57 protein-coding genes and 2 pseudogenes are annotated in these 57,275 nt (G+C 44.7%); 28 read left to right on the forward strand and 31 right to left on the reverse strand.

Translation table 11 applies throughout. The features are described from left to right. A partial coding sequence (locus tag RLO19_RS16135) for an RRXRR domain-containing protein (RefSeq protein ID WP_446357972.1) occupies nt 1-491 on the reverse strand: 491 nt, incomplete at its 3' end. Between RLO19_RS16135 and RLO19_RS16140 the strand changes: the two genes are divergently transcribed. Beyond that, a complete protein-coding gene (locus RLO19_RS16140; RefSeq protein ID WP_446357974.1) occupies nt 482-1,210 on the forward strand; it encodes a hypothetical protein in 729 nt (242 codons plus the stop codon). The two genes, RLO19_RS16135 and RLO19_RS16140, sit on opposite strands and share 10 nt — an antisense overlap. A 158-nt stretch (nt 1,211-1,368) precedes the next feature. Continuing rightward, on the forward strand, nt 1,369-2,169 hold the full coding sequence (locus RLO19_RS16145) for a class I SAM-dependent methyltransferase (RefSeq protein ID WP_446357976.1): 801 nt from the start codon (nt 1,369-1,371) through the stop codon (nt 2,167-2,169). Between the two features lie 162 nt (nt 2,170-2,331). Here the strand turns inward: RLO19_RS16145 and RLO19_RS16150 are convergent, their stop codons facing one another. After that, nucleotides 2,332-2,568, reverse strand: a complete 237-nt coding sequence (locus RLO19_RS16150) for a hypothetical protein (RefSeq protein WP_446357978.1) — start codon at nt 2,566-2,568, stop codon at nt 2,332-2,334. A gap of 460 nt (nt 2,569-3,028) precedes the next feature. Between RLO19_RS16150 and RLO19_RS16155 the strand changes: the two genes are divergently transcribed. The 7 genes from RLO19_RS16155 (at nt 3,029) to RLO19_RS16185 (ending at nt 8,897) form a co-directional block, all read left to right on the forward strand. Further along, nucleotides 3,029-3,841 (forward strand): carbon-nitrogen hydrolase family protein, encoded by an 813-nt coding sequence (locus tag RLO19_RS16155; RefSeq protein ID WP_446357980.1) that lies wholly within the window; start codon nt 3,029-3,031, stop codon nt 3,839-3,841. 131 nt (nt 3,842-3,972) lie between these two features. Next, entirely contained in the window at nt 3,973-4,677 is a 705-nt protein-coding gene (locus RLO19_RS16160) for a pentapeptide repeat-containing protein (RefSeq protein WP_446357982.1), read from the forward strand. A gap of 91 nt (nt 4,678-4,768) precedes the next feature. Then, the gene (locus tag RLO19_RS16165) at nt 4,769-5,509 is read left to right on the forward strand and encodes a pentapeptide repeat-containing protein (RefSeq protein WP_446357984.1); all 741 of its coding nucleotides are present in this window, start codon (nt 4,769-4,771) and stop codon (nt 5,507-5,509) included. A 20-nt stretch (nt 5,510-5,529) separates the two neighbouring features. Beyond that, nucleotides 5,530-5,715, forward strand: a complete 186-nt coding sequence (locus tag RLO19_RS16170) for a hypothetical protein (protein WP_446357986.1) — start codon at nt 5,530-5,532, stop codon at nt 5,713-5,715. A gap of 107 nt (nt 5,716-5,822) precedes the next feature. Continuing rightward, the gene (locus tag RLO19_RS16175; protein WP_446357988.1) at nt 5,823-7,682 is read left to right on the forward strand and encodes an nSTAND1 domain-containing NTPase; all 1,860 of its coding nucleotides are present in this window, start codon (nt 5,823-5,825) and stop codon (nt 7,680-7,682) included. A gap of 16 nt (nt 7,683-7,698) precedes the next feature. Beyond that, a complete protein-coding gene (locus RLO19_RS16180; protein WP_446358110.1) occupies nt 7,699-8,235 on the forward strand; it encodes a WD40 repeat domain-containing protein in 537 nt (178 codons plus the stop codon). Between the two features lie 278 nt (nt 8,236-8,513). Continuing rightward, complete coding sequence (locus RLO19_RS16185) at nt 8,514-8,897, forward strand: hypothetical protein (protein WP_446357990.1); 384 nt, start codon at nt 8,514-8,516, stop codon at nt 8,895-8,897. Nucleotides 8,898-8,900: 3 nt separating this feature from the next. Here RLO19_RS16185 and RLO19_RS16190 read toward each other — a convergent pair whose 3' ends face one another. Together RLO19_RS16190 and RLO19_RS16195 are read right to left on the reverse strand one after the other, a co-directional pair. Then, nucleotides 8,901-9,650 (reverse strand): Uma2 family endonuclease, encoded by a 750-nt coding sequence (locus RLO19_RS16190; RefSeq protein WP_446357992.1) that lies wholly within the window; start codon nt 9,648-9,650, stop codon nt 8,901-8,903. A 132-nt stretch (nt 9,651-9,782) separates the two neighbouring features. Continuing rightward, nucleotides 9,783-10,529 carry a TRAP transporter substrate-binding protein gene (locus RLO19_RS16195; RefSeq protein ID WP_446357994.1) on the reverse strand — a complete coding sequence of 249 codons (747 nt, stop codon included), beginning with the start codon at nt 10,527-10,529 and terminating at the stop codon, nt 9,783-9,785. A 67-nt stretch (nt 10,530-10,596) separates the two neighbouring features. On the opposite strand from RLO19_RS16195, the gene RLO19_RS16200 reads away from it, so the two are divergent. After that, on the forward strand, nt 10,597-11,661 hold the full coding sequence (locus tag RLO19_RS16200; RefSeq protein ID WP_446357996.1) for a YheT family hydrolase: 1,065 nt from the start codon (nt 10,597-10,599) through the stop codon (nt 11,659-11,661). 141 nt (nt 11,662-11,802) lie between these two features. Here the strand turns inward: RLO19_RS16200 and RLO19_RS16205 are convergent, their stop codons facing one another. From RLO19_RS16205 to RLO19_RS16215, 3 genes are all read right to left on the reverse strand, one after another. Beyond that, entirely contained in the window at nt 11,803-12,816 is a 1,014-nt protein-coding gene (locus RLO19_RS16205) for a cytochrome d ubiquinol oxidase subunit II (protein WP_446357998.1), read from the reverse strand. 8 nt (nt 12,817-12,824) lie between these two features. Beyond that, the gene (locus RLO19_RS16210) at nt 12,825-14,267 is read right to left on the reverse strand and encodes a cytochrome ubiquinol oxidase subunit I (protein WP_446358000.1); all 1,443 of its coding nucleotides are present in this window, start codon (nt 14,265-14,267) and stop codon (nt 12,825-12,827) included. A 373-nt stretch (nt 14,268-14,640) separates the two neighbouring features. Then, entirely contained in the window at nt 14,641-15,498 is an 858-nt protein-coding gene (locus RLO19_RS16215; RefSeq protein WP_446358002.1) for a prohibitin family protein, read from the reverse strand. Nucleotides 15,499-16,076: 578 nt separating this feature from the next. Here RLO19_RS16215 and RLO19_RS16220 point away from each other — a divergent pair. Continuing rightward, nucleotides 16,077-16,838, forward strand: coding sequence for a carbonic anhydrase (locus tag RLO19_RS16220; RefSeq protein ID WP_446358004.1), 762 nt, complete (start codon nt 16,077-16,079; stop codon nt 16,836-16,838). 147 nt (nt 16,839-16,985) lie between these two features. Here RLO19_RS16220 and hisH read toward each other — a convergent pair whose 3' ends face one another. Then, entirely contained in the window at nt 16,986-17,621 is a 636-nt protein-coding gene (gene hisH / locus RLO19_RS16225) for an imidazole glycerol phosphate synthase subunit HisH (RefSeq protein ID WP_446358006.1), read from the reverse strand. 276 nt (nt 17,622-17,897) lie between these two features. On the opposite strand from hisH, the gene RLO19_RS16230 reads away from it, so the two are divergent. Further along, the gene (locus RLO19_RS16230; RefSeq protein WP_446358008.1) at nt 17,898-18,890 is read left to right on the forward strand and encodes a zinc ribbon domain-containing protein; all 993 of its coding nucleotides are present in this window, start codon (nt 17,898-17,900) and stop codon (nt 18,888-18,890) included. Nucleotides 18,891-18,958: 68 nt separating this feature from the next. Continuing rightward, nucleotides 18,959-19,648, forward strand: coding sequence for a peptidase C15 (locus RLO19_RS16235; protein WP_446358009.1), 690 nt, complete (start codon nt 18,959-18,961; stop codon nt 19,646-19,648). On the opposite strand, the gene RLO19_RS16240 is transcribed toward RLO19_RS16235, so the two are convergent. From RLO19_RS16240 to ebsA, 4 genes are all read right to left on the reverse strand, one after another. After that, nucleotides 19,635-19,769, reverse strand: a complete 135-nt coding sequence (locus RLO19_RS16240) for a hypothetical protein (protein ID WP_446358011.1) — start codon at nt 19,767-19,769, stop codon at nt 19,635-19,637. The genes RLO19_RS16235 and RLO19_RS16240 overlap by 14 nt on opposite strands. Nucleotides 19,770-19,950: 181 nt before the next feature. Then, nucleotides 19,951-20,505: a signal peptidase II gene (gene lspA, locus RLO19_RS16245; RefSeq protein ID WP_446358012.1), complete on the reverse strand. Its 555-nt coding sequence runs from the start codon at nt 20,503-20,505 to the stop codon at nt 19,951-19,953. A 79-nt stretch (nt 20,506-20,584) separates the two neighbouring features. Next, nucleotides 20,585-21,676, reverse strand: a complete 1,092-nt coding sequence (locus RLO19_RS16250) for a phosphotransacetylase family protein (RefSeq protein ID WP_446358013.1) — start codon at nt 21,674-21,676, stop codon at nt 20,585-20,587. Nucleotides 21,677-21,714: 38 nt separating this feature from the next. Next, nucleotides 21,715-22,086, reverse strand: a complete 372-nt coding sequence (ebsA, locus tag RLO19_RS16255) for a type IV pilus biogenesis protein EbsA (protein ID WP_446358015.1) — start codon at nt 22,084-22,086, stop codon at nt 21,715-21,717. A 193-nt stretch (nt 22,087-22,279) separates the two neighbouring features. On the opposite strand from ebsA, the gene RLO19_RS16260 reads away from it, so the two are divergent. The 3 genes and pseudogenes from RLO19_RS16260 to RLO19_RS16270 all read left to right on the forward strand — a co-directional run bounded on the left by RLO19_RS16260 (nt 22,280) and on the right by RLO19_RS16270 (nt 25,222). Continuing rightward, nucleotides 22,280-22,621, forward strand: coding sequence for a histidine triad nucleotide-binding protein (locus RLO19_RS16260; protein ID WP_446358017.1), 342 nt, complete (start codon nt 22,280-22,282; stop codon nt 22,619-22,621). 494 nt (nt 22,622-23,115) lie between these two features. Continuing rightward, the gene (locus tag RLO19_RS16265) at nt 23,116-24,189 is read left to right on the forward strand and encodes a dipeptide epimerase (RefSeq protein WP_446358019.1); all 1,074 of its coding nucleotides are present in this window, start codon (nt 23,116-23,118) and stop codon (nt 24,187-24,189) included. After that, a pseudogene (locus tag RLO19_RS16270) lies at nt 24,173-25,222 on the forward strand (DUF1611 domain-containing protein). The gene RLO19_RS16265 and the pseudogene RLO19_RS16270 overlap by 17 nt, the downstream one beginning before the upstream one ends. A gap of 305 nt (nt 25,223-25,527) precedes the next feature. On the opposite strand, the gene RLO19_RS16275 reads toward RLO19_RS16270, so the two are convergent. The 5 genes from RLO19_RS16275 to groES all read right to left on the reverse strand — a co-directional run bounded on the left by RLO19_RS16275 (nt 25,528) and on the right by groES (nt 30,762). Continuing rightward, the gene (locus tag RLO19_RS16275; protein WP_446358021.1) at nt 25,528-26,886 is read right to left on the reverse strand and encodes a tetratricopeptide repeat protein; all 1,359 of its coding nucleotides are present in this window, start codon (nt 26,884-26,886) and stop codon (nt 25,528-25,530) included. A 22-nt stretch (nt 26,887-26,908) separates the two neighbouring features. After that, complete coding sequence (locus RLO19_RS16280; protein WP_446358023.1) at nt 26,909-27,895, reverse strand: NB-ARC domain-containing protein; 987 nt, start codon at nt 27,893-27,895, stop codon at nt 26,909-26,911. 108 nt (nt 27,896-28,003) lie between these two features. Continuing rightward, nucleotides 28,004-28,441, reverse strand: a complete 438-nt coding sequence (locus RLO19_RS16285) for a hypothetical protein (protein ID WP_446358025.1) — start codon at nt 28,439-28,441, stop codon at nt 28,004-28,006. Between the two features lie 250 nt (nt 28,442-28,691). Next, nucleotides 28,692-30,326 (reverse strand): chaperonin GroEL, encoded by a 1,635-nt coding sequence (groL, locus tag RLO19_RS16290; protein ID WP_446358027.1) that lies wholly within the window; start codon nt 30,324-30,326, stop codon nt 28,692-28,694. 124 nt (nt 30,327-30,450) lie between these two features. Further along, the gene (gene groES, locus RLO19_RS16295; protein WP_446339129.1) at nt 30,451-30,762 is read right to left on the reverse strand and encodes a co-chaperone GroES; all 312 of its coding nucleotides are present in this window, start codon (nt 30,760-30,762) and stop codon (nt 30,451-30,453) included. 346 nt (nt 30,763-31,108) lie between these two features. On the opposite strand from groES, the gene RLO19_RS16300 reads away from it, so the two are divergent. The 5 genes from RLO19_RS16300 to RLO19_RS16320 all read left to right on the forward strand — a co-directional run bounded on the left by RLO19_RS16300 (nt 31,109) and on the right by RLO19_RS16320 (nt 35,868). Further along, complete coding sequence (locus tag RLO19_RS16300; RefSeq protein WP_446358029.1) at nt 31,109-31,645, forward strand: (2Fe-2S) ferredoxin domain-containing protein; 537 nt, start codon at nt 31,109-31,111, stop codon at nt 31,643-31,645. Between the two features lie 151 nt (nt 31,646-31,796). Continuing rightward, nucleotides 31,797-32,447 (forward strand): response regulator transcription factor, encoded by a 651-nt coding sequence (locus RLO19_RS16305; protein WP_446358031.1) that lies wholly within the window; start codon nt 31,797-31,799, stop codon nt 32,445-32,447. Between the two features lie 271 nt (nt 32,448-32,718). Continuing rightward, nucleotides 32,719-33,456 (forward strand): DUF1995 family protein, encoded by a 738-nt coding sequence (locus RLO19_RS16310; protein ID WP_446358033.1) that lies wholly within the window; start codon nt 32,719-32,721, stop codon nt 33,454-33,456. Nucleotides 33,457-33,643: 187 nt separating this feature from the next. Beyond that, nucleotides 33,644-35,098 (forward strand): adenylate/guanylate cyclase domain-containing protein, encoded by a 1,455-nt coding sequence (locus RLO19_RS16315; RefSeq protein WP_446358035.1) that lies wholly within the window; start codon nt 33,644-33,646, stop codon nt 35,096-35,098. Between the two features lie 158 nt (nt 35,099-35,256). Then, nucleotides 35,257-35,868 carry a hypothetical protein gene (locus tag RLO19_RS16320; protein ID WP_446358037.1) on the forward strand — a complete coding sequence of 204 codons (612 nt, stop codon included), beginning with the start codon at nt 35,257-35,259 and terminating at the stop codon, nt 35,866-35,868. A 44-nt stretch (nt 35,869-35,912) separates the two neighbouring features. On the opposite strand, the gene RLO19_RS16325 is transcribed toward RLO19_RS16320, so the two are convergent. Next, a complete protein-coding gene (locus tag RLO19_RS16325; protein WP_446358038.1) occupies nt 35,913-36,062 on the reverse strand; it encodes a TauD/TfdA family dioxygenase in 150 nt (49 codons plus the stop codon). A 27-nt stretch (nt 36,063-36,089) separates the two neighbouring features. Then, nucleotides 36,090-36,593 (reverse strand): GNAT family N-acetyltransferase, encoded by a 504-nt coding sequence (locus tag RLO19_RS16330; RefSeq protein WP_446358040.1) that lies wholly within the window; start codon nt 36,591-36,593, stop codon nt 36,090-36,092. 229 nt (nt 36,594-36,822) lie between these two features. Here RLO19_RS16330 and RLO19_RS16335 point away from each other — a divergent pair. Both RLO19_RS16335 and RLO19_RS16340 read left to right on the forward strand, forming a co-directional pair. Next, nucleotides 36,823-37,944, forward strand: a pseudogene (locus RLO19_RS16335) (amidohydrolase family protein). Between the two features lie 51 nt (nt 37,945-37,995). Continuing rightward, nucleotides 37,996-39,357: a DUF2157 domain-containing protein gene (locus RLO19_RS16340; RefSeq protein ID WP_446358042.1), complete on the forward strand. Its 1,362-nt coding sequence runs from the start codon at nt 37,996-37,998 to the stop codon at nt 39,355-39,357. Between the two features lie 259 nt (nt 39,358-39,616). On the opposite strand, the gene RLO19_RS16345 is transcribed toward RLO19_RS16340, so the two are convergent. Beyond that, nucleotides 39,617-40,549 (reverse strand): bestrophin family protein, encoded by a 933-nt coding sequence (locus RLO19_RS16345; protein WP_446358111.1) that lies wholly within the window; start codon nt 40,547-40,549, stop codon nt 39,617-39,619. 411 nt (nt 40,550-40,960) lie between these two features. On the opposite strand from RLO19_RS16345, the gene RLO19_RS16350 reads away from it, so the two are divergent. After that, nucleotides 40,961-41,623: a GDYXXLXY domain-containing protein gene (locus RLO19_RS16350; protein ID WP_446358044.1), complete on the forward strand. Its 663-nt coding sequence runs from the start codon at nt 40,961-40,963 to the stop codon at nt 41,621-41,623. 390 nt (nt 41,624-42,013) lie between these two features. Next, entirely contained in the window at nt 42,014-42,931 is a 918-nt protein-coding gene (locus RLO19_RS16355) for an alpha/beta fold hydrolase (protein WP_446358046.1), read from the forward strand. Between the two features lie 213 nt (nt 42,932-43,144). Here RLO19_RS16355 and RLO19_RS16360 read toward each other — a convergent pair whose 3' ends face one another. The 4 genes from RLO19_RS16360 to RLO19_RS16375 are packed head-to-tail and all read right to left on the reverse strand — an operon-like array spanning nt 43,145 to nt 45,154. Further along, nucleotides 43,145-43,372: a hypothetical protein gene (locus RLO19_RS16360; RefSeq protein WP_446358048.1), complete on the reverse strand. Its 228-nt coding sequence runs from the start codon at nt 43,370-43,372 to the stop codon at nt 43,145-43,147. A 56-nt stretch (nt 43,373-43,428) separates the two neighbouring features. Next, the gene (locus RLO19_RS16365; RefSeq protein WP_446358049.1) at nt 43,429-44,184 is read right to left on the reverse strand and encodes a hypothetical protein; all 756 of its coding nucleotides are present in this window, start codon (nt 44,182-44,184) and stop codon (nt 43,429-43,431) included. 15 nt (nt 44,185-44,199) lie between these two features. Further along, a complete protein-coding gene (locus RLO19_RS16370; RefSeq protein ID WP_446358051.1) occupies nt 44,200-44,736 on the reverse strand; it encodes a hypothetical protein in 537 nt (178 codons plus the stop codon). Nucleotides 44,737-44,779: 43 nt separating this feature from the next. Continuing rightward, a complete protein-coding gene (locus tag RLO19_RS16375; protein ID WP_446358053.1) occupies nt 44,780-45,154 on the reverse strand; it encodes a hypothetical protein in 375 nt (124 codons plus the stop codon). 187 nt (nt 45,155-45,341) lie between these two features. Here RLO19_RS16375 and RLO19_RS16380 point away from each other — a divergent pair, with 187 nt between their 5' ends. Then, nucleotides 45,342-45,881, forward strand: coding sequence for a helix-turn-helix transcriptional regulator (locus RLO19_RS16380; protein WP_446358055.1), 540 nt, complete (start codon nt 45,342-45,344; stop codon nt 45,879-45,881). Between the two features lie 809 nt (nt 45,882-46,690). Here the strand turns inward: RLO19_RS16380 and sppA are convergent. The 6 genes from sppA to RLO19_RS16410 all read right to left on the reverse strand — a co-directional run bounded on the left by sppA (nt 46,691) and on the right by RLO19_RS16410 (nt 52,528). After that, a complete protein-coding gene (sppA, locus tag RLO19_RS16385) occupies nt 46,691-48,505 on the reverse strand; it encodes a signal peptide peptidase SppA (RefSeq protein WP_446358057.1) in 1,815 nt (604 codons plus the stop codon). A 317-nt stretch (nt 48,506-48,822) separates the two neighbouring features. Further along, a complete protein-coding gene (fni, locus tag RLO19_RS16390; protein WP_446358059.1) occupies nt 48,823-49,851 on the reverse strand; it encodes a type 2 isopentenyl-diphosphate Delta-isomerase in 1,029 nt (342 codons plus the stop codon). A 188-nt stretch (nt 49,852-50,039) separates the two neighbouring features. Beyond that, on the reverse strand, nt 50,040-50,579 hold the full coding sequence (pyrR, locus tag RLO19_RS16395) for a bifunctional pyr operon transcriptional regulator/uracil phosphoribosyltransferase PyrR (protein ID WP_446339144.1): 540 nt from the start codon (nt 50,577-50,579) through the stop codon (nt 50,040-50,042). Nucleotides 50,580-50,613: 34 nt separating this feature from the next. Further along, complete coding sequence (cbiB, locus tag RLO19_RS16400) at nt 50,614-51,672, reverse strand: adenosylcobinamide-phosphate synthase CbiB (RefSeq protein WP_446358061.1); 1,059 nt, start codon at nt 51,670-51,672, stop codon at nt 50,614-50,616. Continuing rightward, nucleotides 51,665-52,066, reverse strand: a complete 402-nt coding sequence (locus tag RLO19_RS16405) for a GFA family protein (RefSeq protein ID WP_446358062.1) — start codon at nt 52,064-52,066, stop codon at nt 51,665-51,667. Before RLO19_RS16405 ends, cbiB begins: the two co-directional genes overlap by 8 nt. An 18-nt stretch (nt 52,067-52,084) precedes the next feature. Then, nucleotides 52,085-52,528: an RrF2 family transcriptional regulator gene (locus RLO19_RS16410; protein ID WP_446339147.1), complete on the reverse strand. Its 444-nt coding sequence runs from the start codon at nt 52,526-52,528 to the stop codon at nt 52,085-52,087. 455 nt (nt 52,529-52,983) lie between these two features. Here RLO19_RS16410 and RLO19_RS16415 point away from each other — a divergent pair, with 455 nt between their 5' ends. Beyond that, nucleotides 52,984-53,388, forward strand: coding sequence for an AbrB family transcriptional regulator (locus RLO19_RS16415; protein ID WP_446339148.1), 405 nt, complete (start codon nt 52,984-52,986; stop codon nt 53,386-53,388). 238 nt (nt 53,389-53,626) lie between these two features. Here the strand turns inward: RLO19_RS16415 and RLO19_RS16420 are convergent, their stop codons facing one another. After that, complete coding sequence (locus RLO19_RS16420) at nt 53,627-54,958, reverse strand: ArnT family glycosyltransferase (protein ID WP_446358064.1); 1,332 nt, start codon at nt 54,956-54,958, stop codon at nt 53,627-53,629. 329 nt (nt 54,959-55,287) lie between these two features. Here RLO19_RS16420 and RLO19_RS16425 point away from each other — a divergent pair, with 329 nt between their 5' ends. Continuing rightward, nucleotides 55,288-57,261 carry a cation:proton antiporter gene (locus RLO19_RS16425; RefSeq protein ID WP_446358066.1) on the forward strand — a complete coding sequence of 658 codons (1,974 nt, stop codon included), beginning with the start codon at nt 55,288-55,290 and terminating at the stop codon, nt 57,259-57,261. The last annotated feature ends 14 nt before the right edge of the window (nt 57,262-57,275 follow it).

Consider the following 57,275-nt stretch of genomic DNA (forward strand, 5'->3'; position numbering starts at 1 on the left):
GAAATAAAAGAAATTGGAGCCAACTTTCTCAACCGATTTACCCAAGTTAGAGTAGTGTCTACCCGATGTTGGAGACTAGGAGCCAACCAGCCGGTGGAACGGAAGCGGTTAAATCGAGGTTTGCGGTATCGAGTATGACGGTTCCGGCGTCCCCGGCGAATAGCACGACGGCTCTCTAGAGTTGCTTTTATTGCCAATCCGCGATGGGTCAACTCAGCTGCAAATACGACTCGGTTTCCTTCTAAGATGGCGAGTCCAGTTACTTGGGAACCGGGGTCAATTTTCAATCGATGTTCTTTCACAACAGGATTTTTCACCTCCTGTTTCATGATGATGGTAAAAGGGTATCGCGATGATTCAACCCATACCTCCATTCTCTGTTGTATCAGGATAACATCCCCAGGCTGAAGACACCAGTGTAGAAACAGATAAGCTGACGTTTCACTTGCTCCGACAACGAACACCAGGCGAACGGTTGAAAATGGCAGCATCGCTGACAAAGAGTGCCCGTAAGCTGTCGTTGTGTTCTCTTAGCCAACAATTTGCACATCTTTCCCCAACCCAGTTCGCCCAAAAAATTGCCAGAGCGTGGTTACAAGAACATTGTCCTGCTAATTACATTCCCACCATCAAGTCAGAAATGTGGATTCAGGATTCGGCACAGTTAGCGGTTAAACTTCATCCCATTTTTACCGCATTGTCCATTCCCTATTACATCACGGGTGGAATAGCAGCAATCGCTTACGGTGAACCCCGAACAACACAGGATTTAGATTTGGTAATCGGGATTTCTCCGACTGATATTGATCGCTTAACCGACGCCCTCAGCGAGTGTAGTTTTTCTGTCCCCAGTGTTGTAAAATTGGGTCGGATGAAAATCCTACAAATTACCGATATGGAGAGCATTAGTCGTGCTGATTTGCTGATAACCGGAACAGAGGAATTTGATCGCCTGAAGTTTGATCGCCGACGGGTGATTGAGTTTGAAGACACGAGGCTCTATTTTGCTTCTCCTGAAGATGTTATTTTAAGTAAACTAAGATGGAGAAAGAGTTCAGGTTCGGAAAAACAATGGCGTGATGTCTTGGGAGTTCTCAAGGTACAAGGGGAACAACTTGATTTTGATTATTTATGGGAGTGGGCTGAAAATCTGGGTTTAACACTTGATCTAGACAGAGCTTTTACCGAAGCTGGCTTGTTTGGTTTTTGAGCTTCAGTGGTTCCCTGATTTTTTCTTTCTTTTTAGGGCGTGATCGCATCCGAGGAGGAAGTATTACCAGCCATAAGCTACACTCAGAATAATCGGACAAATTATTGTATAATTGCCATTAATTCCCTAGCCGTCTCTCCCCAACCCTTACCGACAAGATGATTGACGAAACTCTCAATAAAGAACGCCAGTTTCATGATACCTGGGCAGCCGCCATTGATGTCGATGGTATTCGCGTGGCTGACTATTTTGAAGCCTGTACTGCTCCCGAAAACCGATTTATTCTGCAACAACTCGGCGATATTCGCGGTAAACGTCTCTTAGACTTAGGCTGTGGTGCGGGTGAAAATAGCGTTTACTTTGCCCAAAAAGGATCGAATTGTGTAGCCGCTGACTATTCACCCGGAATGGTAGAGGTGGCGCTAAAATTAGCGGCGGCTAACGGCGTTAAAATTGAGGGGCATACAGCGAATGCTATGGCGCTGGATTTTGCCGATAATACGTTTGATATTGTTTATGCCTCCAATTTATTGCACCATATTCCCGATCCCAAAATCGCACTACGGGAAATGCACCGTATCCTCAAACCCGGAGGAAAAGCCTGTTTTTGGGACCCGCTGAAACATAATCCTGTGATTAATGTCTATCGGCGTATGGCGACTGAGGTGCGTACTGATGATGAAATGCCGTTGGATATTAATATTATCAAGGTGGTTAAGTCTCTGTTTTCCCAAACAACCTATGATACCTTTTGGCTGGCAAGCCTTTGGATTTTCTTGCGCTTCTATTTAATTGAAAAGGTTAATCCCAATAAAGAACGTTACTGGAAAAAGATTATTATTGAACATGAACGATTGAGTCCGACTTATCAGCAGTTGGAGATAATCGATCAGAGTCTGAAAAAGATTCCTTTGATGAAGCGGTTGGCTTGGAATATCGCTGTTGTAGCGACTAAATAGAGTCTGCTGAAAAATTGTCGGTTATGTATCTTGTTAGCTTGCCAAATTATCAAACACTGATTCAGTAATCGAACTCAACTAAAAAATTTTAGCATTAGCTGCCCAATTTTTTTTATGTTTGACCCTTCGATTAGACTCAGGGCAAGCTTTTAATAATATTGGTTAAGACGCGATCGCGACTTCCTGGGTAAAGCTTTCTGGGGGTATTCGGGAAAAGAATAGCTCACGAGACTCTTGCCTAACGAAACCTTCCATCACCGCTTGCTGCAAATGAATGAATGCTTTCAAGTCTTCTGTGCCATATTCCCTAGACAGAAGCTGGCGCAGTTGATTTTCAGATTCCGTGGTTAAATAACCCGTTAATAGCGCTTGTTGAGTAATTTCACAAATTAGATTCATGCCTTCTTGTCCTCCTTTAGGTATCTGTTGAAGATAAGCTGGGATTGTATCACCAACTGTATCTAAATCTATGATGGCACTGCCATGGCAACCCAGGATTGCTACCGAAAAAGACGTACTCCTTAAGGGTTTGTTTCAATGGTTTACCAATACAACCCACGTTCTTGATTAAAGATTAAATTTAATTACACAAAGGCTTGACTTAGTTGACAAACGCCTAAGCTTTATAGTTAGTAAGTTAGCTAAATACTTCCAGTTTGGGTATCCTTCTGAAGAAAGAATTAATCTAAATTAGCTTTAACCCAAAGGCGGGGGATGGGCAGAACCTAACCTAAGAGCCAGTTACCCTCCACGCGATCGCTTCGGGTGCGTCCAGAATTGATATGGCTGTGAAAGGCGTTGCCTGGTATAGTTAAGGGCAAAAACTAAAACGATACAATCATTATCTATTCCTGCTACCATGAAGTCTTACCTTGCCGCTGCTGTGCAAATGACAAGCCTGCCTGACCTAGAGAAGAATCTGGTTGAGGCAGAAACACTGATTGAACTGGCGGTGCGCCAAGGCGCCCAGCTAATTACCTTACCGGAAAACTTCTCATTCCTTGGTAAAGAAGAAGAAAAAGTGGCACAAGCTCACGCGATCGCCCTCCAGAGTGAAAAGTTCCTCAAAACCATGGCACAGCGCTTCCAAGTCACTCTGCTTGGGGGAGGATTTCCTGTGCCTGTGGACAATACAAAAGTTTACAACACCGCCTTACTCATCGATCCCAATGGCGTCGAACTGATGCGTTATCAAAAAGTTCACTTATTTGATGTGAATGTCCCCGATGGCAACACCTATCAAGAATCGAGTACGGTAATGCCTGGGGATCAACTGCCATCGGTTTGTTACTCCGAAACACTGGGCAACTTGGGAGTATCGGTGTGCTATGATGTTCGCTTCCCAGAACTTTACCGTCATTTAGCTGATAAAGGGGCGGACATTTTGTTTGTTCCGGCTGCTTTCACTGCGTATACGGGAAAAGATCATTGGCAAGTCCTACTCCAAGCACGAGCCATTGAAAACACCTGTTATGTGATTGCACCCGCTCAAACGGGACGTCATTACGCGATGCGTAAAACCCACGGTCATGCCATGATCGTTGACCCTTGGGGGGTGATTTTAGCCGATGCTGGCGATAAACCCGGTGTCGCGATCGCAGAAATTAATCCGACTCGCCTCTCCCAAGTTCGTCGCCAGATGCCATCTCTAGAACATCGGGTTTTTATTTGATTAGTCACTGGTCATTTGTCATTTGTCCTTGGTCATTTGTCCTTTGTTTTTTGGATGTGTGACCACAGAGGGATTAGACAACTAGTTTTGCCGTAAAAAATTGTTAAGTCTAAATTTACAACATAAAACCTATGGATGCTACAGAAATTCGGTCGCGTTATGCCGCAGGTGAAAGAAATTTTCGCAGTGTCAATCTGATTGGTGCTGACCTAAACCAAGCTGACCTGAGTTATTGTGACTTGAGCGGTGCTAACCTGAGCGAGGCTAATTTGCAGGGTGCCAATCTCACCGGTGCGGATCTAATTTTTACCAGCCTCAGCGATGCGGATTTGAGGGGTGCGAACCTGAGTGAGGCAAACTTGATTGGCGCCAAGTTGGGTGTTGCCAACTTGAGTGAGGCAAACCTAATCGGTGCCAACTTAATTAGTGCCGAACTCAGTGGTGCTAACCTCAAGAGCGCCAGCCTGAGTCGCGCTTATCTGAGTGATGCGAGTTTAATTAAAGTTAACCTGAGCGACGCTAACTTAAGCGGTGCTAATCTAAGTATTACCAATCTCATCGGAGCGGATCTCAGTGGTGCTAATCTAATTAGTGCTGATCTCAATGGGGCTAACTTGATTGAAGCCAATCTTAGTGGTGCCAATTTAAGTGAAGCCAAATTGTATCGAGCCAACCTCGCTCATGCCAAGCTAAATGGAGCATTATTGTGCCATGCAGATCTGCGCGACGCCAACTTAGCTAGCGCGGATTTGACCGATGCCAATCTAGATCAAGCTAAGCTAGAAGGAACCCTGATCAGTTTGACTGGAGATTCCCAAACCAGTTCCGTGAGATAGGATTCCGGTATCCTCTGGTTCGTGCTAGAACCTAGCATTGGGAAAAGCTAGTTCAAGCTGAATTCCCAAGACACAAAACCTACCTACACCTATGGATGCAAACGAATTTCGGTCACGTTATGCAGCAGGAGAGCGAAGTTTCCAGAATGTTGACCTGCGTGATGCCGACTTGCGTGATGCTGACTTGCGCGATGCTGACTTACGGGGGGCTGACCTCATGGGTGCTGACCTGCGTAATGCTGACCTCAGTGATGCTAACTTACGAGATGCCAAACTGATTGGAGCCGATCTCAGTAAAGCTGACTTGATTATTGCCACGCTCAGTAATGCCGATCTCAGAGATGCTAACCTCAAAGATGCGAATTTAATTGGCAGCAAACTTGGCGTTGCTAACCTGCGGTATGCCAATCTCAATGGCGCTAACTTGAGTGGGGCTGAACTGAGTTGTGCGGATATGAGTCATAGCAGCCTGATGATTGCTTACCTGAGCGGCGCTAACCTGATCAAAGCGAATTTGAGTGATGCTGATCTCACAGGCGCTAATCTCAGTATCACCAACATGATTGGAGTCAATCTCACCAATGCTAACCTGAGTGGGGTTAACTTGAGTGGAGCGAACCTGATTGAAGCCAATCTCACACAAGCTAAGTTAAATGGAGCGAATTTAGGTCGGTCTAATTTAGCCTATGCCAAGCTAACGGCGGCGATTTTAAAAAATGCTGATTTAAGCGACGCAAATTTAGCTGGGACAGACTTGACAAATGTCCAACTTGATAGTACCAAACTAGAAGGAACAATTCTTGAGGTCACATCTTTAAACTTAGTGGAATAAAACAAATGTAGAGACGTTTTATGGAACGTCTCTACACTCTTATTAATTTTCACATTAAATTGACACCAATAGAAAATTCCGTTCGCTTCACCTACTTAGCTGAAAACAGTAAGTCGAACATTCTCGCAAAGGAGAAGGATGGGCTATCCCAACCTGATACGTTTGTTTCAGTTTACCGACGCGATCGCGAATGTCAGAGGCATTAATCCATTCAATAAGGGCGAATCGCTAGATTATGGTTAATGGGACAACCGATTAGTTGTATTGACTCGCCCTATCTTAATTTTCTAGAAGTCCCCTGGTGCAAAACAGCATGAATACCCCAACCCCAGAACCTCTAGCCGAAATTGCCGCCTGTAACGATCATGCCTTAAACACCCTGATCCGATCGCTCACCCATTCCCAGGGATGGTTTTCCTTGATTCTGGCGCGGTGTAACTATACCTGTTTGCGATCGCAGATTCTCCACCTGTTGCACCAACGCTGTCCCCTCAATCTATTTGAGTTAACCCTAGACTCATCGGCGCAGACGATATATACGGCGATTCACCATCAATTAGGGGATCAGCAACCTGATGCAGTATTAGTAACGGGGTTAGAGTCTGTCGGGGATCTCGATGACTTACTCATCGCGACAAATCAGGTGCGCGATTTATTGCGCGATTTTCCGTTTCCGGTAGTATTTTGGGTAACCGATAAGGTATGCAAACGCCTGATCCGAGTCGCCATGGATCTCTACAATTGGGCGAGTCCAAAGCTGGAATTTGTGTTACCTGAACCCGCACTGAGGGCATTAGTCGAGGAAACGGCTGCCCAAGCTTTTGCTGATGAAGAAAACTTAAGCTTAGATTGCACCGAATTAGAGGCGATTCAGCAATCTTGCTATGATCAAGGACAAGACTTGCCACCGGATTTTAATGCCATTTTATCATTAACTTTGGGAGTCATTCACACGAGAAATAATCAAATTGATGAAGCGATTACTCAGTATCAGCAAAGTTTAACCATTTGGCAACAGCATCAGTCAGGAGAACGGGTGGGGATTGTGTCGCTGTATCTTGCTTGGGCTTATGCGCTGAAAGGGGAGCAGCATGAAGGGGAAATTCGGCAGTATGTTCAGCAATGTTGGCAGCACTTAAATCAGGAAAACTGTACAGATTCCTTGGCACACCATAGTTGTAAATTAGGGGATTTGCTGCGACAAGTTGGTGACTGGAAAAATTTACAACAGTTAGCGGAAAAAGCGTTAAATTGGCATCAGCAGCAGGGGAATGTCAAGAAAGTTGCTCAAGACTATGGTTTTTTCGCCGAAGTTGCTTTAAATAAACGTCAGTGGCGAGATGCCCAGCAATTGGCGCAGCAAGGAATTGATGCTTGGCAACAGATATCAGATATCGAGATAAAACGGCTAGGATTGTGTTATTTTATTTTGGCACAATCCCAGCAGCAGTTGGGTCAAGTGAAGGACGCGATCGCGACGTTAGCAACAGCGAGAGAGATTAGCTTAAATGCGACCATTCCCCTGCATCAGTATGACCCGAAACTTTACGTTAACATCATACAAAACTTACGCACTCTGAAATTTGAGCAAGGGGATTATTTAGACGCCTTTCATTTAAAATTAGAACAACGGCAAATCGAGACCCAATATGGCTTACGGGCATTTATTGGTGCGGGACGACTGCACCCACCGCGACAGGTAATCCAACCCGGTGTCAGGGGAAGACAGAAGTTATCCTTATCCCAAATCGTCGCCGCCTCTGGACGCCAGAGGGATTTGGAGGAACTGCTGGAACGGATTCGACGGCGCGATCGCAAATTGACGGTAATTTATGGGTCATCCGGGGTAGGAAAGAGTTCGATTTTGCAGGCGGGATTAGTTCCGATTCTGCAACAAACGTATTTTGAAGGGCGGGATGTTGTACCTGTTTTGCTACAAGTTTATAAAGATTGGGTTGGGGGATTAGATAAGGGTTTAGTGGAAGCATTGAAGAGTGTTAACCGTTCTTATAGTTTCGCTAAGGAGTCTCTTGATACTCAATCCAATCCCCCCCCCGCCCCCCTTAAAAAGGGGGGAGCTAAGAGAGGCTCTAACATTGATTTAATCGGGGATAATAAAAGAAGTTCTGACTCCCCCCTTCCCTTGCAGGGAAGGGGGGCTGGGGGGGGTTAGGTCAACCCTGCCAACAATTCTCAAACAATTGCGTCAAAATGAACACAGCCAATTGTTAACCGTGCTAATTTTTGACCAATTTGAGGAGTTTTTCTTTGATCACAAAGATACAGCCAGCAAGCGAGAGTTTTATGAGTTTCTGCGCGAATGTGTAGAGATTCCTTATGTCAAAGTTATTTTATCCCTGCGGGAAGACTATATTTCTTACCTGTTAGAGTTAAACCGCACAACGCCGTTAACCAATAGCCCTGATGGAAAAATAATTGCTTCTGCCAGTGTTGATAAAACCGTCAAACTATGGAGGATCAATGGCACATTAATTCAAAGTCAACAGAAGCATAAAAAGCGTGTTTTTGCTGTCAGTTTTAGTCCTAATGCTCATGGTAAGACCCTTGCTTCTGCCAGTATGGATGGCAGAGTGATTCTATGGAACTTTGATCTAGATGATTTATTAATTCGCGGTTGTAATTGGCTGCGGGATTATTTGAAGACTAACCCTAATATCAGTGAAGAAGACCGCCATTTGTGCGATGGTATTGGTACTCAAGAGTAATTTCCGGTTCGATGCGATACCTTGGTAAGGGCGCAAGCCTTGCGCCCCTACATTCATTTGCATTAACGAACGCTATTCACTCAAATCGATCAGATTCAACCAACTCCTTGAAGGAAACCGCTTAACCTTAGATACTCAAACAGGAGTCATCAAAGACAGTGCGATCGCGTGACGTTAGCTGTATAAGCTAATTGCTCTTTTTATAGCCGTTTCGGCTTTTCCAGGCTGAGGGTGAATGTCACGTATAATTGGTGAGCAAAAGACTCTCAAGTAAAGACATGACTACAGTTGCTATCTTGCCAGTATCCAATGCAAGCGGTGAGAGGCTTTATCGAGCGATCGCAGGTGATAAGCAATCCACAGGTAAAACCGCAGGTGAAGCGCTAGATGCGTTGACCGCCCAGTTAGAAGGTGGTGAATTGGGTACCCTACTGATTCTCCAAAGCTTTCGTCCTGACTGGTTTTTTAGTGAATTTGAGCAACAGCGTTTATCTGAGTTGATGAATCGCTGGCGAACAGCACGGGATCAGGGACAGATGCTACCTCCGGAACAACAAGCGGAGCTAGATAGGCTTGTCGAGACTGAATTGAAAGCCGCCACAGCCCGAACCACCGCTTTGATGCTCCCGATTATGGCGAAGACAGCGCAACTACAAACCTAGCACCTATTCCAACTCATCAGGATCAACCCCTAACTCCCGCAATCGTGCAGCCAAGCGTTCCGCCCTTTCCTGTGCCATAACCGCTTCCTCTTCCGGCGTTAAAATTAATTCCCCCTCAAACGTCATCCACCGCAACCACAGACGGTTAATTCCCCGAAAACTCCCCTGCCATAATCCTAAACTTAACTCTAACTCCGGCATCAATAATCGATTATCACTGAGGTTCACTGGTGCGTAATGACCCCCGACTAAATGAAACGCCTGTAGTTCATTGGTATAACGACTAAAAACAATTGAGTAAGGAATCCGTAAAATCTGCTCATACACTTGCCACTTTGTCGGCGGATTTCCGGGGGTTTGCACTTTGCGCCCCAAATCTTCTTCTTGTGTACCGGGCGATAATAATTCCACCACCACAAATGGATTTACTTCTTCTTGCCAAACCACGTAACTTAACCGTAAATCCCGCCCTTCATACAACCGAGGTACACCCACCACTCCAAACCAATCCGGACGCTTGTACCACTGCGGATGGGTAACACTATAGTAAAGATTCAAATCACAAGCAGAAAATACCAACTCTGGATTCCAGTTAGCGGGTTGAAATGTCAGAAACAGCAGTAGTGGTTGTAAAAAATGAAACTCGTCTGGCAATCCAGGTTCCTCCGGGTTATCACTCGGTAAATCATACATTGTCGGTAGGGTTTGCCGAGGTGAAAGGGGTGGATCAGATTGAGCTGGAAGCTGAACCATGAGGATTGATCGTGGTTTTCTTTTAGGGATTAGTTTTAGGGTAGCACCCAATACTACTCTGATCCACTAGGGTTCTATTACTTGATTAGCAATTGTTGTATAGGCAAAGTCAGTGAAACTCAATGTACTGACTCAATTCCATTCAAAAATCTGATGCCTAAAAGCTTGCCATTGAGTATAAACATCTCGAAATGTAGCATCGTCATAAAGACCAATCCATTCCACGGCATCGATGCTTCCTTCTAACAAAGCAGGTACAATATCTTGACCCGCAATTGTCATAACTTTGACACCCAAACGGCTCATAATTTGCCCCCCAAGCCCAGGTAGCCGCATTCTCAGGTTCTTTAAATCCGCAACTGTGTTAATTTCTCGCCGAAACCATCCCCCCATTTGTGTCCCTGAATTGCCAGCGGGAAATCCGATGATATTAAACTCGGAAAAAATCTTTTGCCAAGCGTCTAACCCTTTACCTTGGTAAAGCCAAGCATTTTGCTGTTGAGCGTTTAAACCAAAAGGAAGGGTAGTGCCAAAGGCTAGAGCGGGACTTTTTTCAAAGGAGTAGAATGTATTCGTATGACAACATTCAACAGTTCCGGCGGAAACGGCATCAAATACTTCTAGGGGTGGGGCTAAATCACCACCTGGATAGGGGGTTATCGTAAAGCGCCCCTCCGTCATCGTGCTAACCGAGCGACATAATGTTTCAATCCCCTCAAACAAGATTTCAAAATAACGATCCCAACTTGTTGCCATGCGCCAATTAATGATAGGTTGAGTTTGTGTTGATAGGATTGGAGGTGTTTTTTTCCGGCAGGCGTTGAGACTAGACCCAACGGCAGCGATTGTTGTATACTTAAGAATATTTCGGCGTTTCATAACCTCATTATATTTTTTAAATAAGTAATCTTAATGATAAATCATGAAAAAAATCGATGAATGACAAATGACGAATGACAAAAGACACTTTCATTCCCCTTGGTGGTTAAGTAATGGTCTGGCGATGACCCTGTACTTGGCGTTTAGAGCATCCCGCGATTGGGAAGCGACGATTCCCTACCCAGAACCCCCTTATCAGGAGAAAATTTTTCGCGGCGCCCACAATGTCCCAATTTTTGGGATTGTCGCAATTCCCGAACATGCCAAAGGTACGATTGTGGGAACATACGGCATTACCGGAGATTTGGATAACCAATGGTTTCTGAGACTGTTGGGGCGTAAAGCCTTTGCTCAAGGCTATGCGGTGGTGCTATTTGACTGGCGAGCCCATGGAAAAACAGCACTGTTGTCACCAACGTTAACCTCAGATGGTTTGTACGAGGGTGATGATTTTGTTCTAATCGCGGCGCAATCAAAAGCCATGGGGTGTCCCGCCCCATTTTGGTTTACAGGCTATTCACTGGGCGGACAATTAGCGCTTTGGGGGATTAAATCAGCCCTTGCGATCGCACGTTTGCCAGAAGAGGTAGGATTAGAGGAGTCAGAGATTGGCGGTGGTGCAGTTATTTGTCCCAGTCTGGATTCTAACCGTTCTCTGACGTATCTGTTAAACCATCCATTGGGGCGGTATTTAGAACAATCTGTCGCCCGCACCTTGAAAAAACTCGCATGGCGTCTCTACCAGGCTCATCCCCAAGACATTGATCCAGAAGCGATTAAACGGGCGAACAGTATTTGGGGATTTGATCATGAGCTAGTAATTAAGCGATTAGGGTTTTCCTCTGTGGAAGAGTACTATGATGCCAGTAGTGGACTGCATATTTTACCTCACCTGCACAAACCGACGCTGATTCTTTATGCAGCCGATGATCCGATGTTTGACCCCACAATTATTCCCGACTTGCAAGGAATTTGTGCTGATAATCCGGCGATTGACTTAAGGGTGACAAAACAGGGGGGTCATGTAGGCTATATTAGTTCTCGTGCTTGTCAGCGTGACTATCAAGATCCTGACTGCTGGTGGGCGTGGAATCGAGTGCTGGAATGGTGCGATCGCGAAACCAAAGTGTAGAGACGCGCCATGGCGCGTCTTGTGTCGGGGCGGGTTTTACGACTATCATTTCTCACCTCATCTAGATGGAACTCGCACCCGCCCCGACTAAGTTTTAACCTTTGACCCGGCGACTACACCCAAGGCATAATTTTGACTGATTTAGGCTTCATAATGTTCACCCGTAACCTTACCCCGAAACACGATGTATTGATAGATATTGTATGCCAACATAATCGGAATCAGAACACCGATAAATATGATCATGAAAACCAGCGCACTGGGGTCAGCCGCTGCTTCATAAATGGTGATCTGAGTGGGAATGATGTAGGGAAATACAACCAAGGCTAACCCAATAAACGTCAGTAAGAAAAGTAGAATCGTCCAGAGCAAGGGCGTTCTCTCCTCCTGTCGATTTAGACTTCTCAGGAGTAGCCAAATCAGCGTAATTCCCAGTAGGGGTATGGCGGCGAAGATATAAATTTGGGGTTGAGCAAATAGACGCGATCGCGCATACTCATAAAAGATTGGCGTGGTAATCGTAATCACAATCGCGCCAATTAGCGTGGTGATCGCGGCAATTTTAGCCGTTTTGTAATGGGTGGCTTGTAACTCTCCCTCTGTTTTCAGAACCAAATAGGTTGAGCCAATTAACACATACCCTTGAATTAAAGTTAATGCCACGATAACAGATTGCCAGGTTAGCCAATCCCAAGTCCCGCCAATAAAATGACCCGCTTCATCAACCGTAATACCCGATAGTACCGCCCCCAAGGCAAATCCTTGACCCAGTGCAGCGCAGAAACTTCCGGCACCAAAAGCTAAATTCCAGAAGAATTTACGATTAGCTTGTTCGCGAAACTCAAACGCCACCGCCCGGAAGATAAACCCAAAAACCATAAATAAAATTGGGATGTACAAGGCAGTTAAAATCGTGCCGTAGGCTAAGGGAAATGCCCCAAACAAACCCCCTCCCATAATCACCAGCCAGGTTTCGTTCGCATCCCAAACATTACCCAAACTGGTCATTAAAATACCACGGCGTTCCTCACTGGAAGAAGTAACCGATAAAATGCCAACCCCTAAATCAAATCCATCCAGCATCACGTAGAGGAAGAGAAATAGGGCTAAAATGGCAAACCAAACTTGGGGCAGAAAATAGGATAGTGTCTCCATACAATCTCCTACTGTTGCGCTTCTAGTGGGCGTTCATCGGGAATAAACTGTCCCGGATCAGTGTTGACTCCTTCTTGAGTTTCAGAACTGGGTAAAGGGAGGTTGAAATTGGGACCTCGGCGGATAATTCGGCTACCAAAAAACAAAGCGGCACAGAATAACAGGATATAAACCCCACTGAAACTAAGTAACGAGGTTAAAACATTACTGGCTGGAACATTAGACACGGCGTCTACGGTGCGGATTTGCCCGTATACCGTCCAGGGTTGTCGCCCCACACAGCGGACAATCCAGCCGGATTCTACAGCAATATAACCGAGGGGCGCGGCAAAAATCCAGGCAAATAGAAGCAGACGTTGCTGGGTAATGTTTTCCGGTGAAAGCTTACCCCGTAGCCATTGTAGTAGACTCAACAGCATTAATCCGGCGAAGAAGAAGCCAATGGCAATCATGATCCGGAAGGAATAGTAGATTAACCCTAAAAGATGGGGACGATTTTCAGGTTTCCACTCCTTCAATCCCAATACAGGTTCTGGTAATTCTTTTTGGAATTCCAGGATATATCCCAAAGCATTGGGAACTTTAATTTCCCAATCATTTTGTTCGGCGGTTTCATTGGGGAATGCCAAAAGACTCCAATCTGCGGCAACTCCGGCGGGTATGGTTTCCCACTGCGCTTCCATCGCCGCTAGTTTTGAAGGCTGATGACGATACACTTGTTCGCCACTTAAATGCCCAATATAGATCTGTAACGGTGCCACTGCGATCGCAACGGCTAAGACAATTTTCAATGATTTAGAAAAGAAGGCTTGATGGCGTTGGTTGAGAATGTACCAAGCGCTAATCCCACCAATCACAAACAGCGATGTTTCTAGGGTGGCAAAAAACATATGTAGAACGCTGTTCACCATGAAGGGATTGAAAATTGCCTGAAAATAATCACTGACAACAAACTTGCCATCGATAAATTCTCCACCCGATGGGGTTTGCATCCAGGAATTGGCAGCTAAAATCCAGAACGTGGATAAGTTAGCACCGAATGCTACAAGGATAGTGGCAATGTAGTGCATGATCGGATGAACACGCTGCCAACCAAACACCATAATCCCTAAAAATGCTGCTTCTAGCATGAACGCCATCGATGCTTCAAAGCCGAGAATGCTGCCAAAAAAATTACCAACAGCCTCCGAAAAGGATGCCCAGTTAGTGCCAAACTGAAATTCCATCGGCACACCAGTGGCGACGCCAATGCCAAAGTTGAGGACATACAGCTTTGACCAAAAGCGAGCATGGTAATAATAATCCGGATGGCGCGTCTTCAACCATATTCCTTCCACAATCACTAGGTAAATACCCATACCTGTGGTGAGAATGGGCCACAGTATATGAAAAATAGCCGTCACTGCAAATTGCAGGCGTGACAGCACGACGGTATCAGACAAAAATTCCATGACTTTCCTTTACATTAAGACCTGAACAAGGTTTGGTCACAATTGACTAGAAAACTCGATCAGGCTCATGAGCCGATTCGTTCTTATCCTAACCTGCTGAAACCGTGACGGCGAGTGGCATATCCTCCCTCAGGGCATTCTTTTTTTAGAGCAAGTAGTCGTTAAAGAAATAATCCTGTTATGGCACGTTTCTACATGACTCTTCTAGGGGAATACTGGCGAATTTTGTTGAATGGCACGCTCCTTACGGTGGGTGGGCATTGCCCACCCTACGGTATATGAAAGGTTTTAGCGATTTCAAAATGCTTATTTCAGTGCCATTCTGCTTAAGTTTAAAACCAATAAAACAGGATAACCACAGAATTTTGCGTCCTTAGCGCGGTAACGTTTCCTGTGCTATATCCCCCAAGTTAAATAAGAATGGCACACTACTCTTGGAATCACCACCCATGACCAAAACTTTCGGCATTTGCGCCCCACCTTGTTTCCAGGCTTCGATGGCTTCTTTTTGCAGAACCAGTGGTCCGCCTTGCTCTCTCAGGGTTTCTGCCAATAGTCGTTGGGCTTCGGCTCTACCCTTGGCGCGATTGATGTCCGCTTGGGCTTGTTGTTCGGCTTCCCGGGCAACGTAAACAGCACGTTGCGCCCGTTGTTCAGCGATTTGTTTTTCCTCAACCGCCTTGGAGAACTCTGGGGAGAAGTTTAGGTCAACCACGCTGGTATCTAGGACGATGATGCCATACTTTTCTAACCGTTCATTCAAAGCATTATCAAAGTCTTGTTTAAGTTCAGTCCGTTTGGTGATTGCTTCTTCTACCGTTCGCCGAGCCGCTGCAACTTTGAACGATTCCTGAGTTTGAGGGGCGATAATTTTCGAGACGATATTCTGCAATGTGCCTTGTGTGCGTCGGATCGTAACCACCTGTGTCGGATCAAGGCGGAAGTTAATCGCAAAGCTAGCTGATAGATCCTGAAGATCCTTAGTGGAACTCTGGGCAGGAACTTCAAATTTTTGCACGGTTACATCATATACGTCCACCACTGAGATTAAAGGCGGCTTGATATGGATACCTTCTAGTAAGGCTCCATCTCTGGCTTTACCCAAGATGCTGATCACCCCGGCTTGACCTGGGTTGATGATCACAAAGGAGCTAAAGCTAAGGAGAATCAAGGCTGCTGCAATAATTCCTCCCACTAAAGCTTGCCAATTCTGTGAATTCTGATACTTCAACGTTTACTCTCCTTACTTCATAGCCATTGGCGACTCTTTCCAGCCTACCAATGTTCAGACCCAGTTGTGTTGATTAGGGGAAAATGGGAAAGCATGTTCCAGATGTTCTAGGGCGCGTCTGCTGTAGGGGCGGGTTTTACAGATAACATTTTGGCACTGTCTGGAAACTTCACTCGCACCCGCCCAAATCGGGAAGCGGAGGAGCGGAGGAGCCGGGAAAGCCTGTTTTAGACGTAAGGCGTGGAACTATGGCGAGCAGAGGGAATAAGGGAGATGGGGGAGTAGCATCCTAACTAGGGAAGCGAAATATCATTTTTGCCCAAATATATCTAAATCTATCTCAACAAACCATAAAATGATTCATAATATTTATGAATTTGCTGGATCAATTAATTCTGAATAATGCTATGAAGGTAGATAGAGATACGTCCATGGTAGCATGTCAGGGAAAGCACATAATATTCACGCTAACTCTGGTGTTGGGTTACTCTTCGAGAAGCCTTGCCTAGGTATCTCAACCCAACCGACAAAGCTAATATGTACCCTATGTATATCGGTGAAAAATGTGAGGGAGTGCTATGAAAAACAGTACCATTAGATTCATTATCTTTGTTCTTTTCGCGTCTTGTGTAGTCATCGCGCCTCAAGTTCAATCAAGTAATACCCATTCGGTTAACTGGGGATATAGTGGGGATGCATCACCTAAAAATTGGGGAAACTTAAGTCCGAAATTTGAAACCTGTAAACTTGGCAAAGAGCAGTCTCCGATTAATCTGAACGATAAGTCAGCCTCTAGCGCTAAATCCCTTGAATTTACCTATAAAAATACACCCTTTAAAGTTATTAATAATGGTCATGCCATTGAAGTTGACTACAAGGCTGGAAGTTATATAGAAATTGAAGGTAAGCGGTATGAACTTCTCCAGTTTCATTTCCATTCTCCCAGCGAACACAGGGTTAAGGGTGAAGCCTATCCCATGGAAGCCCACCTGGTTCACAAAAGTCAGGATGGACAATTGGCGGTTGTTGGAGTTTTCCTAAAAGAAGGTCAATACAATCCATTTATTGAAACCTTATGGGCGAATATACCAACCCAGAAAGGAGAACGAATCGTCCGGGGTGTGACGATTAATGCTAGTGCGTTACCGCCACAAGACAAGTCTTATTATCATTATACGGGTTCATTAACTACCCCACCTTGTACAGAAGGGGTCGAGTGGTATGTTTTGAAACAGCCAATTGAGATATCATCCCAGCAGCTAGCTAAATTTAAGTCAGTTTATAGCGGTAATGCTCGACCTGTTCAACCTCTGAATCAACGAGTTATTGAAACCAAATAGTTTTAAGTTAGTATGGGGAGGGTTTGGGGATTTTAGGCTTGGCTATTGATAACCTTTGTGCAAAACCAGCCCGGATGTAGAGACGTTGCATGCAACGTCTCTACATTCCCATATTCCTTATTTCCATCTGTTACCTGTTCCCCAATCTTAGACGGATACAGGAGTTTTCAGGAGAGTGACAAAGTTCGATAGAATTTGTAAGCCTGCTGTGGACGATTTTTCGGGATGGAACTGAACCGCCATCATATTATCCCGCGCGATCGCAGCCGTTACGGTTTGTGATCCGTGTGTCACTGTAGCGGCGCGAATCGTCGGATCAACAGGCTCAACGTAGTAGGAATGGACAAAATAAACTTGTGGGTTCTCAGATAGCTGCATCCACAAGGGACAATCCGGTTGAGTGAACTCCAAATGGTTCCACCCCATGTGCGGAATGCGGATATCCGGTTCTGGCTGAAATCGCCGCACTTTCCCCGGGATAATCCCTAATCCGGGTTCCTTTCCTTCTTCTGAACTTTCAAACAGAATTTGCAACCCTAGACATATACCCAGGAACGGTTTACCGCTAGCAATCACCCGTTTAATCGGTTCATCGAGTCCGCGCGATCGCAAATGCTGTACGGCGGGGTCAAATGAACCCACTCCCGGTAGTACCACCCCATCCGCCTGTTCAATCTCAGCCGCGATATCTGTTACCTTGGTTGTTGCACCCGCATTCTCCAACCCTTTACAAGCCGAGTGCAGGTTACCCATATCGTAATCGACCACCGCAATGATTGGCATTGTAAATAATTCTCCAATAGTTTGACTTTGTTTGCTATTATTTTATTTAGTCGCAATCCAAAACGACATAAAATAACCCCAAGGACTCTTGGGGGGTGAACCCTTGAACAATCTCTCCATCAGGTGTACCTAGACCACTACCTATAGTACATGACAACTCAATGGTGGCATCGAAAAGAAACAAAAATTTGATGAAACGCACAGCTAGGGTTTACCTGAATGATTTGAATGTGGGTAAGTTAGAAATTGTGCGCGAATTTTTGACTCAATGCCACGATGTTATGCAGTATTTTGTTGACTTGTTTTGGCAACGTCAAGATTTTTCCGGGAAACTGGCTGACTTACCAACAGTTCACGCCCGCCAAGAAAAAGTTTGGCATCACCACCCGTTTGGGGCAAGCCCTTGCCAAACAAGCAAGTGAGTGTGTTTCTTCTGGACACAAAAAACAGAGAAAACGGAAACCTCAACTTAAACGGCACACAGTTACCTTATTTTACCACTTCGTCACCCTCTCTCCCTTTAAAAAGAAGGGCTTTGATTGGTGTGTCAAACTGATTGGTTCGGGAGCGCCCAAGTTAGTTATCCCCCTCAAGTCCACCTCAGTCATCAATCAACGGTTAGCTCAGGGATGGCAACTCTCTAAAACGATCCGCCTGGGGTTGAAGAAAGGGCGATTGTGGATTGATTTTATCTTTGAGAAAGTTAGACCTCCCTTGAAAACATCAGGTCAGGTAGTGGGGATGGATTCCAACTACAAAAACGGCGTCGTCTTCAGTGACTCCCAGGTAGTTGGAGAAGATATTTATCAACGAATTCAGGGGTTTAAAAAGCGTCAGAAGCATACCCACGCCGAAATAAAATCTCGGTTGGGTCATGCCCTGAAAAGTGTTGATTGGTCTTCAATAAAAGTTCTCAGTATTGAGGACTTGAAGTTGGTTAAACAGGGAAAACGAGGGACGTTCTCTCGCTTGTTTAACAGGCGGCTGTCTCATTGGCTATATAGGACTTTGGTGCAATTTTTGGAGAGAAAGTGCGAAGAGGAGGGGATTCAGCTAGTGGTGAAAGACCCCTTTAAGACTTCGCAGTTCTGTTCAAGCTGCAACAGATGGGATAGACGAAACCGAAAAGGTGACTCGTTTAAGTGTGTTCATTGTGGCTACCAATCTCATGCTGACCACAATGCGGCACACAACTTGGAGCTTTTAGGTGTGGCGGGAGTTTATGGTCTCCGTTCCTACTTAAGTTCAAAATGTCAAAGTTTTGGATAACCATGAACCGATTCCTCGTTATTTTTATGGTTCAATCTATATTTTAATGAGTTCGGTGCTAATCGATAATGTCAACAACTATCCTTTTGACATCCTTTCAAACCTGGTTACCTGATCACAAATCCAATGCGTCCGATGATTTACTGCTGAAAATCCAACAAGAGAGTAACCCGTTTCCGGAACAAGCCATATCCTTGGCGTATCTGAGACAGCTACCCGTTGACGTATTTCCAGCCAGTGATTTAGCGATCGCGGAAATTGAACACCTGCAACCGGATGTGGTAATCTGTTGCGGCATGGCTGAATCCCGTTCCCGATTAACCGTAGAAGCTGGGGCAACGCCTCTATACCTTGTTGCTCAAGTCTATTGGTTGGTTTATTATATAGTTCTTCAGAAAATCTTCAGCTTTAAAGGGTTGTCCTATTATCTTTCCGCCTTCCTTGGCAATAAGATAAACATCCAGACTCACTTCCTCAACACCTCTGTAGACTTAGAGGAACTATTACAGGGATTAACCGAAACTGAGATTAGTTACGACGCGGGTAAATTTGTCTGTGAAGGACTCTATTATCAAGTATTAAGCTATTTGCGCGATTATTCCCCGACAACTGGTTGTATCTTTGTCCACGTTCCCCTACTAACGCCCGAAAACCTATCCACAATTTTGACAGACTTTCGCCTAATTATTTCCAGAATAGCAGTTTGGGCAATGATTCAACGCCAAAACCAAATAAGACAGACAACTACTGCTGCTTAGAGACAAAGACAACATAGATTCCTTCTCGTTTCAATAGAGGGCGATCCGAGCAAAAGGAAAAACTGACTAATTTTGTTAACTCGCCCTCATCTTCAATTAACCGTGATTTTTCGATAATCATTTATAATCATCCCCTGTAGGGGCGAGTCGCCGGACTAGCGTTAAAGGGAAAACCGATTAATTTTGTTGACTCGCCCTCATCTTGAGTTAATACCAAATCCGGGTTGACTACCCCCTTATCCAGTCCGCGCAGGCAAACTTTTTTGTGTAGCAGCGATTTTAATCGCTAGGGCAAAAAAGGCTTACTGTCTGTGAGATTGAGCCCCAGGTGGGCGACTTTGGCGAAAACTGATAATTAACAAGCAGATAATCCCTAGATTAATAAAAACATCAGCAAAATTAAACACTGGAAAAGGGACGAGTTGAATATGCCGAAAATTGACTAATACAGGGAACTTGACGATCGGAAACTCCAGAAAATCAACCACACAGGTTAACTGTTTTCCATTAACGATACAATCATTAAAAAATCGGTCAATTCCATTGCCTAATGCACCCCCTAAAATAAACCCGTAGCCTAACTGCTCAATAGGTTTCAGCCGGGAACCAAACCATGCCAACCCCATTAAACCCAGACTCACTGCCAGTGATAGCCAGCGCAGCCAAACTCCGCCCTTACTAAACAGACTAAATGCGGCTCCGGTATTCGTCACATACGTTAAGTTAAAAATACCGGGAATCAGAGGCAAAGTTTCGGATAATGCAAAATTTTGTACCACTAAATATTTAGTCAGTTGATCCAAAATTAAACTAACAGCGGCAATTATCCAGAAGTAACGATTTTTTCTAAAAGGCATAGTCAATTGGTTGACATCGAATATTACCACTGTGACATCCTCCTACACTAAATGCTTGGCATTATAGTGTAGGTACGATTCAATGAGTTGATACAACCGCTTCTAAACCCAACAGATTCATCAACCGTTCAATGTCAAAATGTTCTGTCATAAGCTGTTGGACGCATTGTGCTTTTATGGATTCGCGCAGGCGTACTTGACCAAAAGCGCGATCGATAATTTCTACAGTGGTGAGGGTATCGAGATCCACCGATAAAATGGGGATTTCCAATTCTTCAGCACGGTTGACAATTAACGGTTGGGGTGGTAGTTGACCTGTTAAAATCAGACAGTGGGTTGAAGTTTCCAGTGCTGCCATTTGGATATCCGTGCGATCGCCTCCGGTAACCACTGCCATGTGCTTGCCTTTGCGGAAGTATTTTAGGGCAGAGTTGACATTCATCGCGCCAATGGTCAAACTTTGAACCAATAAATCTATCCGATCCGGACGGCAAAGCACTTGAGCATCCAGTTGATGAATCAATTCTCGCACCGTAACGCTGCGAAGTAAGTCATTTTGGGGTAACATCCCCAATACAGGAATACCTTGTGCCTCTAGAAAGGGTTGGACAGTGGATTGAACGATTTCCAGTTGATCAGCCGGAATCGCATTAATCACAATTCCCCGTAAGCGATCGCCAAGTTGGTGTTTGGCAGATAGCAGCGTTTCCACCAGTAACACCGAATGAAAACGGCTGACTAATACAATTGAAGCCTCTATTTCCTGAGCAATGTTCAGCAACGAGAGGTCAAATAGATTGCCTTCAAAAAGCGTACTCGGTCCTTCGAGTACCATTAAATCGCCAATCGGAGGCTGGAGATAGGACTTCAGCGATTGACGGTAATTGGTAGAATCCTCACCGCGTAAGCGTTTTTGCATCGTCTGATCATCCAGACAGACTAAAGGCGATCGCACCTGCTTTTCTGGTAAGTTAAGGATTTCTGGAATAAACTGCACATCATCGCCGTCCCAATCTAGTTGATTGGCATGTCCAGCGCTGCCTAAGAGCTTACCATAACCAATATCCAGTCCCTTGCTTTTGAGCTGATGGGCGATGCCCAGAATAATGGCAGACTTGCCACTATACGCTTCAGTTGATCCAATTAGTAAATAATTCACGGATTTTGTCACCCCTAATTTCACTCCTCCGTTCAAAATGCCACTTGAGTTTACTCGTCACGTAGTAGTTTTCGATAAAATGTCTGGGAAAAATCGGTCAAGCGGGTGCGCTTGAAATTCAAAATGACTTCGATTAAGTAATTAATAAATTCAGAATTTGCCAAAGTTACCTCATAACTGAGTTCCGCATTCCCATCAAACTGTAATCGGCATCGGGTGAGTTCCGAAGGTAGCTTAGAGACAAACCAGGTTGCCACAAAGGGAATGCTCTCACCGCCTTCAATACGGCGACTCCCTTCTAAGGAACCCTGTTGATACAGACTAATCGCCAGGGGGAGGGCATTGCGTTTAGCGCCTTGATAGTAAGGCATGTAGACACCGACGGCGCCTTTATCGGCTGGCTGAAGTTTCTCGATTGACATAGCTGACTAACGTCTTGTTCCGGTATGGAGAATGTCATGCACTCTCGTTAGAGGTTAATAAATTATAGGAAACCGATGCGGTTGAACTAGATAGATCTCTCCACCAATTGTTTACTCTACCTCGATCTTAGGCGTTTTTGGTTCCTGTATGCTAATTTCTAATGAAGCATTTATACTAAAACTGCAATTAGCCATGAGTGAGACAATCTTTAGCAAGATTATCCGTCGGGAAATCCCGGCTGACATTGTTTATGAGGATGATCTAGTCCTAGCTTTCAAGGATATTACGCCCAAAGCCCCCGTTCATATTCTGCTCATTCCCAAAAAACCGATTCCCCAGCTAGCGGCGGCTGAGTCCCAAGATCATGCCCTTATGGGACATCTGCTGTTAACTGCTAAGCGAGTGGCTGAACAAGTGGGTTTGAATCAAGGGTATCGAGTGGTGATCAACAATGGGGCTGATGGCGGTCAAACCGTGGATCATCTACATTTACACATTTTAGGTGGACGCCAGATGCAGTGGCCCCCCGGTTAAAAGTTGAGGTGTGGGGGGCACAGGTGCACAGGGGCAGGGATATAATTCCTTCAAGATTATTTGAATAACTTGACCGATTTATCGCTTACTCTGCCCTTTATTCCGTTAGTAGTAGAGCCAGAGTTCGAGTTAGTCGTGACGAACAAATATAGCGGTTCTCCAGTAGGGGCACCATCCTTGCGCCCGATTTAACCGTAAAATCTATTGTGCCAAAGTCTTTAACGGTGAGTGGTGCGTTACGCTTCACTCTCCTCACCCTACAGATTTACCTGAAGCGCTGTCAAGCTAAGCTTTGAAGATAGTTACCACATCGGCTTCGGGTTGGAATCAGCGAATTCCAGTACCATATCCTAATATGAATGTCACTGACTGGTATGTTGGTGGGCAGTGCCCACCCTACGGTATATCCAAGGTTTCGGCGCTCCCAAACTGCACGCTTTTCAGTGCTATTCAACCTAATATGGGCTTACTGTGTAATAAACCCCCCTTGGATTATGCGCCTTAGCCTAGAACCCTTTACTGTTCACAAGCGATTCCCCTTAACCATTAGTCGCGGTACAACCTCCCAAAGCACCAATATCTGGGTGCGGCTAGAACATCAGGGGATAGAGGGTTGGGGCGAAGCCTCTCCCTTTGCGATCGCGACTCCATCCCATCCCTTAACTAAACCTCCACAAACCACTCAGATGCTGTTAACCGCACTTGAGTTACTTATACCCATATTAGAAGCATATACACCCTGGGAACGCCAGAAAATCGAACGAGTCTTGGCAGAAACTGATGCACCATCAGCGGCTAGGGCGGCGATTGATATAGCATTACAGGATTGGTTAGGAAAACACTTGGGTGTTCCCTTATGGAAATTATGGGGATGCAATCGCCACCGAATTGTGCCAATTTCCGCCACGGTAGGAATTAGTACACCTGAAGCCGCAAAACAACGAGTGCGAGATTGGATACCGATCACTGGGGGTAATGTACTTAAAATTAAACTCGGTTCCCCTGACGGAATTGAAGCCGATCGCGAAATGCTATTAGCCATCCGAGACGTCGCCCCCCAAGCCCAGCTAACCGTTGATGCGAATGGTGGTTGGAGTTTAGACGAAGCGGTAAAAATGTGCGACTGGTTAGCCCCACAAGGTGTCAAATACGTCGAACAACCCCTTAGAGCCGGACAAGAGGCGGATTTACCTCACCTGTATTCGCGATCGCCTTTGCCTATTTTTGTCGATGAAAGCTGCTTTACCAGTGGGGATATTCCTCCCCTGGCTGATTGCATTCATGGGATTAATATCAAACTAATGAAATCCGGTGGATTAACCGAAGCCTTGCGGATGGTACATACTGCCAAAGCCTATGGATTACAGGTGATGTATGGCTGCTATTCCGATAGTACCCTCGCCAATACCGCCGCGTCTCACTTATCCTCTTTCGCCGATTATCTGGATTTAGATAGCCATTTGAACTTAGCAGACGATCCCTTTACCGGGGCGACGCTTCAAGATGGACGATTGATACCAAATAATTTATCAGGATTGGGAGTGCAACGCCATGTATCTGACGAGTGATCAGCCTGTTGCTATTTTATTACATGAAGGGATTCGCGGCGATCAGGGGAAAACCGGATTAACGCTGCTACGATATAGCGAAGCAACTGTCGTGGCGCTGATTGATAAGGATTGTGCTGGAGAATCTTTATCTGAATTAACTGGAATTAACTGTAATGCGCCGATTGTGGATTCAGTGAGTTCCGCCCTCGCCTACAATCCCACGATTTTAGCGATTGGAATTGCCCCATCGGGGGGACGATTGCCAGAGGTTTGGTGGCAAGAAGTTAAGCAGGGAATAGCGGCGGGACTTTCAATTTATAACGGTTTGCATACGCCAATGGCATCTGATCCAGAGTTACAATAATTACTCAAACCCAATCAACAAATTTGGGATATTCGCCAGGAACCCAAGGGTTTGGGGATTGGTAAAGCCCAAGCGCGATCGCTGTCTTGTCAACGGATTTTAACCGTGGGTACGGATATGGGTGTGGGGAAGATGTCTACCAGTATTGAGTTTCATCGCGCCGCTTGTCGAAAGGGAATTAAGTCTAAGTTTTTGGCAACCGGTCAAGCGGGGTTAATGATTGCTGGGGATGGTATTCCTTTAGATGCAATTCGGGTTGATTTTGCGGCGGGTGCGGTTGAACAAATGGTGATGAAATTTGGCAAGGATTATGAGTTGTTAATGATAGAAGGACAGGGTTCACTGATTCATCCTGGTTCTACGGCAACCTTACCCTTAATTCGAGGCACACAACCCACAGGTTTAATATTAGTTCATCGCGCTGGACAACGGCATATTCGCCATTACCCGGATGTGCTGATTCCACCGTTACCAGAGGTTATTCGACTGTATGAAACCGTGGCTAGGGCGGGAGGGGCATTTGCACCGGTGTCAGTGGTGGCAATAGCCTTGAATACGGGGCATTTGAGAGAGGGGGAAGCAAAAGACGCGATCGCGCAGGTTCAGGATGAGACGGGTTTACCTTGTACGGATGTGGTGCGGTTTGGGGCAGATTTGTTGGTCGATGCTGTAATGGAAACGTTATAATATTTTCCCTATTTGATGGATTAGAGTTACATCCTCCAAACCGTAGGAGCGCACGCTCCGTGCGCCCTATTGCCAACGTGCGCCCATCAAATCGTCAAATCTATTCCACTATTTTAGATGTGTTAGTTTGGTCGGCAATTTAGGGCATTAAAATGTCCGATGTGTCGGCGTTGGAATTATGTTTTTTTAACGCAGAGGGCGCAGAGGGTAGCGCAGAGGTACGCAGAGGAATTGAAGGTATTTGAGGGGAAATTGTTGAGATTTGGAGAAGTAAGCGGAAATGATAAGATAGGTTGTCTATCTGTTCAATTTTTGCTCATAGGTGCTGACGCAGATGCTTGACGAAGGCGCATTTCTTCCTTAATTGCTAAAGACTGCTGATGGTATGCTATTGCCTGTTGGTATTCCCCTAGGGAATCGTAAGCATTGCCCAAATTATGCAGAGAACAAGCAATGCCATGGCGAGCCCCAATTTCTTCTTGAATCACTAAAGACTGCTGACAGTATTTTATTGCCTGTTGGTATTCCCCTAGGTAATTGTAAGCATTGCCCAAATTATTCAGAGAATTAGCAATGCCATGGCGATTACCGATTTCTTCACATATTGCTAAAGAATCTTGATAGTATGCTATTGCCCCTTGGTATTCCCCTATGGAACAGTAAACATTGCCCAAACCTATCAGAGAACTAGCAATTCCACAGTGATCGCTTATTTGTTCAAATATTACTAAAGACTGCTGACAGTGTTTTATTGCCTGTTGGTATTCTCCCAAAGAAAGGTAAGCACTGCCCAAATTATGCAGAGAAGTAGCAATGCCATGGCGATTACCGATTTCTTCACATATTGCCAAAGACTCTTGATAGTATTCTATTGCCTGTTGGTATTCTCCCAAGGAAAGGTAAGCATTACCTAAATTACCCAGAGGAGTAGCAATACTATTGCGATCACCGATTTTTTTATATATGGCTAAAGAGTCTTGATAGTATTCTATTGCCTGTTGGTATTCTCCTAAGCGAAGGTAAGCATTACCCAAACCTACCCGAGAATCAGCAATACCATTGCGCTCGTCGATTTCTTCATATATGGCTAAAGAGTCTTGATAGTGTGCTATTGCTCCTTGGTATTCCCCTAGGGAACAGTAAACATTACCCAAACCTATCAGAGAACTAGCAATCCCACAGTGATCGCTTATTTCTTCAAATATTACTAAAGACTGCTGATAGTATTCTATTGCCTGTCGGTATTCCCCTAGGGAACAGTAAGCATTGCCCAAAGATGTGAGAGATGCGGTAAATTGCCACTCTGACTGACTGCGATTCCACTCTTTCACGAACTGCTCATACAGTTCAACCTGAATGTGGTTATACCCACGCAATGTTAAAAACTCATCGCAGTAGTCCAGAATGTTAAAGGCTGGAATATACTGTTTAAGTTCACACCAGTGATAGAATATTTCCAGATATTCGGCTACATCCTCTATTGTGCCCCAAGGAGGTTGTTTAAGATTTAAAAGATAATAGTTTATCGCCCGTTGATGCGCCTGGGTTAAATCTCCCCCTTTGTATTTCGCATATTCCTGAATCAACGGCTGAAACTTAAACCACCGCCCTCCATCTTTATCTCTCTCTTCCTGTAATAGAGAACGCCTAACCAACTGACGCAAATCTTGTTCAATGCTTTTGATATCAGGTTCTTCTTTTTGAGAAAAACCTAACCCCCCCCAACCCCCCTTCCCTGCCAGGGAAGGGAGGAGAATTCGTATAAATGTTGCTTCTAATATTGCTCCCCTCTCCCACCCCCCTTTCAAAGGGGGGCAAGGGGGGATGGAGAGGGGTTGGGGGAGAGGTTATTTGCACCAACGCCATCGCTGAATTAAAAGGAATCCGATAAACACATACCCCCAATACCAATTGCTGCATTCTCTGACTAATCTGCCCAAAACTCTCATTTAACACCCGCCGCATCCAGATATCGACTGTACCCCGATGCAATCCGGTTAAATTATCACCCCTTAACAAATGGGATATATCCGCCAACTCATAGCGCTGCAAATACCGAATCTGGGGATCGAATTCTTCCTCTTCTAATAAAAACCCAGCCACCAGCTTTAATAATAATGGATGTCCCTCTACCTTCTGGGAAAACTCGACTAATTCCTCCTCTATTCCCCGAATTCCCAACGCCTGCAATAACGTCGCCCCTTCCAAAGGTTCTAATCCCGGTAAGGATAACCATTGACATCGAATCGGTGGCAAATCCAACCGTTCCCGCGTTGTTACCAACACCACACTTTTCCCGCCACATTCCAACCAGCCATAGAAAAATTGCCGATAGGATTCATCGCGAATAGAGGTATTCTTGTTATCCCCACCATCAGATTGCAACAGAGTTTCCAAATTATCCATCACCAGCAAATACCGCCCCTGACGCAGATGATTTACCAATACATTCCCCAGGGATTGTTCGGGTATCGCCTCGATGGTTTCCGGAGATACTCCAAATTTCAATAAGACGCGCCGCGCTAACTCGGTAAACCCAATCCGGCTAATATCAGCCCAAACTTTATCGTCAAATTCTGTACTATCCTCGTCGTAAACCTTCGCCGCCAGCGTCGATTTTCCTAACCCACCGATACCCGTAATTCCAATTAACCGAGTATTCCCATCCGCCATCCAATCCCCAATGGTTTGGCGTTCTAAGTTTCGCCCTTGCCAATTATCGGTACTGGGGCGAATTTCATCTAAATTGGGTGGGGTGCTGCGCTGATTTTCTACCAGTAGTCAGTAGTTGTTTGTGGTATCTCTCCCGCCAATTCGCCCAATGGAGTCGGCTTTAATATCGCTAATAATATCCCCTGTGGTGTCAGCTTTCACTTCAACCGTGCGGCTGCTGCGATCGCTCTTTTTACTCACAGTCCGCTGATCGGCTATACTACTTATATTCACAACCTGTCCTGCCAGACGTTGCACCTCTTGGGCAAAGGCGGTATCTTGGTTCATCACCGCTTGCAAATACTCCGTCACCCGTGCTAAGTCGGGTTGAGAACCCTTTTGGGCGGCTGCGATCGCGCGATTTGCATCAGGATTGCTTGACAATCTGCGCTTTATGGTATCTCGCAGTTTAACAATTGCGCCTTCTGTTGCCTTGCCTACCCCGGTTTCGATAACCGCACCACATAAGATTTTGGCAGCTTCTACGGCGATTAATTCTGGTATCATAGCTGACGCAGCGAATGATAATTGTGTCTATTCTATCCCACCATTTTAGCTGTACCAGTCCTGTACTCGTAAAAAATTGACTGACTGGAAAAAGCAAATAGGTATTTTTTATGAATATCAATTTCTTGTTTCATATTTTTTCTCTTGAATAACTTAAAAAGCTGTCTCGTCAAAGAAGAGACAGCTTTATCGACGTACAATCCAACTGAGTGTAGGGGCAATTCATGAATTGCCCCTACACCATCAGCGATTAGTAATCGAAATCGCCCATACCAGCACCAGCGCCAGCACCAGCACCTTCCTTGGGTTCAGGCTTGTCAACCACAATACATTCAGTGGTCAATACCATCCCCGCGATAGAGGCTGCATTTTGCAGGGCGGAACGAGTCACCTTGGCGGGATCAACGATACCGGCTTCAAACATGTCAACGAACTCATTCGTCGCTGCGTTATAGCCAACGTTAAAGTCTTTCTCTTTCACCCGCTCAGCGATAACCGCACCATTTTGACCCGCATTCTCAGCAATCCGCTTCAGGGGCGCGGCGAGCGCACGAGAAACAATCATTGCCCCAATCAAACCTTCACCGGTCAGGTTTTCATTTGCCCAAGATTCCAGGGTAGGAGTCAGATGAGCCAGAGTCGTACCACCACCGGGAACAATCCCTTCTTCTACCGCCGCCTTGGTCGCGTTAATCGCGTCTTCTAAGCGCAGCTTGCGGTCTTTCATTTCAGTTTCCGTAGCCGCCCCAACTTTTACCACCGCAACGCCACCGGACAGCTTCGCCAAACGCTCTTGCAGTTTCTCCTTGTCGTAGGAAGAATCAGATTCTTCAATCTGACGACGGATTTGTTCACAACGGGCTTTAACCGCCGCTTCGTTGCCTTCAGCCACAATCGTGGTATTGTCTTTGGTGATGTTGATGCGACGCGCTTTACCCAGCATATCTAGCTTGGTGTTTTCCAGCTTCAGACCCGCGTCTTCGGTGATCACTTGACCACCTGTCAATACCGCGATATCTTCCAGCATAGCTTTGCGGCGATCGCCAAAACCAGGAGCTTTAACCGCAGCGACGTTGAGCACACCGCGCAGACGGTTGACCACCAGAGTCGCCAGGGCTTCTTTTTCAATGTCTTCAGCCAAAATTAGCAGAGGACGACTCGAACGAGCAACTTGCTCTAGCACAGGTACTATGTCCTGAACCAGGGTAATTTTCTTATCGGTAATCAGGATGAAGGGTTCTTCCAGAATCGCTTCCATCCGCTCCATATCGGTGGCGAAGTAGGGCGAGATGTAGCCCTTGTCAAAGCGCATCCCTTCGGTGATTTCTAATTCAGTGGTCATAGATTTCCCTTCTTCGAGGGAAATCACGCCTTCTTTGCCCACCTTATCCATTGCTTGGGCAATCATCGAGCCAACTTCTTCGTCGTTACCGGCAGAGATGGAACCGACTTGAGCAATGGCTTTAGAATCTTCAACAGGACGGGAATTTTCGGCAATCTTGTCCACCAAGAAAGTAATGGCTTTGTCAATCCCCCGCTTCAGGGCGATGGCATTCGCACCAGCCGCAACATTCCGCAATCCTTCTTTGACCATGGCATGAGCCAGCACGGTAGCGGTTGTAGTACCGTCACCCGCCGCATCATTAGTCTTAGACGCAGCTTGACGAATCAGGGCGACACCCGTGTTTTCTACGTGGTCTTCTAATTCGATTTCTTTAGCAATGGTCACTCCGTCATTGACAATTTGAGGAGCGCCAAATTTTTTCTCTAGAACCACGTTGCGACCTTTTGGACCGAGGGTAACGGCAACGGCTTCTGCCAGAATATCCATACCCTTTTCCAGGGCGCGACGAGCATTTTCGTTGTAAATGATGCGCTTAGCCATAGATTTCAGTGATGTTGAGTCTGAGAATTGAACGGTGAATTATTAGAAATTGAGATGAGTTCATCATTCAGGAGAATTGCCAGATCCCTGGCTTAGTGTACTCCTGAACGTTTAGGGATCACGACTAGGAAACGACGGCGAGGATGTCTTTTTCTGAAAGTAGAACATACTCCTCGTTGCCTAGTTTGATATCAGTACCGGCATACTTAGAGTAGAGAACTTTGTCGCCAATTTTGACTTCCAGTTCCGAGCGAGAGCCATCATCGTTGCGCTTGCCAGGACCTGTCGCGACAATTTCCCCGATTTGAGGCTTCTCTTTCGCGTTGTCGGGTAACAGGATGCCACCTGCAGTTTTCTCTTCAGCGGCACTGACCTTGACAAAAACGCGATCGCCTAATGGCTTGACTGTAGAAACACTCAGAGATACGGCTGCCATTGAATTCCCTCCTAATTTGCGTGGTTTAGTCTCACTTCGCACTTTCTGCTGTTGAGTGATTAGCACTCTCTGCTTCTGAGTGCTAATTTACTCAACTAAGGCATCAAAGTGCAATCAATGTCCGGGTACGGGTTCCCGAACTAAAGGATGGGTGGTGAAGTAGGGGTGTTGGGTGAGGGGTAGGGCGAGTTTGGCAAAAAAGTTAGGTAAAACAATTAGTGTTTGTCCCTAAACCCGCCCCGGAAAGACGAATAATGGCACGTCTGGAACACTTAAAACTCAAGACCTGTAGTGACGCGCTACCCTACAGGATAATGGGAATTTTTAGGGGGTAAGACAGATTACGATGAATACAGCATCAGACAAAACACTGTTGGCAAAAAATGTACATAGCCTAGGACTCAATCAAATTCAACGCCATATTTTGCTGTGCGCTGACCAGACTAAACCGAAGTGCTGCTCTAAACAAGCGGGTCTTGATTCCTGGGACTACTTAAAAACCCGTCTAAAACAGCTCAAGCTGGATCAACCCACTCAGGAGCGACAAAGCTGCGTCTTTCGTACCAAAGCCAACTGTCTGCGCGTCTGTGCTAGCGGTCCAATTCTGGTGGTTTACCCTGATGGCGTTTGGTATCGTAACGCGACGCCAGAGGTCATCGAACGGATTATCCAAGAGCATCTTATTGGCAACAAGATTGTCGAAGACTATGCTTTTTTAATTCATCCTCTTCCAGAAACGGATCAATCTCCTATCTCAGAACCTGCAGGAGTTAAAAGAGCCGACAGTCAATTTAAACCGCAGATAACTCCCGCAAAAGTCGCCCGTGTAGATCAACCCAAAAGTCCTTGGACCCAGATTTTCCAGCGCTTCTGGAGGAGCTAAGTAGGTGGGAAAAATTAAACTTAACGGCTCTTCTCACCCTGACTACTGGAGAGCCTTTAGTTTTCTGGTTCAGTAGACTAAAATAGGACGTAAACTACCCGCCTACTAACCGAATCGAGCGGTCTAGCGGGGGTCTCCACGGGGGGAGAAAATGAAAGAAAACGGTATCAGAACTAACAAGCAACTGCTGCTGATTGACGATGACCCTAATCTAATTTTGCTCGTTAAGGACTACCTAGAGTTTCGCGGGTACAAAGTGATCACGGCGGAAAATGGTCGAGAGGCGCTGGATGTTTTAGAGCAAGATATTCCAGACATGATCATTTGTGATGTGATGATGCCAGAGATGGATGGCTATGCTCTGGTTGAGTATGTTCGGCAAGATCCGCGCATGAACTGGGTTCCCGTGCTATTTCTCTCTGCCAAAGGACAAAGCCATGATCGGGTAAAGGGACTCAACACCGGCGCCGATGTTTACATGGTCAAACCATTTGAGCCAGAAGAATTGGTCGCTCAAGTTGAATCTTCTCTGAGACAGGCTAGCCGCTTAACGACTCGCTCCCCGACACCTGCAGGAGAGCCGCCATCTACCATTAAAGTTCCCGCCCATGTGGAATTGACACCAACTGAACTGAAGGTTGTACAGTTTGTGGCACGGGGGTTGGCAAATCGGGAAATTGCTAAGGAGCTTAATGTGAGTCAGCGCACGATTGAAAGCCATGTTTCTAATATGCTGAGCAAAACTGGATTGCATAACCGTACCGAATTAGCTCGTTGGGCAATTGAAACTTGTCAGGCTTAGGGGTCATTGTTTTATGTCATTCGTCATTCGCCAAAAACTTCCATACCTGAGTCAGGGCGGGTTGAGTCTCATCTAGGTGAGGTAATAAACGATAATGGTGAAAAGAGCCCCGACACAAGCGCCATGCCCGACTAGCAAGGGCGTTGGGTCAAAACGAGAAACTCAAAATTCTAAACTATTCCCTGTTCCATCTTGTGATTCATAGTTCGTTACAATTGAGAGGACACGACGCACTATGCATCAAGGACGAAGGACAAAGGACAAATGACCGATGGCTGAACTTCCTCAAACCTTAGACGAAGCGATCGCTCAAGCTCGCGAAGCGACACAAGCTGCTCTCAATGATGGATATACTCGCCTGCAAGTCGAGTTAGTTTTTCCAGAGATTGCCTTGCAAGCCCAATCCCTTGCATGGCAATTTACCCCTATCTTTGAACAGTATGGTTCGGGGCTAAAGGTTCTCTTTCCTGATACTGGGGCTGCTGCACTCGCCCGTCGAGACTGGGGAGAAACACCGTTTAAAGTGACAGACATTGGCACAAGTCGCTCCCCTGTCGAAAGTAGAATTCAGCCAGAGGATGAGGCGTTTTTGATTGTTGCTCCCTCGGCGGTGGAAGTGACTCAAGTGGAAAAAATCTGCAATTTGGCTGGCGATCGCCCCTGCGTTTTACTCATTCCCCAGCTTGAAGATCTCAAAGTGGTTGGTATTGGCTACGCCGCACGTCAACTCCGTGAACGGTTTCTCAGCACCCTAACCTCTTGTTACTACGTCCAACCTCTTGATGGGGCGGCTCTTTTGCGGGTTTATCCGGGAATGTGGCAAATCTTGCTGGAAGGGGAAAATGCCTATCAGCTTATTGCTGAAGAACCGCAAAAACCTGTAGGAGATGCCTTAGAATTGATTATTGCCAAAGTAACGGGTAGCACTGACTCAGAAGAAGTGTCTGCGCCCAAAAAAACCGGGTTTCTCTCTACACTACAGAGCTTTTTAGATGCATTAAGTCGTTAATCAAAAATCTAAACACTAAACTTCAAAACCACAGGATATACAGCGTCTTTTTCCCAAAAATGTTGAAAAAGCGTCATTTATGATATGATTCTACACTTCAATATGTCAATGGGATAATTGAAATTGAATAGAAAATTCCGATAGAGGGTGCAAAAACCAACCGTAAATCTTCCCTGGAACATGTCCAATGAATCCTTCTTGTGAGGAGAATGAGCCAAACCTATTCCATAGGGAAGCATCTCTCCAAGCCTTCTTCGATCTTTCTCCTGATTTGTTGTGTACCCGTGATAGTAACGGGTATTTTAGAGAACTCAACTCCGTTTGGGAAAAGACTCTAGGCTGGACGTTGGATGAACTGCGATCGCGTCCTTGGTTAGAGTTTGTTCATCCTGATGATGTGGCATTTACTTTTGATATGGAGAATCAATGTTACACTCTCCAGGATAATACAACCCCGATACGCCTTAAACATCGCTTTCGTTGTCGAGACGGAAGCTATCGTTGGCTGTCTTGGCGTTTGGGAGCCTACCAAAATAGTGTCAGCTATGGCATTGCCCAAGATGTCACCGAAAGCAATTGGCGAGGTAGTCAGGCTTATCGTAAAGGAGTACAGGAAACCGTTAAACTACGGGATCAAGCGATCGCGGCGAGTAGTGTTGGCATTGTCATTGCTGATGCGCGTTTGCCGGATATGCCCCTTATCTATGTTAATCCTGCCTTTGAGAAAATAACGGGTTACTCTGCCGCTGAAGTCTTGGGTTACAATTGCCGTTTCTTGCAAGGAAAAGATACTAATCAGCCTGCTGTGACTCAACTTCGTGCTGCGATAAAAGCTGGACAACATTGCACCGTTACCTTACTCAATTACCGGAAAGATGGAACACCATTCTGGAATGAATTGACAATTTCGCCCATTCATGATGATAGAAATAATCTGACTCATTTCGTTGGAATTCAATCGGATATTAGCGATCGCATCAAAGCTGAACAAGCTCTGCGCTTAGAACAACAAAAGTCAGAACGGTTATTGCTAAACATTTTACCCAAGACTATTGTTGAGCAATTAAAACAATTTGAGGGAACTTTAGCACAACAATTTACTGAAGCCACTATCTTATTTGCCGATATTGTCGGTTTTACTCACTTTGCGGCTCAAATATCTCCCTTAGAACTGCTTAATCTATTAAATCAGATTTTTTCTGTTTTTGATCAATTAGCCGAAAAACATGGCATTGAGAAAATCAAAACGATTGGCGATGCTTATATGGCTGTGGCGGGTTTACCTGTAGTGAATGATCTCCATGCCGAGGCAATTGCTCAAATGGCATTGGATATGCAACAAGCCATTCAACAGTTTAAAACACCACAAGGGGAACCCTTCCAAATTCGCATTGGCATTAATACGGGACTTGTGGTAGCTGGTGTAATTGGGATTAAAAAGTTTAGTTATGATCTTTGGGGAGATGCGGTTAATGTGGCGTCTCGCATGGAATCATCTGGACTTCCGGGGAAAATTCAAGTGACGGCGGCGACAAAAAAGCGTTTGCAGGATCAGTATGTATTTGAAGAACGGGGTGCGATCGCGGTTAAGGGAAAAGGGAAAATGACCAGCTATTGGCTGATCGGGAAGCAGGGATTGTAGAGACGTTGCATGCAACGTCTCTACGTCGGGGCGGCTTAAATTACACCTTAGTAGGGGATTAGCTATCTCTTGGAGCCAATCTACTCTACAATTTACCGTAAATGCCCAATCCTAAATCGAGGAGACTCATCTCCTAATCAAACAACGGTAAACGCACTATGGCAAAAATCAAAATCCTGCAAGAAGGTCAGTCTTACACCTTTCGGTCTTACTTCGAGTTACCCTATGAAGCTGATGACATTCTAGCTGAGTTTAATTATTCACTGATTAAATCCCGCCTATCTCTGCCTAAAACAACTAAGCAGCTAGATCGACTGCCAGAACTCAAGCAAAGAATAGAAGACATTTTACCCTTTATCAGTTTGAGTAATGAGACGGCAAGAAGAGAAACACTCGTATCTCCAGTTATGTTGGAGGTAGTTTGTTATTGCCAATGCAAAATTAGAATTGAATATCCTTTAACTATCAACAACTGGCTCAAGGGCAATCTTGATTATCTATTGCAGTCAACCAACAATTTACTGGTCATTGAAGCCAAAAATGATGACCTCACTAGAGGATTTACTCAGTTAGCGGTTGAGTTAATTGCCCTATCACATATTGAGGAACAAAATGTGTTATACGGAGCCGTAACAATGGGTGATATTTGGAGGTTTGGTAAACTGGAACGCAGTCAACAACAGATTCATCAAGATATCAATTTGTTTAAAGTACCTGATGATTTGGATCATTTAGTCAGAATCCTGCTAGGAATTTTGGAGGGAGAGTGAGAGCGATCGCACTTGTTATTATAGTCAATTGACCGGACTTGATATTACCTGTTATTTACAACACCAACACGCAGGACAATCCGTTTATACTTCTGGGCATCGTAAGGCATACCTGTATGTATGACTTGAGAGTTATCCCAAAACAAAATATATCCAGGTTGCCAAACATGGGCGTAAATTGGCGTACAGTCCAAAATGTCTGAAACAACTCCTAGTCTAGTCTAGGGGGAAGGTGCAAAAGGTAACTCTAGTTGTTTAACATAAACGCGATCGCACCGCTTTGTCTCTACCCCTGTGGTTTGCTGATAGCCGCTATTTTCATAAAGCTGGATGGCTTCTTGGAGAGCGCTGGCGGTTTCAATCCAAATTTTTTGGAAACCCCGGTTGGCAATTGTTTGTTCAAGCTGTTGCAATAAAAATTTACCGAGCCCTTCACCTCGAACCTCTGGAAGCAGGTACATTTTGCGGATCTCTACAGCGTTTTCGCCGCGTTCGACAGGATAATACGCCGACGTTCCCACAACTTTACCAAGGTATTCTATCACCCAAAACTCTCCCCCAACCTTTTGATAGAAGGTTTCGACGTCAACCACATCACGATCAGCTCCCCTAGGTTCCCAGGTTAAGCCGTATTCTGACAAGACGGAACCAATCACCTCAGCGGCGGTGACGCGATCGCGTGGTTCCCAGTCCCGAATTAAAAAGTCACGGTAATAGGTTTTCATCGTATACGAAATCAAGGCTATCGAGCTTTATTATCGTCTTTGGTTGCCTCTCGATCAACTCTCAGGCACAGGGCTACAGTTATAAGTACCTGGACATAAATTCTGGTAAGCTGTATAAGAAATGTTAACAAGCATCAAATTTTTACTGTTTCCTGTTCCCCAATCTCAACGGTTTTACACTAAATTAATAAACAATAAACAATAAACCATAAAACCTAAAATCCCAATAATGCTCGACCTCTGGGATATTGCCGCGATCGATCAACATGCTCACAACCTACTGCACCCCTCGGCTATAGATCGTTATCCTTATACGGCTGCTTTTACTGAAGGGTATCATCCTCATATTATTAATCATCATGCCCGTTATAGCCTGTTCTACCGACGCAGTTTACGGGATATTGCTCAACTTTTGGATTGCGAACCAACAGAAGCCGCAATTCTGGAACATCGCAGGCAACTGGGGTTAGAAAAACTTACTCAGAAATGTTTTCATACATCTAACCTTCAGGCAATTTTTCTCGATGATGGCTTTTTAGCCGATGATATTCTGCCCCTCGAATGGCATCAGCAATTTGTTCCGGTAAAGCGTATTCTACGATTGGAATATCTAGCCTAAAATATGATTATAGAGGCGGACAATTTTAACATATTTATGGAACATTTCCATAGTCAGCTTGATCCACCACCTGCTGGAGTTGTAGGATTCAAAAGTGTTGCCGCTTACCGAACCGGTTTAGATATTCAATGGACACCCAAGGAGTTTGCTGAGCAACGATTCTATGAGATCAAGCAAACAAATGCCAGTCAATCATTGCGCCTATCAGACAAGCCCTTCATTGATTTTTTAATCACCCAAGCCCTAGAAATTGCTGCAAAATACCAGTTGCCTATACAATTTCATACGGGTTTTGGTGACCCGGATTTGGATCTGCGATTGAGTAATCCTCTGTATCTGCGATCGCTCCTCGAAGATAAACGCTTTGAAAACGTCCCCATTGTCCTACTGCACGCGGCTTATCCCTATAGTCAGGAGGCTGGATATTTAGCATCAGTTTATCCTCAAGTCTATTTAGATTTTGGATTAGCTGTACCGTTTTTGAGTGGTGCTGGAATGCGTGGAACGCTTCAGCAACTGTTAGAACTGACGCCAACCAGTAAATTGATGTATTCCTCCGACGCCCACAATATCCCCGAACTGTACTATTTGGGGGCAAAATGGGGGCGAGAGGTGCTAAGTCAGGTGTTAGATGGAGCGATTCATGATGGTGATTTGACCGCCAAGGAAGCTGAATCAGTTGCTTGTGCGATTCTCTGTGAAAACACCCGCCAACTTTATTTAAAAGAATAATAATTAAATGTTACAACATTTTAAGAGGTGGAACAGAACTAAAATGCTAATATGGCTTCCAATAAGTTTCGTCGCCAGTTGCGTCAAGAAGCACAGCAATGGCAGAGTGAGGGGTTAATTGATGCCTCTGTCTATGAACAACTTGCCCAACGCTATCAATTTGAGGAACTCGAAACTGCTTCCCGTAAGCAATTTGTCTCGATTCTTCTGTTGATAGGTAGTATTCTTTTAGGCGTAGGTACGATTATGCTTATCGCCGCCAACTGGCAAGTTTGGTCGCGAGAGTTTAGAGTAGCGTTACTCCTGCTTCTGTTTATTGGATTAAATACAGCAGGCTTTTATTTATGGCAACGTCCTAAAGGAGGAAAACGCCATTTAGGAAAGACATTGCTAGTGCTAGGGGCGCTGACACTGGGGGCAAATATGGCGCTGATGTCCCAAATCTTTCACCAAAATAGACCCCCTTACCAGTTGCTGCTGCTTTGGGGACTCGGTGTCTTAGGGATGGCGTATAGCTTGCGGTTAACGGGGTTAGGGATACTTTCTGCCCTTTTGATCACAATTGGATATATCCAGGGACAAGGACAACCAGAATTTTTGGCGCTGGGAGAGATAGCATGGCTGCGGCTAATGGTACGATTTATGCCCGTAGTATCGGGTGTGATGTTTATTCCCTTAGCCTACTGGTGCGGTTCTCGGTGGATTTTTCGCCTCGGTGCGATCGCGGTGATTTATTCGTTGGAATTCAACTTAGTACACCTCAACCTTTTAGTCGCCCCCGCCTGGGTTAGCGCGATCGCTTGCGCCCTTCCGCCAGCATTGTTATGGGGATACAGGGATAAGTTTTGGAGACGGTATCTCGAAAATGCTAAGTCCTTTGAGAGTACAGCCCGCACGCTTGCCATTATTTTCCTCAGTCTCTTATTTTCCCTCTTATCGTTCTATTGGATGTGGAATGTCTCCTTTATACCATCTGCTAACAATACCTCTCATGTACCATGGTATATTTTGGTCAATCTGTTTATCTTAGTCAGCTTAACCATTTGGGAATGGCTGCATAGTTGGCGTCAGTTCAACCGAATAACTGGCTTTGTGGCATTCATGACTGTTATTAGTGCTGTCATTCCCTATTGGCATCTAAGCACGGGTTCTTTAGATATCGCTGCTGTACTAACTTTCAATTTACTCTTACTATTGTTGGCTGTCGGTTTAATCCGTAAGGGAATCACCCAAGCCCAACGACGCTTTTTCTGGGGAGGGTTAGTGTTGTTAACGTTGCAAGTATTAAGTCGGATGATAGAGTACAACACCGATTTACTGTTCAAATCCCTAGTTTTTTTATTGTGTGGTTGCGGTCTTATAGCGGCTGGGGTAAGTTTTGAATACTATATTCGCGCTCAACACTCTAAATAGGGGCTGCTGAATAACTGTTGTTGTGGGGATAGGTGTTAGAGCGTCTGCATCAATAATTCGATAACCGTTTAGCATGGCAAATACAGCGCTTTGCGCTCTCCATAAAGTACAGTACATAAAAGTCCCCCTTTTCGATCCCCCTCCCGTCCCCCTTAAAAAGGGGGAAGCCAGCGGATGCTTCGCTTTTATTGCACGGGGGATGCGAGGGGGATCGACAATGTACCGCATAGCAGAGCAAACTGCTGTAAGTTATCATTTGTTATTGGTTATTGGTCATTTGCCAATGCCTCACAAAAGGCTCTAGCGTGATTAAATCTTCAATATTGTGTTGCATTGTTGTGCAAATTGTATCTAAGGGTAAGTCATTGGTATCATAACCAAAGGGATTTTCGATTTCAATGGCAATTTCCTCAATCCCAAACACAGCAAAACTAATCACTCCCACAACTATCCCAGTTAGCCAATTCAGTTCGCTAACTATAGTAAATGGCAGTGATAGGCAATAAATTAATAACAATTGCTTCAAATGAATCGAATAAGCTAAAGGGATAGGAGTCTTGAGAATCCGTTCACACATCCCTAAAAGGTCAACCATTATATCGAGTAATTTCAACATGGCAGTGAGTTGATAGGTGTTGAGGTAATCCCGTTCGTGCTGCTTTTGCAGATAATCTCCAATCCAAAAAGCAATTTCCAGGGGTGGGTGATTCATGGATTGGAGGATTTGATACCGCTCTGCTGACATCAACGGTTCTAACTCACGGTGCAATCGCTCTCCTCGGAGATGTTGCTTAGTCGCTACAGCAAACGCTACTAATAAGCGCAAGGTTTCCTCTTTAGCCTGTTTATCTTCTGAGCTATTTTCGGCGATGGCAGTCCAAATATGACGAGCCAAGTTACGAACTGTATTAACTATCATTCCCCAGATTTTACGACCTTCCCAAAAACGTTCGTAAGCCGTATTGGTTCGGAAAACTAAGAGTAAACCTAAGACAAGACTGGGAACCAATCCACTCAAAACTGGCAAAAACACGGAAAATCCAAGCTCATAAAAGAGTGAAATAACCAAACCAAAAACACTGCATAAGATAACGCGAGGTAAAATAGCTATAATGACTGACCCTTTTAAATTTAAAGCAAGACGAAACCAATTCCGTTTCTGCCAATCCGGGTTATTAATTAAACTTGGCATCGCCCCTTTGTTTTTTCTGCCTGTTTTTTCAAGAAACATTTGAATTAATAACAATTTTGAATCCCTTAGACTTTTCTGGTGCAGGGTTAAGTACATCATCAGAGCCATAGCGAACAATACTCACATTCCGTACTTCAAGTTGAAGTAGTTTTTTGTAGTACAATAAAAACGAGTAATCTCAGAACCGTCTTAAAATATTTGTACAGCACTTTCTAACACAGTGTAGTACAGGAACTATGATCTAGTGTTTTTCTACTCTTGGAAAGATTGTATCACATCGAGTCTGAAAACGTTGTACTTACGATAATCTCCGGGGAGTCATAGCTCTTATGGCTACAGACAGAGCCGCCTCGACATTTATCCTAGTTAATCTAGAAGAGCTAACATTCTCAAGATAAATGAGTATTTCAAATGACAAATGACACGACCTATTCTATTCATTTCCGGCGATTTTGGCTCGCTTTGTTATTTCAAACAGCTTTAATCCTGGCAGTTCCCGCCCAAGCAATTTACACTCATATCACAGGTAAAATCATCATTTTGCAAACAACCCCCTTAGAACCTTCCAATCTATTGCGAGGCTACTCTCAAACCATGAGGTATGACATCTCTAGTCAACAGGAATTACGTGGTTTACCAGGTTGGAATAATTTACCCAAACAACAAAGTGATGACAACACCTTAACGTTTATCAAGCCAGGAACTCACTTTTATGTGATTTTAGCTGAACCGATTTCACTCAGATTGCCTGGACTACCACAACCGTGGGAACCCATTGCCCTTACCCTCAAACGTCCTACTTCTCTCACCAACAATCAGGTTGTTCTCAGAGGAATTGCCCAACGGGGATTAATTGAGTATGGACTCGAAAATTATAATATGCCTGAAGCCGAACGCAATCAGATTAATGATGATCTGCAGACAGCCAGACAAGCTAATCCCGAACAAACCCAACAACTTCCGCCTATTGTTATGGAAATTAAGGTGGATAGTTTGGGAAATGCCGTTCCTATTAGTCTTTGGGTGCGGACTGGTGAAGCCTCACAACGACAGATTCGCCAATATCGTCTCTGATTTGGTAATTCGTCATTTGTCATTTGTCCTTAATAGTGGAGGTTGTAGGTTAGGTTGACGCGCCGAAACCCAACGGGTGCATGTCACGTTTGTATTTTGTAGGTTGGGTTGAGGTACGAAACCCAACTTTAGGATTAGCATGAACATTATCTGCTTTCCCTGACATGCTCCCAAACCCAACAAAACCAAAGGCTAAAGCCCTTACTACGAACTGTGTCACGCCCCGATAATTGAATCAGGGCGGGTTTTGTTGATATGTTATCAATAAGTTAGGGCGGGTTTTCTTGTTCAGTTATTTCACCAATAACTGCTGTAGTTCCTAAGCCCGCCCCTACAATTGTGGCTAAACCTGTCCCTAGATAATTTATTACTGTTGACTATTGACTTTTTATGACAACTACTTCAAACTTTCCCATCCCGTCAGCAACAACTGAGTTTTACAGTTGGCGTAATTATCGTTGTGCTTACGAATATTATCAGCCGAATCAGGCTAGCGATACACCATTGGTGTTACTGCATCCGATTGGCGTCGGGTTATCAGGTTGGTTTTGGCATCGCTTTTGTCAACAGTGGTATCAAGCGGGATATTCTCAACCCATCTATAATCCAGACTTACTCGGATGTGGTGAAAGTGATATGCCCCATGTTGCTTATCATCCTACAGATTGGGCGCAACAGTTAGGTTATTTTTTACAGACTGTTGTCAAAAAACCCGCCATTATAGTGGTGCAAGGTGCAGAGTTACCCGTAGCCCTTTCTCTAGTCCAATTACCAGATGCATCTAGTTATATCAAAGGATGCGTATTATCGGGTCCGCCTTCTTGGGCTGTAATGACTCAAGAAACGTCTACATTGAAGCACAAACTTGCCTGGAATCTATTTGATTCACCTTTTGGTCGTCTATTCTATCGCTACGCCCGTCGTCGTCAATTTTTGCGTTCGTTTTCCTCGAAGCAGCTATTTGCTAAACCAGAAGATATTGATGAACAATGGTTAGATAGTCTCAAAGAAGGTGCTGCTGATACCGCTAGTCGCCATGCTGTTTTTTCTTTCCTATCTGGGTTTTGGCGACAAGACTATCAACAGGTTATTGCTTCCATTCCTCAACCGACATTAGTGGTAGTAGGCGAAGAAGCTAGCAGTATTAGTCGCGAGGGTAAATTAGAAACACCAGAGCAACGCTTAGATTACTATATCAAGCATTTGCCCCAAGGTCAGGGGTGTCAAATTCCGGGTCGAAATGTTTTGCCTTATGAGTCAACGGCTGATTTTGTCTCTGTTGTCGCTGATTGGATTCATCAACAGTAAAGATAGAAGTTAATGATTCTCATAAAAAAATCATTTATAGAAAAATAAAATATTAATTTTTTTGTAGGGGCGCAAGGCTTGCGCCCTCTCCTGCATTATACCAATCAAGGTTAGCCACCCCCTTTACAATTCAGTCCGCCCAGGCAAACTGCGTTTTTATAGTTTCGCAATTTCCAATTGCCATGGCTAAAAACAGAGGTTGCTGAATAGAGTTTAACGATTCCTTTGGTTTCTATCAACTACAGTTGCGGCACTTACAATTGCCCAAATCCATACAATTAAATATATTGGAATACCAATAATAGCTCCAAATACTGTAAAACCAAGTGCAATAGCAAAGATTGCTAGTACGATCTGGATTATTCCTTGTACTATTTTTCCCACGATTAAAGTGCCTACTCCAGGCAGAAAAATATTGACGATTATTCCTAATACTTTCATTCGTAACTCCCTGATTATAAATTTTATGGTTCAACTTAAATTACAATCAATAAAATTCAAAGCTTTTTCTCGCTCAAAACCTTACGTAGAGCCTTGATAGCATTATCAAGTCCTGTTTCAACAATAGTGCCAGTGCCACCTGCATACTTAAGGATATCGTCAGAATTGACAATCACTGCAATACTATCGCCACTGGATACAGTTAACTTAAAAAGCTGAGCTTGCTTCATTAAATTTCCGTTTGGCAAAGTATAGTTAGTAGATTCATCACGGGTAGAAACAGCTACAACATCTCTGTAGTGAAATTCATCATCTTGTTCATTAAGAGGAACCCCTTTGATAAAGTTATAATTGCACTGATAGGAACTAAGTCTATGCTCTGTTAAATGCACTACTGTAATCGCATTGATACTAAATCGAATACGACCATCTTTACCCTTCTTGCAAGCTAACTCTTTAGTGTCAATCCCATTGGTTTCCCATAGAATAGGACCTCTAATAGAAATAGACTCTCTGATTAATTCAGATTCATCTATATTGAGACGTTGAAGTGAGCGTTTTTTAAGAGATTCAATATCATTGATTAACCAAGCATCAATAGTCTGATCACCAGGCGCATCAAACAAAGGTTTGACTTCTATGAATAACCATATTCCTCCCGCCAGCACAAAAATTAATCCTATTGAAGATTGCGTTAATATAATTAAGCCAATTACCATCAGTATGATGGGCCACTTTAACTTGGGCTTAGCGAAATAATTTTTAATTCGTCTCCTTTTATCATCTTCTGAACTATTTTGAAATGCATTCATCGCTATTATCTCCCTTTAGACAAGCTTTTGAACAAGTAGTGCATACAATTGGTTGTCAAACATTGGCAATTTTTGTAATAAAGCAATCAACCTATTTATATTTATATGCGTGTTGCTAGAGAGAGCAGTCGTGATAATATCATTAACAAATGGTGGTGGATAATGCGTTATTCCATTACCATTGAAATAGTCATCTCGAACAAGAGCGCGAAACCACAGAACAGTACCATCTGAGTCTCCCATAGCAGTCGCGGCGTTGAGCAGTTGATCGATTTCTTCCACTTCACTACGGTTTAATATCTTTGGTCGCTTACCTTTCAGGAGTGCTATTGCTAGGTAATAGTAGGCATCACTGCTTGCATGACCTGTTTTAATAGCGGCTCTAAACGCATTGATCGCCTCCTGATAGGCTTTTGCTTCCAGCAACTTAATCCCCTGACTCAACAGCATCGTTGGATCAGGCTCAGAAGGGCTTTGAATATTTACGTTAAACTCGTTAAACTCGTTAAACTGCGTATCAACCCACTGATTTCGCTGGTCATAGTTTGCCATAATCCTTAGCCACAATCTAGTTACAAAAAAGATTGTTGGGTTCTTAGAATAAGGTTTGAACCAGTTCAGCAACCTTCATTAAAGCTGTGACAAGACCACCCGCTCCAGCGACTCCCTTTATCAGATTCTTTGCCGTATTGGTGTGGTTCAATATAGTGGTTTTACTGGGTTCAGGCTTGTTGGCTTGCTGAACAACCTTTGTAATGTGGTAATTGACATCTGTAGCTAGTTCAGCATCGATAACCTCGGCATCTCTTGCTTTTGCTACCTCATCCTTAATCTTCTCTAATTCACCAACAAGATCAGCGCGGTTTTCAACAGCACCTAAGTTTATGTTGCCAGCAGCACTGAAGTTTGTGTTACCAGCAGCGTTGTTCTGAATATTTACCTTTTGACCACGCTGGTCGAAAACTGACATTCTCATGTCTCCTATTTGCTATTGGCTAGCGATCGCTTACTTTTTCTTGAGAACTCTGAGTATAATTACTGTCTAACCCAAGAAATTAGGCGTTTTTACTTATAATAAACTACTTATACTTAGTGATTAACTGATAAACGTCAGTAATTACGCTAGGATCACATCAGGAATTTAGAGTGCTTCAACTATGGCATCCACCGATGAGCAGTTTACCCAGGCGTCAAACCACTGGGACTTAGAAACACTATATATAGACCTCGCTTCGGCTAAAGGCAAGCGTCTGACACCCGTTGAGAAGCTACATTTGCGGGGTTTGCTTTGCGGTTATAGTCCGGCGGAAATAGCAGAGAAGCTGGGTAAGAATGTTAAGGGAGTAGAAACCGATCTCTGTGCCACTTTGTATCGATATGTTAAAAGTTTGGTCAACAAATGTAATGAAAAAATAGAAAATTGGAGAAATATTACAGAATGGCTTGAGGAGGCAGGCTATAATAAAGTTCAGTCACCTGCAGACTTAGCCGTCAGTGATTTGTTGCCGGAAAAGAGCGTAGTTAATATCAGTAATATTAGTATAGAGAATAATCAAATAGTAATCGCCTTTAATTTACGCATACCCACCACATCCTCTTCAGAAAGTTTAAAGCATGATTCTTTGACTAATATGGAGCAGGCTTTGGACTTGAAGAACGCTTTTAACGAAAATATTTCTAAAAATTCAAATGGGTAGATAAATAATTTAGTCTTGATATTGGTTATCTAAAGCTCCTCCAGCAATAAGTATCAATTCATCCATTGTTTCACCAATATCCATATCATGGTTTAAAATAAAAATAATTTACGTAGTAGCGTGGCACACCTAAAATGGTGGATTAGTATTGTAGGGGCGCACGGTGTGCGCCCAATTTCACCGTCAAATCTATTCCACAATTTTAGCTGTGTCAGTCCAGTAGGTACATCATATATAGTGGTAATGGTGCGTTACGCTACGCTCTCCTCACGATGGCGGCGTGACCCAGCTAAAATGATGGATTAGATTTGCAGATTTTATGGGCGCACGCCATGCGCCCCTACAGTTTCTGGATAGAATTCTAATACACCAAATTAGGTGTGCCACGCCACTACATATTTTCTGGATATAATGTAATTTTTTCCGCCTTTAATCCCATGAGTTTTTTCACCACAGGTGATGGATTCATTTGTTGTTCCTGCCTCCTTTTTTGCCGATGTACTACTGGCGTGGCACAGCTAAAATGGTGCAATAGATTTTACTATTGAATCGGGCGCACGCCATGCGCCCCTACGGTTTCCGGGCGCCCATTCTAATTCACTAAATAAGGTGTGCCACGCCACTACGGTATAGCAAGGGTTTTGGTGATCCAAAACTGCAAATTTTCAGTGCCATTCAAGTTAAAATTAGTCGCATTGATTTATACAAAATTTTGGTTAACAACTCCTTTTATAATCCAGTCCGCCTGCGCGGACTTGGTTTGTGTAGCAGCGATTTAAATCGCCTTGGCAAAAAGGGGATTACTGTCCTCAATCGAACCGCCAATTAAACGGTAGACGCGCATAAATACCTTTTGGATCATTCATCGCTTGTAACATAGCCAAATCCTCTTTAAGCTTCAGAAACTCTGCCATTAAAGGATCAGGCTGTCGCGTTTTAGCACTACTATTCCCCATAAATTCTTCAAGCAGACGTTCTTCCAAGGTTTGGAATCGTGGATACTCTTCTAATTCCCAATCTTCTCCTAAATTTGCCTGTTGTGCTGCATACTCAATCGCATCATCCAATCCGCCAATTTCATCCACTAACCCTAACTGTTTAGCATCAATACCCGACCAAACTCGCCCCTGAGCAATTTGTGCCACCTTCTGTTGGGGTAGCTTACGAGACTCTGCGACTTTAGCCAAGAATTTCCAGTAAACTTGATCAACTATTTTTTGAATCAGGGCTAACTCTTGAGGGCTTTTAGGACGAGAAACGGTTTGGGTATCTGCGAAACGCCCCGTTTTCACGACATCCCACGTAATCCCATTCTCGTTGGCAATTTGTTGGACATTCATCAGTAGTCCAAAAACACCAATCGAACCCGTTACTGTATTGGGTTCGGCAAAAATCCGGTTACCATAGGTGGAAATCCAATATCCCCCAGATGCAGCAACATCTCCCATGGAAACAATCACAGGTTTGGAGTCGCGTGTGAGTTTGACTTCCCGTTGGATAATCTCAGACGCGGTAGCACTACCACCTGGACTATTCACCCGTAATACGACAGCTTTCACTGAATCATCCAGCCGCAATTCCCGCATTTGTGCCGCAAAGGATTCGCCTCCCACCTGTTGAATGCTCCCTTCACCATCGACGATTTCACCCTCGGCATAAAGTACAGCTATTTTGTTTTGAGAAAAGCGTTGGGTGCCAGGTTTATCGGCGATATCCGCATAAGTAGATAGGCGAATCTGACGAAATGATTCCTTTGTCTCACTTTCACCGGTGAGTTCCTTCAGTTGGGCGATGACTTCATCGTAATACCCCACTTTATCAATTAAGCGACGTCCAATCGCATCCGATGCCAAGACGATACCTTGATTATCCGCGATCGCTTGTATCTGTTGGGGCGTTACCTGACGACTTTTCCCCACCGTTGTCCGAAATTCTGACCACAGATCCTCTAATAATGCTTGTATCTGTTGTCGGTTTTCTAAACTCAGTTCTTTGAGGACAAACGGTTCTATCGCTGACTTATATTTACCTACCCGAATTACCTGAATCCCAATGCCAAATTTTTCCAAGGCTCCCGTGAAAAACATGGGTTCAGAACTAAAGCCATTCATTTCTAGGCTTCCCATCGGGTTGAGGATAATGGTGTCTGCAACTGAACTCAGATAATATTCCCCTTCTCCCGAATCAACATCATAAGCAATAATTTTTTTCCCACTTTCTTTAAATCGTTCCAACGCTTCTCGGACTTCTTTTAGCGTGGCAAACCCTGTCCCACTACTGGTAGTTGTACGTGATCCATCCAGGTAAAGCGCCACAATCCGTGAATCCTCAACCGCCGCGTTTAAGGTATCAACAACAGTGCGTAATGTAATTGTGTCGGTTTCTTCTCCAGATAGGGCTTCTTCAATTGCTCTACTGGTGCTGGATGTGGGATCGGTATCCCTAATATTTAAGGATAAATCAAAAACCAGTACCGATTTATCCTTGACTTGGGGTCCCGTATCTTTAGATGCGGCGGTGATAATTAAACTAATGAGTCCAACTGTACCAATGCCGAAAAACAATGTAAAACCGATCAGGCTACCAATTACACTGGCGAAGGTTTGCTTAATAAATTGACGCATTTTAGGGTTGTTTGTTGTGATATTTCCGTTATCCGTTGTCTGTTTTTAGGGGTTTTTGGGAATTTTTACGATTGATTTAAGATAAGAGTTTAACTAAGATTCGATTTCCCTAATTAGGGGTTTGAGTTGATTAATTTGTTGCTTTGTTATAAGATACTCTTTATCGGCTTGACTTAACCAACGCTGAGTTTCGGACAAAGAGCCTATAGCCATCTTGACAGACAACTGCCTCTATCCTAACTTGAATGTCACTGAACTAAGAGTTTGTAGTAAGCACTGTCTTCGCTTCTGGCACGCTTCGCGCCTACTACAAACATTCATCCTAACTTTTGTAAGACACCAGATTGTCTGAGTTGAGACAGATTAACATTCCCTGTACAGAAAAGTACAGTAGTTATTTCAGCGATTAATAACTGTACGAGTTCATCCACCGCCTCTGTAGACTCTGATGCGGCTTGGAGAAAGGGAAATGCTAATCCTGCCAAATCCGCACCCAGCGCGATCGCTTTGGCAACCTCTAAACCGTTCCGTAATCCACCCGAGGCGATCAGGGGGATCTCTGGGGCAATTTCTCGAATACTAGTAATACAGTCTGCGGTTGGTAATCCCCAGTCGGCAAAGGTTTGTCCTAAGCGACGTTGCTTGAGATTTAATGCCCGTTCACTTTCAACCTTTGCCCAAGATGTTCCCCCAGCACCGGCTACGTCAATTGCGCTTACACCCGCCTCCAGCAGCTTCTGTGCCATGGGTGCTGAGATGCCGTTGCCGACTTCTTTGGCAATCACAGGTACAGGTAACTTATTGCATAGTTTATTTATTTTGTCAAGTAAGCCGTGAAATTTTGTATCCCCGTTCGTCTGAATACATTCCTGTAAGGGATTCAGGTGCAAAATTAAAGCATCGGCGGCTAAAAGTTCAACCACGCGCAAGCATTCATCCAAGCCGTAACTGTAATTGAGTTGAACCGCACCAAGATTCGCCAATAATAGAATATCCGGTGCTAGCGATCGCACGGCAAAGGTATCCGCCACTTGAGGATTCTCCACGGCGACTCGCTGGGAACCCACACCCATGGCTAATTGATACTCTTGTGCTACTTGAGCAAGGCGAAAATTAATGGTTTTCGCCTGTTGGGTTCCCCCAGTCATAGAGGATATTAGCAAGGGAGCGCCTAAGATTTTACCCAAAAACCTGGTGGAGATATCAATCTCACTGCGGTTGATTTCCGGTAAACAACAGTGAGTAAAGCGATAGCGTTCCAGTCCATTGGTAACTTGATGAAACTGGACATCTTCATTGAGACAAATCCTGATGTGGTCTGCTTTGCGCGTCTGGGTTTCTGTCATTGTGCTGGGAAATAGAAAGGAACAGGGAAAGAGGGGATTGGTGATCAGGGTTGGCGGCAAAACCTAGAACATCGGTTAAGTCATCAACAGAAAAACGGTAATATTTGCTACCAAAATTCCGAATTTTTGACAGATGTGTCATGGAACCTCTCTAGATGAAGGCATGACTGGTTATGCCAACTGACACCTTAGAAGACTTTGATCAACTCCACAGCATCTCGTCCATCAAAATCTTGCAGGTAAACTTTTACCTGTTCGTCTCTGGAGGTTGGTAGCTGTTTGCCCGTAAAGTCTGGACATATCGGTAACTCGCGATGTCCGCGATCGACAAGAACTAATAACTGAATCACTTGGGGTCTGCCGTATTCAGTCACGGCATTTAGAGCAGCACGAATTGTGCGCCCACTATAGATAACATCATCAACCAGTACCACAATTTTGCCAGAAAGATCACAGGAAATATCCGTTTTAGCCGGGGTACGAACGCCAATCTGATCCAAATCATCGCGGTAAAAGGTAATATCGATCGCACCCACCGCTACTGATACCTGTTCTAACATTTCAATTTGGCGTCCTAGCAGTTTGGCAAGAGGAACTCCGCGAGTATAAATGCCTAAAAGGACGAGTTTCGATACATCTCCGGCGCGTTCAATCACCTCTGATGCCAAACGAGTGACAGTACGGCGCAGTTCTTCGGCGGAGAGAATTTCAATAATTTGAGTTGGCATTCTCGTTACTGGTTTTATGGCGGATGGGATGGGACTAGGGGAGAAAATCTAGGATATTGTCTAGAGGGAGCATGGGGAATAATCGGGTATCGTCTTTAATTATCAGCCATATATATAAGGATGGGAACAATTGAGAAGACTCAATTAGTGCGATCGCGATGACCAGCCAAATCAAACAGCAGTATCGGGTCAACTGTAACCCTTGGTCAATTTTGGTCGGTGTAATCGGGTCAACCGGATCACCTAAAAGGGGTTTATATTTAGCAACTCCCTGATACCAGTTAGTTCCCCCCAGTTGTACGCCCAGAATAGCAGCATAAGCGCATTCACTCCAACCTGAATTTGGGCTAGGATCTTTAGTCCCATCCCGATAGCATAAACTCCATACCTTACGGGGTTTTCCTGACAAAAGGGCTAACGTTATTACCGTTAGCCGACAGGGTAACCAAGTTAAGCAATCCTCAAGTTTAGCACTGAAGCAACCTAAATCTGTGTAAGGTTCGCGTCGATAACCAATCATTGAATCCAGAGTGCTAGCCGCTTTATAGGCTAAAGCCAAGGGAGCGCTACCCACCGCCGGAAAAAATGACCCGATAATAGCATAGAATAAGGGCGCTGTAACACCATCGGTAGCATTTTCTGCGACTGTTTCTAGAACAGCCCGGAGCATTTCTGGTGCTGTAAGTTTTTCCGTATCTCGACCCACATATCGACTCAAACGAGAACGCGCTTGCTCTAACTCTCCATCGGTTAATGGTTCTACCACATCATTAGCCGCATCTCGCAAACTGCGACCTGCCAAACAACTTGCCAGCAGAATACTTTCAATCCCAATCCCTACCCAAGGATGAAGCCAGTTTGCTCCCAGCACAATTACCCATCCTGCCACTCCACTACCGATAATTAATCCTAACCCCAATCCAATTCCGGCGAGGCGACGTTTCCATGGGCGATAAAGATTGTGAATAATCCATTGGCTGAGGTGAGAAACCAGCCAACCCATGACTTGGACTGGATGAAGCCAACCCCAAGGATCACCTATCCAGTAATCTAGACTGGCGGCAAGTAACAAAACAATGGCACTTCTAGTCAATGTAGTTGCTTTTGAGCGTATCTATATTTTCTTCCCAATTGGCACCGTCAAACGACACTCTGGCAAATCGAGACAGTACATCATCATCGAGACAACGCAGGTTAACATCAATCGACTGGGGATGAGAACGGGGGCGATAAAAGGGGTGAATCCCACAAATACGACAAAATGTATGTTTAGCCGTATTAGTATTAAACGTATATGTTGTTAAAACGTCAGCCCCACTCAATAGAGTAAACCGTTCAGGGGGTACAATTAGGTGGATGAAGCCTTTTTTGTGACAAATTGAGCAATTGCAATCGATTGCCTCGTGCTGGTCAACTGTCACACTGAAACGGACAGCACCGCAGTGACAGCCCCCTTGATAGGTAATTGGTTGATTCATGGTGGTCATTTCCCAGCAAAGCATCTATTAAATCACAAAACTGGTTTGTTCTCCTTGAGCAGCTTGCCAACTCCGAGCATCATAGTAAAGATCGGCAAGGGTAATGCTATATAAGGCATCTTTCAGTTTTTGGTGGAGTCGGTGCCACAAGGTTAAGGTTACCCAGTCTTCGGCAACAGTCGCATCTGCTGTGTGATGGTGTAATGGTTCGATTGTTTCGCCAACGGCTTCTAAAATTTGACCTAGGGAAATTTTTGAAGGTTCGCGAGCTAATTGATAGCCACCTTGAGAGCCGCGTACTGAATTCACTAAATTAGCACGACGCATTTCAATCAGTAGTTTCTCTAAATATGGAGCTGGTAGAGCTTGACGATGGGCAATCATTTTAACGGATGTTGGTCCATAACCGGGCTGTAGGCTGAGATCAAGTAGCGCTTTAACACTATAATGTCCGCGAGTTGTCAATTTCATAGGGATGGCAAACTATCCTAGCTTGGAGTTGGCTCTTAGCTGGAGTCTAATCCAGCTAATTTCTGGTTGAGTCGTACAGGGTTAAGAGTTGAATGGTTTTTATGGCTGTCCCAGGAAGGTTGTACTGTCAACTATAACCTCAGAGGTTTTTCCTGAAGCCTGATAATGCCTTCCATCAACCCTGAGTTTTACACATCGTTGGTTTTTGTTGATGACTGGATCAACTGGAAACGCCCAACCTTATCGCCCCGTCTCCATTACTGACACCTTCTCCAGTCGGCGATTGATTTGTTACAAAGATAAATTCAACAAATATAACCAACAAAGTTGACAGTATGGGTGTAATATAGTTTTATAGAGGGTGATATAAGATCAAGATTTTGTAATCTTGGTTATGTGTCAGTATAGCGAAAGCGCTACCCGAGACTTCACTGTTTAGGTTTAGATTCAAGTTGATGGCTAAAAAGAAAAAAATGGAGCCCAAGATGGAACCCTTAGAGGGTCAAGCACTGCTTGAGAAAGTTAGAGAGCTAGGTAACCTCAGCAAAGAAGAAAAAGCTAGAGCCTGTGGCTACTACACCGTGACGAAAAACGATGTAGAGCGCGTCAATATGATGAAATTCCTCAATGCACTGATTGATGCTGAGGGTATTGAATTAGATAGCAAAGCCAATGGCAATGGACGGGGTGGTAGGAGTGCGAGCTATCGCATCTCGGTGCAATCTAACGGCAATCTGCTGATTGGTTCTGCTTACACAAAACAGATGGGTTTACAACCTGGAGATGAATTTGAAATCTCCTTAGGTCGCAAGCACATTCATCTCAAGCAACTTGGCGCAGAAGACGAAATCGAAGAGTAAGGCTCAGCCGATGGCGAAGGAAAACTCCAGAGGCTAAAGATACTGACGGTTTACCCAAAATTCAATTGTCTTAAGTCAAAGTAGCGACACTTGATAAGTCCTCGTCCCAACTGAATGGTTGGACGATATGATTTTGATTGGAGTTGGAAAAAAAACCCCCGTTGTCATCTGAAAGATGCAGCGGGGGATAAATTGCTATTGTGAACGGATTGTCTTGGTCAGGATGTAAGTTCAATGGCTAAGACACAATCCAATGGGAAGAGGTCATCAACAATAATAGAGAGACGTACATTCCCCAAAACAAAATGAAAATAAATTGCAGGTCGCGTCGAGCCACGAGGATAGCTGCTCCCGCTAAGGTTAATGCTACTGAGCTGGAAACCACCGGGAAAAGGCTTTGGGAGGCTTCTAGGACTAAATAAATAGTCGCGGCGATTGCTCCTAAGGACATGAAACTCAACCCAAAGATCCATAGACGAGGATAGGACTGAGAGCGGGGCAAATTCCACACAGCGGTAAGCTGAGCGCCACCCGCTAGTGCTAAAGCTGGGTAGAGCGGCAAACTATACTCCGGTAAAGGAAACGCCATCAGACAAACAGCTCCCCCATAAACACCCGTCCAAACCAATACGAATTTTGCCCAACCCCAATTGCGATTATTCCACGCCAGCCCTAATCCATAAGACCAAAATAGTAACCAGGGAACCGAGAATTTTAAGAGTTCCAATAGGTAATCGTAATCGCTCTTAAGAGTCCGGTTAATCTCTACTGAATGCCAAAACGGTTGTAATGATTCTTTAACTAGATTAGCGGTGAGAAACCCTTGACTATAAACCCAAGGTAAAGTATACCAAACCAACGCAGGTATGATACCTAACACCCAACCCAACCACCAATAGCCAGATCTGAGTAGTCTAGGGGTATCCCAGGCAATAAAGATAAAACCAATCGCCAACAAAACAAATCCCAATCCAATTCCTTGAGTGAGGCAAATTAAACCGAATCCAATGCCTGCTCCCAAGGACCAACGAAAATCACGACGCGATCGCAACAGACATACCATCATCAGCATGACAAAGCATAGCACCGTACTATCCAGGATGGCGAGTCGTCCATACTGTACAACAGGTAATACGGTTAAATAAATGAAACTCGAAAAAAGCGCGTTTTGACGGGATGGAAAAATTTCCCGACCGATTCCATAGAAGAGGGGAATGGATAGAACACTCAGCAGAGCAGTCGGTAAGCGTGTCATCAAGGTGCTATCATTTCCTGTCTTATAAGCTAAAGCAATTAGCCAATAAAGCAAGGGTGGTTCTTCAACATAAGATTGATCACCAAATGTGGGATAAAACCATTGCCAAGATGCCCAAGGCGTGCTACTCAATTCACGAGCAACCTGATTAACCATTTGTTCACCCCCATTTAATAGAGGTGGGCTATCCAGATTAATACAAAATAAGAGCAGCGCGGCTAAAAGTAAGCTAAACACCCACATCCGCTCAACCCAGCGTTGAGTTCTGCGAATTCTGCTCCCGGAGTGTCCCCAAATAAATGTTTGACGATTCATCTTTAAACGAACAACTTAGAGTGCTGCTGGTCGCGAGTAGTTCACCTTGCTGCCATCCAACGGGTTGCCTGTGCCTGCACCGTAACTCAACCCGTGGCGCGACCTAATCAAACGGTGACTTTTCAATTATGACTTTTCAATTAAAAATAAAAAACTTTAACCAATAGCTATAGATAGATGTAGCCGCGTTAGGATCAACGTTAATCACACCCGACGGGTCAACCGAACCACTCCTGCTGCTTATTCACAGTAATATAGTTAGGCTTTGTGAAATAGAGCCAATCATTAGGCATCTAGACCCAAGTCTCTCACCTGCGACAGGCAAACCTATGGAAGGATCTTTTGAATTAACCCTACAAATGGTCATCGCTGTCTGTGCTGGAATCAGCGCTCAGGTGATTGCCGAGTACCTGAGGGTTCCCAGCATTGTCTTTCTACTGATCTTTGGCGTTTCCCTTGGCTCCGATGGTTTGGGTTTATTACACCCCCAAGAACTGGGAGTGGGTTTGGAAGTTATTGTTGCCTTGTCAGTCGCCGTAATTCTTTTCGAGGGAGGGCTTAACCTCAACCTGCGCGACTTAGGCAAAGTATCGGGTTCTCTGAGAAACCTAGTCACCCTGGGAACGCTGATTACGCTGCTGGGCGGTGGGATGGCAGCCCATTGGTTAGGAGAATTTCCCTGGCCGATTGCCTTTCTCTATGCTGCTCTGGTGGTTGTGACCGGTCCGACGGTTATTGGTCCACTGCTCAAACAAGTGAAAGTTGATCGACGAGTTGCCGCCCTTTTAGAAGGGGAAGGGGTTTTAATTGACCCAGTCGGTGCCATTCTAGCTGTTGTCGTACTTGATACAATTCTCAACAGCGAGGCTGGAGCATCTGCTGCCATTATCGGTCTAGGTTTACGCCTAGGTATTGGTGGTGTGATTGGCGGTATCGGTGGCTGGTTGTTGGGTTTGTTTCTCAAACGAGCTGAATTTCTTTCAGAAGACCTGAAAAATCTGGTTGTGCTAGCCGGGATGTGGGGCTTATTTGGTTTGGCACAAACGATTCGCTCGGAATCCGGATTGATGGCAACCGTCGTCGCCGGAATCGTTGTCGGTGCGTCTTCTCTACCCGAAGAGCGACTGTTGCGACGGTTTAAAGGACAATTAACGGTGCTTGGGGTTTCCGTGCTATTCGTTCTGCTCTCCGCCGATTTGTCCATTGACAGTGTTTTCGCCTTAGGTTGGGGAAGTGTATTCACCGTTTTGGCATTAATGATGGCGGTGCGCCCGATTAGCGTCAGCTTATGTACCTGGAATAGCGACTTAAATTGGCGACAGAAAATCTTTTTATCCTGGATTGCTCCCAAAGGGATTGTCAGCGCTTCCGTCGCCTCCTTGTTTGCGATTCTCCTCACCGAACGCGGGATTAATGGTGGGGATTCGATTAAAGCCCTGGTTTTCCTGACGATTATGCTGACAGTATTTGTACAAGGGTTAACAGCACGTTGGGTTGCCCAATGGCTGCAACTGAATCCCCAGGACAAGGCAACGGGTGCCGTGATTGTTGGCTGTAATCCCTTGAGTCGGCTGATTGCGCGTTTGTTTCAAGAGCAGGGAGAAGAAGTTGTCCTCATCGACACTGACCCGGAAGCTTGCCAACAAGCCGAGGAAGAAAATCTGCGGGTGTTCCAAAGCAGTGGTTTGGATGTTGACGTTTTAGAAGAAGCTGGGATTGAATCGGTGGGTACATTTTTGGCAATGACAAACAATGGTGAGGTGAACTTGGTCTTGGCTCAGCGAGCGGTTGAAGAGTTTGCCCCGCCGCGAGTGATTGCCGTATTTCCTCGTGATCCCCAAGCCAATGCCACGAATAATAAAACGAAAGTCAATCAAGCATTTGTTTCTCAACTGCCGATTAAGACGTGGAATAAGTATATTACTGAGGGGCAAGTGAAGTTAGGTACAACCACCTTGAAAGAGTCGGGATTGGCATTTCAGCGAGCGCATTTGCAAGCGTTAATCCGGGCGGGAGAACTGGTTCCCTTGTTAATCGAACGGCAAGGCGGTATACAAGTGGCTAGCGCGAATGAAACCTGGCAGGCTAATGATCAAATTATTTATCTGCTACACGATCCTAGACCTAAACTATTGAAACGCTTATCCGGTGGCAGTTCGTCTTCCCGTCTAGCGGTAGAAAAGTTGCCAGAAGTTGAGGAAATACCGATTTCAGAGCCTGTGGCAGAGAAAGCAATTAAAGAAATTGCCAATAAATCTAAAGTTGAAGAAGAGGTGAAGGTTGACCCTTCACTTCGCTCATAGGGCATGGTGCGTAA

This window comes from Coleofasciculus sp. G2-EDA-02, from assembly GCF_040226375.1.
GTDB lineage: Bacteria > Cyanobacteriota > Cyanobacteriia > Cyanobacteriales > Coleofasciculaceae > Coleofasciculus.

Excerpts from the sequence above, each read along its gene's own strand:
- RLO19_RS16140 (WP_446357974.1), top strand. The coding sequence starts at position 482 with ATGGCAGCATCGCTGACAAAGAGTGCCCGTAAGCTGTCGTTGTGTTCT.
- RLO19_RS16145 (WP_446357976.1), top strand. The coding sequence starts at position 1,369 with ATGATTGACGAAACTCTCAATAAAGAACGCCAGTTTCATGATACCTGG.
- RLO19_RS16150 (WP_446357978.1), bottom strand. The coding sequence starts at position 2,568 with ATGAATCTAATTTGTGAAATTACTCAACAAGCGCTATTAACGGGTTAT.
- RLO19_RS16155 (WP_446357980.1), top strand. The coding sequence starts at position 3,029 with ATGAAGTCTTACCTTGCCGCTGCTGTGCAAATGACAAGCCTGCCTGAC.
- RLO19_RS16160 (WP_446357982.1), top strand. The coding sequence starts at position 3,973 with ATGGATGCTACAGAAATTCGGTCGCGTTATGCCGCAGGTGAAAGAAAT.
- RLO19_RS16165 (WP_446357984.1), top strand. The coding sequence starts at position 4,769 with ATGGATGCAAACGAATTTCGGTCACGTTATGCAGCAGGAGAGCGAAGT.
- RLO19_RS16170 (WP_446357986.1), top strand. The coding sequence starts at position 5,530 with ATGGAACGTCTCTACACTCTTATTAATTTTCACATTAAATTGACACCA.
- RLO19_RS16175 (WP_446357988.1), top strand. The coding sequence starts at position 5,823 with ATGAATACCCCAACCCCAGAACCTCTAGCCGAAATTGCCGCCTGTAAC.
- RLO19_RS16185 (WP_446357990.1), top strand. The coding sequence starts at position 8,514 with ATGACTACAGTTGCTATCTTGCCAGTATCCAATGCAAGCGGTGAGAGG.
- RLO19_RS16190 (WP_446357992.1), bottom strand. The coding sequence starts at position 9,650 with ATGGTTCAGCTTCCAGCTCAATCTGATCCACCCCTTTCACCTCGGCAA.
- RLO19_RS16195 (WP_446357994.1), bottom strand. The coding sequence starts at position 10,529 with ATGAAACGCCGAAATATTCTTAAGTATACAACAATCGCTGCCGTTGGG.
- RLO19_RS16200 (WP_446357996.1), top strand. The coding sequence starts at position 10,597 with ATGACGAATGACAAAAGACACTTTCATTCCCCTTGGTGGTTAAGTAAT.
- RLO19_RS16205 (WP_446357998.1), bottom strand. The coding sequence starts at position 12,816 with ATGGAGACACTATCCTATTTTCTGCCCCAAGTTTGGTTTGCCATTTTA.
- RLO19_RS16210 (WP_446358000.1), bottom strand. The coding sequence starts at position 14,267 with ATGGAATTTTTGTCTGATACCGTCGTGCTGTCACGCCTGCAATTTGCA.
- RLO19_RS16220 (WP_446358004.1), top strand. The coding sequence starts at position 16,077 with ATGAAAAACAGTACCATTAGATTCATTATCTTTGTTCTTTTCGCGTCT.
- hisH (WP_446358006.1), bottom strand. The coding sequence starts at position 17,621 with ATGCCAATCATTGCGGTGGTCGATTACGATATGGGTAACCTGCACTCG.
- RLO19_RS16230 (WP_446358008.1), top strand. The coding sequence starts at position 17,898 with ATGTTATGCAGTATTTTGTTGACTTGTTTTGGCAACGTCAAGATTTTT.
- RLO19_RS16235 (WP_446358009.1), top strand. The coding sequence starts at position 18,959 with ATGTCAACAACTATCCTTTTGACATCCTTTCAAACCTGGTTACCTGAT.
- RLO19_RS16240 (WP_446358011.1), bottom strand. The coding sequence starts at position 19,769 with ATGATTATCGAAAAATCACGGTTAATTGAAGATGAGGGCGAGTTAACA.
- lspA (WP_446358012.1), bottom strand. The coding sequence starts at position 20,505 with ATGCCTTTTAGAAAAAATCGTTACTTCTGGATAATTGCCGCTGTTAGT.
- ebsA (WP_446358015.1), bottom strand. The coding sequence starts at position 22,086 with ATGTCAATCGAGAAACTTCAGCCAGCCGATAAAGGCGCCGTCGGTGTC.
- RLO19_RS16260 (WP_446358017.1), top strand. The coding sequence starts at position 22,280 with ATGAGTGAGACAATCTTTAGCAAGATTATCCGTCGGGAAATCCCGGCT.
- RLO19_RS16265 (WP_446358019.1), top strand. The coding sequence starts at position 23,116 with ATGCGCCTTAGCCTAGAACCCTTTACTGTTCACAAGCGATTCCCCTTA.
- RLO19_RS16280 (WP_446358023.1), bottom strand. The coding sequence starts at position 27,895 with ATGGCGGATGGGAATACTCGGTTAATTGGAATTACGGGTATCGGTGGG.
- RLO19_RS16285 (WP_446358025.1), bottom strand. The coding sequence starts at position 28,441 with ATGATACCAGAATTAATCGCCGTAGAAGCTGCCAAAATCTTATGTGGT.
- groL (WP_446358027.1), bottom strand. The coding sequence starts at position 30,326 with ATGGCTAAGCGCATCATTTACAACGAAAATGCTCGTCGCGCCCTGGAA.
- groES (WP_446339129.1), bottom strand. The coding sequence starts at position 30,762 with ATGGCAGCCGTATCTCTGAGTGTTTCTACAGTCAAGCCATTAGGCGAT.
- RLO19_RS16300 (WP_446358029.1), top strand. The coding sequence starts at position 31,109 with ATGAATACAGCATCAGACAAAACACTGTTGGCAAAAAATGTACATAGC.
- RLO19_RS16305 (WP_446358031.1), top strand. The coding sequence starts at position 31,797 with ATGAAAGAAAACGGTATCAGAACTAACAAGCAACTGCTGCTGATTGAC.
- RLO19_RS16310 (WP_446358033.1), top strand. The coding sequence starts at position 32,719 with ATGGCTGAACTTCCTCAAACCTTAGACGAAGCGATCGCTCAAGCTCGC.
- RLO19_RS16315 (WP_446358035.1), top strand. The coding sequence starts at position 33,644 with ATGAATCCTTCTTGTGAGGAGAATGAGCCAAACCTATTCCATAGGGAA.
- RLO19_RS16320 (WP_446358037.1), top strand. The coding sequence starts at position 35,257 with ATGGCAAAAATCAAAATCCTGCAAGAAGGTCAGTCTTACACCTTTCGG.
- RLO19_RS16330 (WP_446358040.1), bottom strand. The coding sequence starts at position 36,593 with ATGAAAACCTATTACCGTGACTTTTTAATTCGGGACTGGGAACCACGC.
- RLO19_RS16340 (WP_446358042.1), top strand. The coding sequence starts at position 37,996 with ATGGCTTCCAATAAGTTTCGTCGCCAGTTGCGTCAAGAAGCACAGCAA.
- RLO19_RS16345 (WP_446358111.1), bottom strand. The coding sequence starts at position 40,549 with ATGCCAAGTTTAATTAATAACCCGGATTGGCAGAAACGGAATTGGTTT.
- RLO19_RS16350 (WP_446358044.1), top strand. The coding sequence starts at position 40,961 with ATGACAAATGACACGACCTATTCTATTCATTTCCGGCGATTTTGGCTC.
- RLO19_RS16355 (WP_446358046.1), top strand. The coding sequence starts at position 42,014 with ATGACAACTACTTCAAACTTTCCCATCCCGTCAGCAACAACTGAGTTT.
- RLO19_RS16360 (WP_446358048.1), bottom strand. The coding sequence starts at position 43,372 with ATGAAAGTATTAGGAATAATCGTCAATATTTTTCTGCCTGGAGTAGGC.
- RLO19_RS16365 (WP_446358049.1), bottom strand. The coding sequence starts at position 44,184 with ATGAATGCATTTCAAAATAGTTCAGAAGATGATAAAAGGAGACGAATT.
- RLO19_RS16370 (WP_446358051.1), bottom strand. The coding sequence starts at position 44,736 with ATGGCAAACTATGACCAGCGAAATCAGTGGGTTGATACGCAGTTTAAC.
- RLO19_RS16375 (WP_446358053.1), bottom strand. The coding sequence starts at position 45,154 with ATGTCAGTTTTCGACCAGCGTGGTCAAAAGGTAAATATTCAGAACAAC.
- RLO19_RS16380 (WP_446358055.1), top strand. The coding sequence starts at position 45,342 with ATGGCATCCACCGATGAGCAGTTTACCCAGGCGTCAAACCACTGGGAC.
- sppA (WP_446358057.1), bottom strand. The coding sequence starts at position 48,505 with ATGCGTCAATTTATTAAGCAAACCTTCGCCAGTGTAATTGGTAGCCTG.
- fni (WP_446358059.1), bottom strand. The coding sequence starts at position 49,851 with ATGACAGAAACCCAGACGCGCAAAGCAGACCACATCAGGATTTGTCTC.
- pyrR (WP_446339144.1), bottom strand. The coding sequence starts at position 50,579 with ATGCCAACTCAAATTATTGAAATTCTCTCCGCCGAAGAACTGCGCCGT.
- RLO19_RS16405 (WP_446358062.1), bottom strand. The coding sequence starts at position 52,066 with ATGACCACCATGAATCAACCAATTACCTATCAAGGGGGCTGTCACTGC.
- RLO19_RS16410 (WP_446339147.1), bottom strand. The coding sequence starts at position 52,528 with ATGAAATTGACAACTCGCGGACATTATAGTGTTAAAGCGCTACTTGAT.
- RLO19_RS16415 (WP_446339148.1), top strand. The coding sequence starts at position 52,984 with ATGGCTAAAAAGAAAAAAATGGAGCCCAAGATGGAACCCTTAGAGGGT.
- RLO19_RS16420 (WP_446358064.1), bottom strand. The coding sequence starts at position 54,958 with ATGAATCGTCAAACATTTATTTGGGGACACTCCGGGAGCAGAATTCGC.
- RLO19_RS16425 (WP_446358066.1), top strand. The coding sequence starts at position 55,288 with ATGGAAGGATCTTTTGAATTAACCCTACAAATGGTCATCGCTGTCTGT.